This is a genomic window from uncultured Gilvimarinus sp., assembly GCF_963972205.1.
GTDB classification, from domain to species: domain Bacteria; phylum Pseudomonadota; class Gammaproteobacteria; order Pseudomonadales; family Cellvibrionaceae; genus Gilvimarinus; species Gilvimarinus japonicus.
The window spans coordinates 1-56871 of record NZ_CAXAUC010000012.1; the positions used below are offsets into that span (position 1 = coordinate 1).

A 56871-nucleotide genomic window follows, 5' to 3' on the forward strand; every position below is an offset into this window, starting at 1 on the left:
CTATTTTAATGGAATTTTCTACTAATAACCGCTGTGGATTATTGGGGGGATTACAAGGGTAGTTAGTTTTATGCGGTAGCTCAGCTTAGAAAATTTCATGATTAGAGCTTTGTGTGGAAGCCAGTGGCACATGTACCACTGGCTTTAGGAGGACTTACCGCAAGTTAGTCTTCGTAAGTGATGGTAATGTAGCCGTAACGGCCAGGTCCTTGGGTCCGGTACCCAGACCAACTTACATGCTGCTCGGAGTACGCACAACTCCCGATAGGCTCGTACACGAACATATAACCGCCCCAACCTCCGTAGCTGGTGACAAAGCTCCATTCGCAGCCGGCTCTATTCAGAAACATTGGCTCATACGGCGTAGGACTCGTTTGACTCATATACTCAACTTCTGGATACTCGTACGCCAAAGCAGACGAGCTAAATCCTAGCATTAACGTCGCAAAGATCGCTGATAGTTTTAGTGTTTTCATATGTATCTCCATAGTTTATAAAATATCCTAACAAGTAAAAGCTAGCTGAGAGCTTTTCTTTGGGGGGGTGCCCCAAAGTGGGTGCTTTATTGCATTTGGTCTAAAAAGTTAATGTCATCTCCTGTGCGGTCTATGTATACATAGGTAGTGCCGCTGCTGGTGTCTCTTTGAGTAACGTAGGTTCCGAGCTCAAGCTTATTGGTTCGATCATTGAGGATGTGGCTGAGTATTTGATTGATTGAATTCTGATCATCTCTGGGTGTGATTATTGATAGACGGCATTGCGTTTTTCGACATTCACTATTTACGATGGAAATACTGTCGTCTGCCGACTGAAGTTTCTGGCTGATCAAAGACTCCTGCTGTAGAGACCATGACGCGTCTCGTTCTTCTTTTTGGAAATTGGTATCGAGGCGCTGATTGAAGGGGGCTCTAGATAACCGTCTGAGCTTGGCGTATTTTTTGGCTTCATCGTTGAACCTGCCTCTGCGAAGCTCGGCTAGTTCCTTTTCTGTGTCGCTTAATCTTGCATTTTTATCGTGTGTTTCGGACGACAAGTAGTCGACATTAGAGAGGCTCGTTGCCTCGTTAGCTGTTTTGTCCTTTGACTTTCCAGTGCGAACCTGCGTATTTTCGAATTGACAGTCATGATGTTTAGACGGCTCTTGCGCGGCAGCAGGCAAGGGAGGTTCATCGATAGGGTCTTTTGTGTTGTGGCTCCACAGTAGATGTGTTGCGAACCCGATCGAATAAATAAGAGCGCCACATGCAACTAGTTGTATATTCATGCATTCATCCATGTACAGGTGCGTTTTAAGGCATGCGAGCCATTCCTAATAATTTATTCTTCAAATATGCGCGGAAACGTTTTCTTCGTCGTCTCACATTTGAACAATTAGCGAAATGGGAGTGTCACTATTTTCAAAACTCATTAGTGTCACGAAATTTCGGAGGGTGAGACCGCTTATTGGGCGTCGTTTTCCGAGTAGAGACTGGTTGTTGGAGGTCAAAGTATCTAATTAAAGGTTTGACCTTACGACTAATACATTTCTTCTGAAATGTTGTGGCGTTAACTGATGTTGATACTAATTTAGGTCAGTGCCTTTAATGCTGCCGCTACGCCCTTCGCTGGTGTGGCGTGCATGTCCGCCTTAAATCTGATCATTATGCTTAAGCCTCTTGTATTCGCGCCTAACTCGGATAGCTAATGAGTGCCTTCATTTGTGGCTCTTTAAATTCATTCGGGGTGGTTTATAGGGGCAAGAGGGATGGCCTTTTTTTATGAGGGTCTTTCTTTATAAGTTTCTGGTGTGCAGTGCTGTTTTTCGTTAGGTGGGGCTGGCTGGGCGATAGTGCGGACATTGCCGACCGTTAATGTTGGTGAGGTTTGGTTATAATTTGATCTCAGTAAGGCCACGTTAACTGTCGGGAATAGGCTGATAAAACGGTTAGCGAATGAGTTTGTTTCTCTCGTCAATTATTTGTGAGCAATTTCTCATCTTGGCCGATAAACGACAATGGTCTATTCCCTTGGCACTTCTTCTAAGCCTTTGATTTGGCGAGGTTTTTAAGGACTGCCTAAATGCCGCTAGGGTTTGGTGCTGACACTTATCATGGCGGATATTATCAAGTCGCTCGTCTTGAATGTCAGATCAAAGCGCAGTTCGCCTAATGATATAAGTGTTTCTATTTTTTAGCGATGGGCTGTAACTGTCAATGTGCTCGATTTTTTGAGCGCGACAAAAGCAATAACAACACTAATGGATCACAGTGAACCTCGTAGCGCACCGGGTGAGAGCCACACAGGGAAACGCGCACAGCAACCGCACTGGAGAATACAGTATGAATAAACCAGATAAATGCCCAAGCGTTGCAGAGTCGCTATCGCGGCACTGTCGTATTGGTTGGAGGTCGTTGCTTGGCGCTTGTGCGCTGATGACACTCGGCGCAACCCCTGCACTCGCGCAGTCGGCGCCCTCTGATGCTGATTTTCAGCGTCAGGTGGTCGCCGAAAATCTCGACTTGCCGATGGAGTTCGAAATCTCGCAAGATGGCCGCGTGTTTATTGCCAGCAAGTGTGGGGCTCTTTACGCTTGGGATATTGATAACGGTACGCCAACCCAAACTGATACGGTGCCCAATGTTCGCTGTGTGTTTGAAGACGGCTTGTTGAGTGTTGCGCTAGACCCGAACTTTACGCAAAACAATTATATTTACTTTCAGTACACATCGCCCGGTAGCATTACCCGGGTATCGCGCTTTACGGTTAACCCGGATAACTCGATTGATCACAACTCGGAATCCGTTGTGCTGCAGTGGATTACCGGTGATGAAGCCCATGGCCACATGGGCGGCTCTATGCAGTTCGATATGGCGGGTAATTTAATTATTACCACCGGTGATAACAAAGCGGCGGGCGGCTATTTTCAGCCAGCGGCACAGGGCACGTCGGGCAACACCAACGATTTGCGCGGTAAAGTGTTGCGTATTACCCCGACCGCAAACGGTAGCTACACGATTCCGGCGGGTAACTTATTTGCCGGTGATGCCTTGCATCGTCCCGAGATTTACGCCATGGGGTTTCGTAATCCCTATCGGCTAAACATGGATCCGTTGACAGGGTGTTTGTACGTTGGTGATATCGGCCCAGACGCCTCGACTGATAGTGCCGAGGGTCCTGGCGGACTTGATGAATTAAATGAAATCTGTAGCGCTGGCAACTATGGCTGGCCCTACATTATCGGTTATAACCAGCCTTACGCTGGCTTTGATCCCAATAACATTGTTAACAATGCTTCGGACAATACCGGCGCGACTAATCTGCCGAACTCCACTGGGGCAATCTGGACGGTCCGGCATCAGGCGACTATGGCTGGTCCGGTGTATCGTTACGATGAAAGTGTCGAGAACGACTTTAAATTACCGGCTTACTACAACGGTAAATTGATTTTTTGGGATTTTAATAGCAGCCGATTCTCGGTGCTTGACCCTGCCTCAAGCTCTACGCCACCGGTTGCCGAAGACTTTCCGTTAAATACTGCAGGCTTTCAGGGCGCGATTGATGTTGAGCTGGATCCGCGCACCCATCAGCTGTATGTCTTGCAGTGGGGTTCTGGCTGTTGTGATAAAGAGCCCTATGGCGGCGGTGCATTGTATCGTTTTGATTACGTTGGCGGCCGCGATGATGGCCCACTGTTGCCGGTCATTAGTGCCTGGGCGAGTAGTGAAGTTGGCGGCAATGTCGCGATGGATGCCTTTGATGGTGACCTTGAAGCGTCTCGCTGGGAGAGTGAACAGTCCGATCCCCAATGGTTAAAAGCTGAACTGCAAGATAGTTCTGTTATCAGCACCATTAAAATCACCTGGGAGGGAGCCTACAGTTCGCGCTATGTGATTGAAGGCTCTAACGATGATGCAAATTGGGAGCCTTTAGCTCAAGAGCTAAACGGCGTTGGCGGTACTGCGCTGCATATTATTGAAAATAACAATGCTTATCGCTACGTGCGATTGACCAGTACTGAGCGCGGTACCGGGTATGGCCACTCGCTATTTGAGATGCAAATGTTTGGCGCTGGTACGGATGAGCCTGAGGTGTGCGAGCCAACAGGCTTTGAGTATTTAAATATGCCTTGCAAGCTCGATGCGAACTTTACCGATGTGCCGACTTTGTTGTCGCAAACCGGCGTGTTTAGCGATGCTGCCAACATGGTGCCCACGCAAAACTTAATTCCGTTTAAGCCCAACACGAAGTTGTGGTCGGATCGGGCACTTAAGTCGCGCTGGATCTCAATACCGACGGGGCAGCAAATCGGTTGGGACGAGAAAGAATTTTGGGAGTTTCCCGCTGGTACCGTTGCCGTTAAGCATTTTGAATTACCGCTGGTGGGCGACGATGGCAGTGTCACTAAACGCCTAGAAACCCGTCTTATTGTGATGCAAGAAAACGGCAAGGTGTACGGGCTTACCTATAAGTGGCGTGCCGACAACAGTGATGCTGACTTGCTGACCACTGAGGTGTTGGAAGATATTAATGTGACCGATGCCAACGGCAATAGCTGGACGCAAACCTGGGCGTACCCAAGCCCGACCCAGTGCATTGATTGTCACAACGCCGGCTCTAGCCAAATATTAGGCATGAATACCCGCCAGTTAAACAGCGATTACAGTTATGCCGGTGGGACAGAGAATCAGCTGGTTCACTTTAATAACCTGAATCTGTTTAATCCGGCCTTTAACAATGCTCAGGTAGATACGTTTGATCGTATGGTGGCGATTGGCGATACCAGTGCGACCTTAGAAAAGCGGGTTAAATCATACCTGGACGCCAACTGCTCACACTGTCACGGTACCGGCAACGGTGGCTCTCAGTGGGATGCGCGTTTCAATACCCCGCTGGCTGAGATGCAAATTGTCAGCGAGCTAACCACCGGTATTCGTAACTACGAAAATTATTATGGCATTGCCGATGCCGAGGTAGTAACGCCGGGCGCACCACACGAGTCTGTACTTTATATCCGCGATAAAAGTGAAAACCCAGATGATCGCATGCCACCACTGGGTCGCGCGTTAGAACACACAGAGTACATTGATGTATTAGAGCAGTGGATTGAATCGCTCGAAGGTAATCCAGATCAGGGTGTGCGTTTAATCTCTGGTGGTGCCAGCGCTCAGGCGTCTTCGGTGCAAGATGCGTTTGTCGCTGATTTTGCCACCGATGGCGATCCAACCACCCGTTGGTCAAGCCTTGCCGAAGACCCACAGTGGTTGCAAATCGATTTGGGCGGTGTGTATGCCATCGACTCTATGACGTTAACGTGGGAAGCAGCCTACGGCAGCGCCTATACCATAGAAGGCTCGACTGATGGCGAGACCTGGACCGAGGTTGTGGTTAACGACAATGGTGATGGCGGTGTTGATGAGCTGACTAACCTGTCGGGTAATTATCAGTACATTCGTTTGACGGGGACCGAGCGGGGCACGCCGTGGGGCTACTCGTTGTTTGAAGTCGAAGTATTTGGTAAAGAGGCGGTCGCCACAGAGGAAGGTTTATTATCGCTTAATAAACCGGCGAGTAGCTCAGATGTTGAGGGCGATATGATTGCGGCCAATGCGTTTGACGGCGACCCAGCTACCCGTTGGGCCAGTGAGTTTGCCGATCCTCAGTGGATTCAGGTCGACTTGGAAGAGGTATCAACTCTAACGTCGGTTAATCTAAGTTGGGAGGCGGCTTACGGTAGCGCCTACACGATTGAAGGCTCTGTCGACGGCAGTGACTGGACGGTTCTTGCCAGTGTCAGTGGTGGTACCGGTGGTGATGAAACCATTAATGTCTCGGGTGATTATCGTTATGTACGCTTGAACGGTACCGAGCGCGGTACCGAGTGGGGTTATTCACTGTTTGAGATGGAGGTCTGGGGGTATGGCGACGTTCAGGCGCCGACCGCTAGTGTCACGATTCAATCGCCAAGTGCCGGACAAACTGTGCAAGCAGGGGAGGCCGTAAACCTGTCGGTATCCGTCAGTGATGGCAACTGGTTTGCGGCGGGCGGTAGCATTCGCTACAGCTTGGATGGTGGTGCCGAACTCACGGCGACTAACCCCAGTGTCAACCTTGGCGCTTTAGCCGCAGGGGCACATAGCTTGACGGTGGTGCTGGTTGATGCCGCGGGCGATGCGGTTGGTTCTGCACGCAACGTGAACTTTACCGTGCAGGCGAGTGAGATCAACGATGCCGAGTTGCTGAGTCTGAATAAGTCTGCTACCTCGTCAGAGGTAGAAGGCCCGCACGTTGCCAACAATGCCTTTGATGGTGATATGGGCACCCGCTGGGGTAGCGAGCATTCCGATACGCACTTTTTACAGGTTGATCTAGGGGCGAGTTACGCGATCGGTAGTATACAAATCGATTGGGAGCCCGCCTACGCCACTGCGTATAACATTGAAGTGTCGCAAGACGGGAATGCCTGGACGCCAATTTACAGTACGACCTCTGGTGCTGGCGGTGAGGAGACGTTGGATGTAGCCGGGCAAGGGCGTTATGTGCGCTTAAATGCAACCGAACGTGCCACGCCTTATGGCTACTCAATCTGGGAAATGCGTATTTACAGCGAAGGCGATGTCGCGCTCGAGGCACAAATCGACATCACCGCGCCGTTTGCCAATCAAGCATTTGTTGAAGGTGATACCGTTAGTTTGATGGTGGCGGTAGACGATGCCGACTGGTTTAGCAATGGTGGCAGTTACCGTTATTACCTGGACGGTAACGGCGCCGTTGGCGTTACTCAAGCAGGCGCCGTCGATCTTGGTGTGCTCAGTGTGGGCACTCACAGCCTAAGCGTTGATTTATTGGACGCCAATGGGGTCGTGATTGGCAGTGGCGATACCGTACAGTTTATTGTTAATAGCGACGGCAATAACAACGGTGGTCCAACCGGCTCGCCAGAAAAACTCACACCTATTGATGTTACGGCGTCAAGTAGTGTGGGCACCGGCGTTGCGGCCAATGCCATCGATGGCAACGAGGCCTCGCGCTGGGAAAGTGAGCAAAGCGACCCGCAGTACCTGCAATTGGATATGGGCGAGTTGACGTACTTTACCCGTATTATGCTGGACTGGGAGGGCGCCTACGGTAACGTCTATACCATCGATGTTTCGGATGATGGCAACACCTGGACGACCGTGTTCTCGACCGATAGTGGCAACGGTGGCGTCGATGACATTACCTTAAATGGTGAGTCTGGTCGTTACATTCGCATGCACGGCACGGGTCGCGCTACCGGCTATGGCTACTCGCTGTTTGAGGTGGAAACTTACGGCATGGCAGCCGATCCTGACCTTGCTCTGGTGAATATTGTTTCCCCGACGGCGGGTGCCAGTATTCCCGAGACGGATGAGGTGAGCTTGCAGGTTAATGTTACCGATGGCAGCTGGTTTGCCAACGGTGGTCAGTACCGTTATCGCCTAGATGGGGGCGCGGCAATTGATGTCGCCAACCTTAACGCGATTAACCTTGGCAGCTTGGCTACAGGCCGTCACACCTTGCAAGTAACCCTGCTGGACGCAAGCGGCGCTGAGGTAAGTATTCCTCGCACCACCGAGTTTTCGGTGAACTGCGGTAATGATTGTCCTAACGTTTTGGTGTTCTCAAAAACATCGGGCTTCCGTCACGGGTCCATCCCCGCCGGTATCGCCATGGTGCAAGAGATCGCTTCGGACTATGGTTACAGCATTACCGCCAGCGAAGATTCAAGCCTGTTCACCAGTGCTAACCTTGCGCAGTACAGCACGGTAGTTTTTATGAATACCACCGGTGATATTTTTACTGCCGACCAAAAAGTGGCCTTCCAAAGCTACATTGAAAATGGCGGTGGCTTCGTTGGTACTCACTCGGCCGCTGATACAGAGCACAGTTGGGATTGGTACACCGATACGCTAATGGGCGGTGCCGAGTTTATTCACCACGGTGACGGTATTCCTTACGCCCGTGTAGAGATCGAAGCGGTGAATGACCCATTGATGAATCATATTGGTTCTGACTGGTATTTAGATGATGAGTGGTACTTCTGGGAGAGCAATCCTCGCAATGTGGGCAACATTGAGGTGTTGGCTAATTTGGATCGCGGTAGTTACAACTCCAACTACCCGGTAGAAGATCATCCGGTCGTGTTTAAAAATACCGTGGGCTCAGGCCGCGCATTCTATACAGCGGTAGGTCACGTTGATGCGAACTTCTCCGACCCCAATATGGTCGAGATGATCCGCAAGGCAATTGAGTGGACCTCTGAAGACTAGGCGTTAACCGATAGCCTTTATCGTTATTAACCCTCTCCCGTTGGGAGAGGGTTTTTTATTGCCTGCTATTTAGCTGCTTGCCCGCTGTGCTGTTTGTTACGGGCTGGGGGTGATGTTGCGCATTAGCTGCAGTAGCTCCTGAGTGTAGCTGTCAATCTCGGCGGGGGCGACCGCCGTCGCCACAACCCAATAGCGCTCTTGGCCGACTTTTAGTAAATGATAGAGCGCCTGCGCTTGTCCGTTGTGGGTGGGCCAGCTTGCGCGTTGATAGCTGCCATAGCTCTCTGGCGAGCTGCTAATGCTATAACGCTCCGGGCGCTGTGGCAGCAGTAATACCCGAGAGTGTTGCGCGCCAATACGTTGTGCTAAATCTAGCCACAAGCGACGATCATTGGTTTCACGCCGGATAGGCACGATTTGCAATAGGTACTGCGCGGCCTGGGCATGTGCCACTGATCCACTGTGTCGTGCAAATATTATTTGAGCTTGTCTGGGCGAGCTTTCTATTGGTTGCAATTGCACCGTGCCAGGCAAGGTGACACAGATCTCATCGTGTAGGCAAACCGGAACTTTAGCATTGCCACTTTGCGCAAATGCCAAACATGGGCTGATCAGTACGCTGAATATTGTTATACGGATACTCATTGAGATAACCCTCGCGCGCTTTGGTGCGAGATCGGGAATAAAGCTTGAGAGTTGCTTTCGTATATTCACGTACAGCCTGCAATAGGGCGAAACGTTATAAGCCCGGGTTGAGTGTGGACTAGATCTCTGGGGGAAATTCGCGCCCAGTTCGTCATGGTAGTTAGACCAGAAGAATATTGCCAGCGCTCTCAATCGCGTCAGTTCGATGGCGGCCGGATTACTAATAAGAAATACAGCCAGGTATGAGCATGCACTATTCAAATGGTATGGAACGCATCTATTTTAAGGCTCTCGGTTTAATGCGACGAACCGTGGGACGAGTGGTACCACCTGACGATGTGGAAGATATAGTGCAGGAAACCTATGTAAAAGCCTGTCAAATTCAGGACTTAAGGCAGATTAGAAACCCTCAGTCTTTTTTGTTGAAAATGGCCCGTAACCTCGCTCTGGATCATGTCAAGCGGGCGGAGTACCGTCTCGCGACCTCTATGACCCAACTCGCGGGAGACGGTGAGTTTGAGATTGGCTCTGAGAATGACAGCACTTTAGATTGCGTCAGCGGCGATCAGGAGTTTGCGCTTTTTTGTGAGGCCGTTAGGCATTTGCCGCAGCAGTGTCGCCGAGCCTTTGTGTTAAAAAAGGTCTATGGCTACAGCCAAAAGGAAATTGCCGCCGAACTTAGTATTAGCGAAAGCACCGTAGAAAAACACATCGCCACGGGGCTGCTCAAGGCGCGTCAGTTTATGCATGCAAAAGTCGGCGTGATTCAGGGGCGTAGTCGCTATGAGTAATGTGCTGCGTTTTGCAAGTCGCGATGACATTGACCAGCAAGCGTGCGGCTGGGTAGCGGCGATGGACCGTGGCTTGACAGCTGCCGAGCGACAACAGTTGAGTCGCTGGCTAAAGAGACATTCGGCGCACGAGCGCGCACTGTATGAGTGCGCCGAGCTGTGGGACAGCATGGATCAGCTGAGCCGTCTGGCGGATCTGTTCCCCGACGTCGTCCCAAACCGGCGGCGCCGCCGAGTATCACTTGGCGCTGCCGCTTCCATTGTATTTGTGGTTTGCATGGGGCTCGCTCTAATGGCCTTCTCTGGTGGAGCCTTACGTTGGCTGCATGATGCACATTTGTCGGCGCCGGGGAATGGTTTGCTAACGACGCTCGTCGGCGAACGACGAAGCATGTTGCTGAGTGATGGCAGCCGTTTAACACTAAATACAAACTCACAGTTGGAGCTGGATTTTAACCAGCATTACCGCGATATTGTGCTGTTGCGAGGTGAGTTAAACGTACAAGTAGCGCACGATGCGATGCGCCCGCTGCGCGTTTTTGCCGCTGGTAAGCTCGTCGAAGCGGTGGGTACGGCTTTTAATGTGCAGGTGTTAGACGACGATAGCGTTGAGCTGATTGTCACCGAAGGCAAGGTGTTGACCGCTAACGCGCAAGAGTCAAACAACCGCCTAACACGCCTTGCCACTGATTACGCTCGTATTGGTTCCCCCGTGCAGCCGGTCGCGGCGCGTGAAAGGCTAGTGTTGGCGCAAGCCAAACATCGGGTAGAGCCTGTTACCGATGCCGAGGTAAGCAACCTGTTAAGTTGGCAGCGCGGTGAGCTGGTGTTTCGTGGTGAGACGTTAGCTCAGGCGATTGCGGAAGTAAGCCGGTATACCGATACGCGTATTACCTTTGCCGATCCCGAACTTAAATCGGTACGTATTGCCGGGCTTTTTCGGGCCGGAGATGTCGATGGTCTGTTGGCGGGGCTGCAGAGTAATTTTTCAATTGGTCACCGCTATCTGGATGATAATTCTATCGAGCTAAAAACGCTTGAAGAGTAGTTGTTACGACACGTTTGCTAAATGGTAGTAGCCAAAGAATGTTGCTCAAACTTAATGAGTATTAAGCTTTGGCACTGAGAAAAATAATAATGCGAGATAACGGTTGGCGGAATTTTTACGCAGGTTCGTCTTTGACCTTGGTGAGAGTATTACTCGCCAGGAAAATCAAAGTCGTGGCGTTCTGTTTGTCTGTGACATTACTTTGCGTTAATGCGTATGGCGTAGATCTCGATCGGCGACATCACTTTGATATTCCTGCAAGTCGAGCTGATCTGTCACTGACAGAGTTTGCCTCGCAGGCGAATATAACCTTGGTGTTTCCGTTTGATCGGGTGAAAGGTGTAACTACCAATGCTTTGATTGGTAATTTCAGCTTGTCCCAGGCGTTGGATCAAATGCTGAACCGTACACCTTTGAGGTATAGCGTCAGCGAGGATGGTCAGCTTGCAATAATTAACGAGCCATCTACGCAAGAGAGCGATAATATGAATAAAAAGTATCTGTCTGTGGCGGTTGCTACAGCCCTTGGAACCCTGGCAAGCGCTGCCAGCTATGCCGACCAAGCCGCCGAACCCGAGGCACACGGACTCGAAGTCGTTACGGTTACTGCACGTCGCAAAGAGGAAAACTCGCAACAAGTTCCCGATACCGTTGTTGCTTTTTCGGGTGACGCAATCGAGCGTGCTAATATTCAAGCCGCACGCGACGTGACCGTTAGAATCCCTAACGTCGCTATTACTGAATCTTTGAGCCCTTCGTCGACTTTCTTGATCGTTCGTGGTATCTCCTCGGTACGTAATTCAGAACCCGCAGTGGCGGTTGTTGTCGACGGTGTGCAGGTAGGTAGTGCCTCTGAAATTTCACAATCGTTTTTTGATGTGGAGCAAATCGAACTGTTAAAAGGTCCACAGGGCGCGTTGTACGGCCGCAACGCCCTGGGCGGCGCGCTGATCGTCACCTCAAAAAAACCGACGGAAGACCTTGAAGGACGCTTTAGTGTTGGCGGTGGCAACGGTGAGCTATTTGAGGTGACCGGCTCGTTGGCTGGCGCCCTTACCGATGACTTGATGTTCCGCTTTGCGGGCAATCATCGCTCTTTTGGCGGTACCATCGAGAACCAGTACCTCAACGATGTGTACGAACGTAACTCACGCGGCGTAACAGGTGATGCGCCAAGCAATAGTTATATGGATTTTGAAGAAAATCGTGACTTCCGTGCGCAGTTGTTGTGGGAGCCTACGGATAGAACGTCGGTAGATTTACGCTACTCGCAAAACGACCTTGAATCTGGCGCCATGTGGTACCGCAATATTTATCGCCTGGAGACTGACCCCAATCAAGAATACGAATTTCCTATAAATTCTAACGGTAACCCTACGGCTAATCGCACCATTAACAGTGGATCGTTGAAAATTGAGCACGGTTTTGACGACGTCACGCTCACCTCGATTACCGCGGCCACAGATACCAATGAGCGCTATGGTGTCGCGGGTGAAACTCGCGGCAACGACCGTACCGGTAATGTGCTGTTTTTTACCGAACCGTACGTCAATGCGTTTATTGATGGGCTTGATAGTGAGGTCGATCGCGAATTTTTTAGTACGACGCTCGCCGATTGGGCCGCCGGCAATTTTGTGGGATCCGATCAGTACTACGATGTACAAACGGTATCGCAAGAGTTCCGTCTGTCAGGTAACGTCTCGGACAACATTGATTACGTTGTCGGCGCCTATGGCCTATTAACCGACCGCGCAGATACTCTGCGTACCACATGGGAGCGCCCTGAAGGACAACCGTTTGACTGTCAGCCTGCGTACCCAGGTGGTCCCATCATAACGGACTTTACCACTTGTAATGGCTTAATTGATGCGACCCAAAATGAGCAAGACAATACCGCATGGGCGGTTTTCTTTAGCACTGATTACCATATGACCGACACCTTAACCTTAACGGTGGCTGGGCGGTACGACGAGGACGAACGCGAAGTGACGCGTATTGACGGCCCAACGGTGGATACCTTTGGTTTGGGCGTGGGCAGTTGCGATTCGACCGCTGACCCTGAAAACTGCTCTGAATCGGGTTCAACGATCAGTCGCACTTTCTCGGCTTTTCAGCCCAAGGTGTCGTTGGCGTATACGCCTAACGATGACTGGACGTTTTATGGTACGGCCGCCCGTGGCTTTAGGAGTGGTGGCTTTAACGCCTCCGGTGCGCTCTTGACCGATAGCTATGATCAAGAGACCTTGGATAGTTTTGAACTAGGTTTTAAGTCGACTCTACTGGGTAATCGCTTGCGTGCGAATGGTGCAATATTCCATCAACGCTACGAGAACGCGCAACAGTTTGAATTTGACGGCGCTATTTTTGTGCAGAGCTTGTATAACATTCCTAAAAGCGAAATTAACGGGGTTGAGCTGAGCTTAGACTTTGCCGCTACCGATAACCTATTGCTGACGGCTGGCATTGGTATTATGGATTCTGAAATCACCGAATTCGATTCCGGTATTCGCGATCGTATGCAGTCAGAGCTTTTGGCTCGTACGGCCAATACCGTTAAATTGCCTGCAGGCACTCAGGCTTCGTTTGATAACAACTTCCAGGGCGAGAAAATGCCCAACTTTCCGCACCAGTCTGCCAACGTATCGGCGCGACACGATCTGCCGATTGGTCGTGATGACAATCTGATTACACAGATCGAGTACAGCTATACCGCAGATCGGTACTGGTGGATTGATGGGCAGGATGTACAAGATGATGTCGGTTTGGTTAACGGCAGTATCTCTTATGTGTTTGACGATAATCTAGAGTTTCAGCTGTGGTGTAAAAACTGTACCGATGTGGATTACGATTCAGAGTATGCCCCAACTGAGAAAGAGTTGTTTGGTGGCGCTGCTAAAGATGTTGCCTACCAAGCTCGTGGCCGTACCTTTGGCCTAAAAGCGAAGTATAAGTTTTAACCTTCTCTCCTTTGGCATGGGGTTTTTAGACCCTCACTTGGCGGGCATTTATTGCCCGCCTTTTTTATGCTTGATGTGAAGTACCAATGCCAGATAAAAAAGCCCGCGAGATTAACGCGGGCTTTTTTTGTACGTTTGAGGTTATTGGTATACGCGGACGTAATCGACATACATACGTTGGGTGCTAAAGTTAGCGTGGTCAGGGTCGCCCGGCCAGTTGCCGCCAACGGCGACGTTAAGCAAGAACCAGAAGGGTTGATCGTATACCCACTGTCCATACTGCTCAATTTGCGCGCGAGTAACACTGTAAAAGTTAATGTCATCGACAAACCAGCGAATGCCGTTGGCGTCCCACTCTACCGCGTAGGTTTTATAAGATTGCTCGATGGGTGATGCGTGATCCAGATGGCCGGTGATTGGCGTGTTGCCAGAATAACCCGGCCCGTGGAGGGCGCCGGAGGTAATATTATTGGTGCCGACATGCTCCATAATGTCTAGCTCACCACCTTGCGGCCAGCCTTGAGTGTTAAAGTTATCGCCCAGCATCCAGAAAGCGGGCCATATACCTTGCGCTTTAGGCAGTTTTAAGCGCGCCTCCATCCGACCATATTGAAACGACTTTTTGTTGCGGGTGTTCATACGGGCCGACGTGTAGCCACAGTTTCCACCCCACCAACAGGAGCCGCCGGTTTCCTGGCGTGCTTCTAGCACCAGAACATTGCTGCCCGCTTGGGGGTCAAACTGAATCGATGCGTTGTTGCCATTGGTGTAAAACTGCAGCTCGTTATTACCCCAGCCGTTGCCGCCAGTTTCGAAACTCCACGTGCTTAAATCGATGCTATCAAACTCGTCGCTCCAGGTAACGGTTGGGTTTGGGTTGGTGCCGCCGGTCGGTGTTGCTTTTATCCAGTTGAGGTTCCAGCCACCCGTGGTGGCGTAAACCCCAAGGCTGTGGTTGCCGGCCGGCAGGTGGGCATTAAGCGTAACGGTTTGCCACGTTTGCCAACCGCCGGTGGCGGGAACGGTTATTTCCCCCAAGGCTGTGCTGCCGCCGTTTAAATCCAGCGAGAGCACACCGCCGTTGCCGCCGCTGGCGACACGAGCCTCTAGCTTATAGTTGCCTGCGGTCGGGACATTAAAGTCGTTAAAGGCGAGCCATTCACCCGAGTCGATCCAGCCGACACTGTAGCCGCCGCCCTGATCACTAGTGGCTTCTATATCGACATTACCATCGCGGTAGGCGCCACCGGTATTGCCGGGAGTGGTATCACTGGCGTTGTTGTAGTCTTCGGCCTCAAAAGTGGTGGTGCTGGCGTTATTGTTACCGCCGCCATTGTTGAGCGGCTCAACCTCTAACCAGTTTAGATTCCAGCCACCGGTACTGGCGTAGACCCCTAGGCTGTAGTTGCCAGCGTTCAAATCCACCTCGCGCTCAACGGTTTGCCAGTTTTGCCAGCCGCCGGTAGCGGGAATACTCAGCTCGCCCAGTAAAATAGAGCCAGCATTAAGGTCAACCGACAGCGCTCCGCCACCACCACTGGCAACACGTGCCCGCAGCAGATAACGGCCGGTGCTGGGAATATTTAGGTTGGCGTAGGTCAGCCACTCACCAGGTTCAACCCAGCCGACGTTATAACCGCCACCTTCGTCGCTGGTGGCTTCTATATCGACGCCGTCCGAGCGATACACGCCTCCTGTATTGCCTGCTGTGGTATCGGCATAAGCGGTATAATCTTCGGCCTGGAAGCGGGCGGCCAATGCCCCCTGGGTGCTGAGTAAAGCGCTGGCGCACAGGGCCGCGCTCAGCAGAGCTTTGGGATGTGAGTACTTTATTGTCATAGTGGTTCCCCTAGGTGTTAATACGATGCCACAGCCTTGCGTTAAGGTAGGCGTAGCCAAAGCAGGCTATTAGTCGCGTCACCGGCGGTCGCCACACTTTGCGATATAACCAAAGTGTGACGTCTGAAAACCGGTAAGCCTTTACGCCAGCCCAGTTGTGGCAAGGGCTGTGGCCGCTAGACGGGTTTGGAATATCGCTGCGGTGTTTTAATTTCGAGGTGCCGTGAACACCTGGGCCGCTATGTTATGATGACCGCCAGCTGTGGTGACAATAAGCGTCAGATCTTGGGTAAAGGTGGGGCCGGCATGTTAATAATGAATAACACACTGATGCGCTGTATGGCTGTTATCTGCCTTTGTTTGCTTGGTGTGGCAAGTGCAGAGGCGGCGCGAGAGCAAGCGACCGAGGTGCCCGAGTACATACTGTGGGTGGGCGGTAATGCTCCTGGCCGTGCCGAGCGCGAAGCACAGGTTATTGCGCAAGCGTTACAGCGTACCGAAGCGCAATACGGACCCTATCGTTTAACGGTATCTCATGAAGCATCCTTAGGCGGCGACTGGCGGCATTTACTGACTAAGGGTGAGCAAATTCATATCGTTCCCACATCGTATTTGAGCTTCCCCCCTGAAGAGTTAACCTTAATTCCCGTGCCAATTGCCGGAGGTAAGCTGGGCTATCGCTACGTGGTTGTGCGGCGCGATCGGCTGTCAGAATTTGCCGACGTCGAGCACGCGTCTGAGCTGCGCAAAAAACTGGCCGGTCAGGGCTTATACTGGCCTGATATGTGGGTGTATGAGGCAAATGAGTTACCGGTGAAAGGTGCAGAAGATTTGCCCGCATTACTCCAACTGCTTGAGAAAGGTGAGGTTGATTATCTGCCGTTGGGGGTGGATGAAGCAGAGTCAATTTTAGACAAATATGCAGACGATCCAACTCGCTTTGCCATCGTACCTGATCTTCTGATTTACTACCCATTGTCGAGCTCTCCGGTTGTGACTAATCAGCGCCCCGAGTTAATTGCACGGTTGAACGAGGGGCTAGAGGCGATGCACGCCGACGGCAGCTTACAAACCTCTCCCTCGGCGAGTTTTGCCCCTTCGCGCAGCCGCATTATTAAGCTGGAAAATCCCACCCGGCTGTTTCCGGTACGGTATTGATTGAGGCCTTGGCGTGAAGAGTGAGGCCCGCTATGCTCAGCAAGTGAGGGATTGGCTGCGCAAAGATGCTACACGCATGGCACTTTTAAAAGAGACCGCCGCGCTGGCTTTACCCGATTGGTGTTTAGCCGCGGGTTTTGTTCGCAACTTAGTGTGGGATAGGTTGCACGGTTATTCGAAGGCATCCCCGCTCAATGATATTGACGTGATTTATTTTGATGCCAGTCTGACCTGCGAATCCCGGGATCAAGCCTATGAAGATCGCTTACGGGATAAAATCCCTGTACCTTGTTCGGTAAAGAATCAGGCGCGAATGCACATACGCAATGGCGACCGTCCGTACCATTCGAGTGTGGACGCCTTGAGTTGTTGGGTAGAGCTGGAAACGGCAGTAGGTGTCCGTTTGGCGAAAGGCAGGGTCGAATTTATCGCCCCTTTTGGTTTGGCGCCACTTTTTTCTGGCACGATTACCCTGAATACCAAGTGTCGCAACCCTCAGGCTTTTACGCGCAGAGTCGAACGTAAAAACTGGCGCGAAATTTGGCCTAATTTGCAGGTGGTAAAAGAGCATGGTATTTCGAGTATCTGAGCAAGCACTTAAGGGCGTATACAGTTATGGATTTTGAAGCCGCCGTCGATGAGGACATCTTAGCCGTTGCCAACCCCATTATGGATAACTTAATGGCCGCCTCGACGGACATTGATCACGCGCGCCACACTCGGGACTTTACCGACCGTTTAAAGCGTGTGGTGATGCCTGATTATTTGCGTGATGTGTGTGAGAAGTACCAAGCCGAAAAAGGCTTTTTTGCCCGGCGTGACTTGGTGGCGATTTTTCGCCGGCCAGATTCGGCTGCTATCGTCTGGCGCCAGTACTTTACCAAAGCGCCCGGCGAATTTGTGGCCGAGATGGTGCTGGTGTATCGCGATGGTAAATATTTATGCGATCACGCTGCGGTATTTTAAAGGAGCGATTATGTTTGTTATTGAGAAAAAAGGTGAGCACCATTTGGACATCAGTTTGAGTGGTAGGCTTGGTAAAGAGCAGATGGAGCGGGGCTTGGATGAGCTGAAATCAAAGTCCGAGGGAGTTCAGCATGGCACGATGCTCTATGACATTGTCGAGTTTAAAATGCCCGAGCCACGCGCAATACTGGCCGAGTTTATCCGGATGCCCGCAATGCTGGGGTTGATTCGCCGCTTTGATCGTGCCGCGGTATTGGCCGATCAATCGTGGCTGCAAAAAATTAGCGAATTAGAAGGGATGTTAATTCCCGGACTAGAGATAAAAGCGTTTGCCCGCGCAGACCGCGCCGCCGCCGAGACGTGGTTAAAGCGCTAGTAAACACGGCACACGCGTATTGAGCGCGTGCCGTGGCAAATTTTACTGCTCGTTGGCTGGTCGACCAATAGTCGCCAGTATGCCGCCATCAACGTAGACAATTTGTCCCGTGACAAAGTTGGAGGCATTGGAGGCGAGAAATACGGTGGCCCCTTGCAGATCATCCGGATCGCCCCAGCGCCCCGCGGGTGTGCGGCTAATAATAAATTCGTTCATTGGGTTGCCGTCGACGCGAATAGGCTCTGTTTGGCTCGTGGCAAAATAGCCAGGGCCAATACCATTGACCTGAACATTATGCTTGGCCCACTCGGTGGCCATGTTGCGGGTGAGCATTTTAAGCCCGCCTTTAGCGGCGGCGTAAGCGCCTACCGAGCTGCGTCCCAATTCACTCATCATTGAGCAAATATTAATAACTTTGCCGCCGGTGCCACGTTCAACCATGCGCGCGACCACGGGCTTGGTCATAGTGAATACGCCGGTTAAGTCGGTCTTGATGACTTGCTCCCACTCGGCCAGCTCCATCTCCAGCAATGGCGTGCGGCGGATAATACCGGCGTTGTTAACCAGCACGTCAATCGGGCCGACCTCACTTTCAATTTTTGCAACGGCGGCTTCCGTTTGTTGTTCGTCAGTAACATCAAATAGGTAGCCGTGGGCGGTGATGCCCGCTGCGCGATAGTCGGCAAGCGCCGCATCGACTTTTTCTTGCGACGAATGACCATTAATTACCAAGGTGGCGCCAGCTTTGCCAAGCCCCATGGCCATCGCCATCCCGAGCCCGTGGGTTGCACCAGTAACGAGTGCTACCTTGCCTTTAAGAGAGAATAATTCAGTAGACATAGTAAATCCTGTGGTTATTTCAGGGTGTTAGGCTTGTGAAAGTCCATATCGGTGTAATCGAGGTTCTCTCCCGCCATACCCCAGATAAACGTATAGTTCGCGGTGCCGACACCTGAGTGCATAGACCATGGCGGTGAGACAACTGCTTGCTCGTTACCCACCCAAATATGCCGAGTTTCATCGGCAGGGCCCATAAAGTGACAAACGGCTTGCTCTTCAGGAATATTAAAATAAAAGTAAGCCTCCATACGGCGGCTATGGGTGTGCACCGGCATGGTGTTCCAAATGCTTCCCGGCTGCAGCTCGGTCATCCCCATTTGCAGCTGACAGGTCTCAACCACGCTGCTGATGAGCAGCTGGTTAATTTTGCGCTCGTTACAGGTTTCCGAGGCACCCATTTCCAATACATTGGCGTCACCCATGCCGACTTTTTTGTGAGGGTAGGCGTGGTGCGCTGGCGCGGAGTTTAGGTAAAACTTCGCGGGCTGATCGGCGCTGTCGCTTGCAAAAATAACCTCTTTGGCACCACGGCCTATGTATAAGGCCTCTTTGGTGTCGATTTCATAACGCTCGCCATCGACGGTAATAGAGCCTTTACCGCCGACGTTGATGGCGCCCATCTCGCGGCGTTGTAAAAAATAATCGGCCTTTTGCTGGTACACCGGCTCTAATGGCACGGCTTGCGCAATGGGCATGGCTCCGCCGACCATAATGCGCTCGTAATGGGTGTAAACAAACAGTACTTCTTCGGCGGCAAAGATCTTTTCGATCAAAAAGTGCTGGCGCAGCTTCTCGGTGTCGTAGTGTTTGAAGTCGTCTTTATGAACAGCAAAGCGCTCTTCAATAATATTCATGTTGATACCTATTTACGGTGCAAATTTCACGGTTGTAAAAGCTTGTGCATTTCGATACCGGCCAAGATAAATGGTGCGGTGCCTTTGGGGTCGTTGGCAATGACTGGCTCGCTCATGTAGTAACCATAACTGCCGTCGCGACCAAAACCGAGGCCGGCGACGTAACAGATGTTAGTCAGGCTAACCGCATCGTCGCTGTGAACGGTGATAAACTCACGAATTAAACCGTCGTACGCTTTTTGCGCCACAGGCTGGTACTCATCGCCCAAATAGCCGTTGCGGATGGCTTTAGCATAAAAGTAAGTAAACATGGAGCTGGCGCTCGACTCAAGGTAGTTACCTGTCGCATCAGGCTTGTCCATGATCTGCCACCAGACGCCGCTGTCCGGGTCTTGGTATGTCTTTAGGTTGGCGGCCATTTCATTGATCATGTCTAACAGCGGTTGGCGGTGCTCGGTATCCTCCTTGGGAATATAGTCCAGCACATCAACCACTGCCATGGCGAGCCAGCCCATACCGCGGCCCCAAAAATAACCGGATAGACCGGTTTCTGGGTTGGCCCAATCTTGTTGCTTTTTTTCGTCCCAAGCGTGGTAGTAAAGGCCGGTTTGTGCATCGCGCAAATACTTGCGGGTTAGCACAAATTCGTTAACGACTTCCTCAATGCCTTGGCCGTTATCGAACAGCTCGACGTAATGGGCGAAGAAAGGCATGCCCATGTAGACGCCGTCGAGCCACAATTGGCTGTCGTATTTCTGCTTGTGCCAGAATGCGCCCTCAGCCGTTTTAGGTTGTTGCTCAAGCTGCTTGTGCAGTGTGCTTGCAGCAATTTTGTATTTCTCTTTGCCAGTTTTCTCGTACAGGCGAATTAAGTTGCGACCAGGGGCAACGGAGTCGATGTTATAGTTGCTGAGCTTGTAACGGGCAATCTCGCCTTTATCGTTAATAAAGCTACCAGTCACCATAGGCATAACATCGGCGTACTTCTTGGCTGGCGCTACTTTGTTTAGCTCGTCGTAGGCCATGGGTAATAAACCGACGATGTCGTACTCAAACTTTGGCAGTCGCTCGCGGTTTACGTCCCAGCCGCCGTGATGGTAGCCCATGGTTTTTCGTTCAAGCTCGGAGTCGGCCAAACGTTTGCTCCAGTTAAGCGCCTCGTCGGCACTCACCGGGTAAGATTTTTGCGTTTCGCTGCGGGCTGTGCTGATCTGCTCGCGCAGTGGTAGTGTTAGCTTTTCAGCTTCGCGCTCTAGATAGTTAACCAGCGCTTCGCGATTTTTGATGCCGTCTTTCTCGCCCTCCCAGGCGCCTAAAAAGTAGTAATCCACATCTTCGCCGGCGACATCCATAACCGATACATAGTTGTGCTCGTCGGTCGTTTGTGTTTCGCGGTCTGATTTTCTAAACAATAACGCCATGCCTAAGTGGTCATCGTTGAGGGTTTGTTTGCCCCAGCTGGCGACATAGGTGTAGGCCTTACCGGTGATGTTAACTTCGCCTTCAATCAACTCAGTACCCGGGTGCTTGACGATGCCGATGGCTAAGTTGTCCAGCGGTTGATCGAGTTTTAGCTGGGTATGAACCAAGCGGCTGCCACCGTGCATTGATAAGGTGGCACTTAAGTTGACGTTTTGGTTGTTGATCTGCCAGTTTTTGTAGTCGATGTTAAAGGCCGAATAAAGGTTGCCGTTGTCGAGGATGCGAGCGTCCCAACCGTCGACTTTAGACACGCGATCGACACTCTCACCGTTCCAAAACCCGTAGCCGCCAGAGCCCACCGAACTGCCTACCTTGAGGATGTCCATGCCCCAATCGGAAGGTTCGTGGTAGGAGTCAAAGCCATCTTGGCCAACATTTTGTAGCACCATGTCGTGGGTATACTTGCCAAAAATATCAAAGCCATTGCGCCAGTCGAGGTAGACGCGGTAGCCCACTAAGTCTGATTCGATGCCGGGCCCTTCGTAGCGAATAAAATAGGAGTGATCTGTGTGTTGTGACGGCGGCGTTAGCTTATCCACGTTGGTAAATTGTCCGCCGACATAAATTTGTTTGCCGTGTTTTTCCGGGTCTTCTTGCCAGCTGCCGCCGGTTTTTTTGGAGATCTCTGCCTGCGCGCGTTTGGGCCCGGCAACTGGTTCCATATCGGTGAACACGTTTAGTGTAACGCTGGCGCCGGCATTAATGTCGAGCAGGGTAAATAAACTGTCAGGGCTGCCGTCGCTATCGGTGTCGATCGCTTGGCTGGCAATTGCCTGACCGTTTAGTTTAATACCAAGTCCCGTCGCGGCTGAGTTGGCAAGCCCCAGTTCGTCGAAGCTAACGCGGTAGGGCTCGTCGGTGCGTTTAAAGTCCGATGGGTTGCTGAGCGTGATGGTCGCGACCGGCGCTTGGCTGCTCGTTGCCGGAGCTTTGGCGTCGCTGGTTTTTTTATTGGCCGCTGAGGGGGTGGAGGTATCATCCTGGCAGCCAGTTAGCGCGCTAGCGCTGACGGCGATCAACAGTGCAAGTCGTGAAAGTCTTGGCATACTTGGTACCTATTATGAGTATTGTGTCGGGGTTGGGCCCAAATGTTAACTGTAGGGAGTAGGGCGTAAACTGCAAGAAAACTTTGGTTAAGGCCTATAAGGTTAACGGCGCCGCTGTGAAGTCAGAATTGCCTCTCGGCAAAGGCTCCTGCGCGGCTCTACCGCCTGCATCCTTGCAGTGGTACGCGAGTCCAAAATGTTCAGCCGTTAGACGCTCTTTGCGGGCAAGGGCCATGGCTCTTGGCAAAAGATCAACATTACGGACGGGCTTTTGGATCGCGCCCTTTAGCATTAATCAGAGATTCCCTGATAACAAATGGGCACCGGCTAGCGGTGCCCATTTGTTTGGAGCTTTTACTTAGAACTTGTATTGAGCGCCTAAGTAGTACTGTGAGCCTGTGTGGTGGTAAACACTCACGCGACCCGAGCTATCGACGACTTGATGGTTAAACTCGTCAGTTAAGTTGACGCCTTCAAGGGTAAACTTAAGGTGCTCGTTCATAGTGTAGCTCAGCGCCATATCAACGTTGGCAGTGCTTTCGGTGTACTCAAAATCATTGCCGTTGCGACCTGGGTAGCGAGTCAGGTAGTCGTCGCGCATTGCGTATGAGATACGGGCACCAAAGGTGTCGTTTTCAAAGTACAGCGTAGCGTTATAGGACTTAGGTGACATGCCAGTCAGCTGATTGTAATCCGCCTCTTCTCCGTCTGCAGCGTAGTTCACTTCTGAATCTACTTTGGTGTAGTTTAAAATCACACCAATATTGTCGGTAATGGGCTGCTGATACTGAATTTCGAAGCCGTCCAGATCGCCGCCACCACCGTTGACGCGACGGTTAACATCGAATGACTCGCTCGGTGTTGCCGGAACGCCATCAAGCAGGTCGTCAGGCAAACCGATATCAGACCAAGCGACGCCTTCATCGGTGCGGCTTGTGATAAATGATTCGATATCTTTCTGGAAGTAAGCTACAGACAGTAGCGCATCATCCATAAAGTACCATTCCCACGACAGGTCGAATGAATCGGCGCGGAAGGGGTCTAGGAAGGGGTTGCCGTAGCTGACGACGTTGTTAAACCCGTCGACGCTGCCGCCAGGGGTGACGTCGCTTAGAGACGGGCGAGTCATCACTTTAGCCCATGAGGCGCGAATCAACATATCCTCGGTCACTGACAGTACGGTATTGATTGCGGGCAGTGTGTCGTTGTAGTCGCGATCGACGGTAACTTCGACCGGGCCGCTACCGGCTTCCTGAAAACCGGTGGAGCTTTGGTCGGTTTTCACGTAGCGCACGCCAGCGTTACCGCGAAAGCCCATGCCAGCAAGCTCGGTGTCCCAGTTTAATTGTGCAAACAACGCAGTGTCATCTTCGGTAACGCTGCGGTTATCTTGCAGGCGCTCATTTGATACGTCTAAGTTGTCCAGGCCAACAGCGGCTGCCGCTGCTGCAACGTCGGGGCTGATCCAGCTTAGCACGGTGCCGTCTGGTGCACCCAGGCCGTTACCCATCGTCGTAATGTTGTACAACCCGTCAACGGAGATTGGGCCGCCCACGCCTTCGATGTTGCTTAAGCTTGTATCGTAGCGTTTTTCACTAACGCTAAAGTCGTAGCTTTTGACAGTTACACCACCCGATACTGACAGCGACTCGGTAAAGTCCCACTCGGCATCAAACGCGAAGTTGTCAAAGCTGTTTTCGGTAGTGTTGGGGCGCTGACGAATATTGGTGTATTCAAAGTTATCTGGATTGGTAACATCAAAGTTGCCAAACGATACCTCTGGAAGTTCACTGTTTTCGCTAAAGTCCCAAGCGTAGCCGGCGGTAACCGCGTTATCAAAAATAGCGGTGGTTTGGATCGGGTTGTCAAAGTCTGACTTTGAAGTGCCGATCAGGGCGTGTACGCGGAAGCTGTCGGAGAAGTCGTGCGTGATGTCAGCGGTCAACTGCTGGAAGTCCGTGGTCAGCTCGTCATGGCGATTTTCGATGCGGATGTTGGCGTCGTTTAAGACCCCAGTCACCATGGTGCCATTGCCGTCAACGCCGTAGCTAACCAAATCTGTGCTGTCAGCTTCAGAGCGGATCAACGCTTCTAAAAATTCTTCATCGCGGTTGGCGTCGAATTGCGAGGCTAAGTAATCGACGGTAATCTCAGTCGCGTCGGTTGGGCGGAACTGTAAAGTACCGGTAAAGCCTAAGCGCTCTTGCTCGTGGGTTAGCTTACCGTAACGGGGGATACGTGGGTGAAAGTAGTTGCTTACTTCGCTAGCGTCGCCACCGGCACAGTTCCCGCATGAGCGCCAATCGTCAGAGGTCTGCCAGCGCACGGTGCTGAAGCCCTCTTCTAAGATGTCGCGCTTGGAGTAGGACACAGAGGCCAACCAGCCAAAAGTGCTGTCGTCATTTTTGCCACTCACCACCGCCGAAAAGCGCGGATCGTTTTCTTCTGAAAGGTCGTTGTAACCGATCTGGCCATTAACGGTTAGGTTAAAGTCATCGTCATAATCGAGTGGGCGAGCGGTTTGCAGCTGAATGGTTGCACCCAGTGAGCCTTCGTCAATGTTGGCCGAAGAGGTTTTAACCACTGCCATTTCGGTAAACAGCTCTGAGGCGAAGGTGTTGAAATCAAACGAGCGCGAGCGGTTGGCGCCGCCGGAGGAGTCTGTACCACCGGTGGTGGACATTGCTTCCATGCCGTTGATTTGTACGCGAGTAAACTGCGGCCCAAGGCCTCGCACACTGACATTACGACCTTCGCCAGCATCGCGGGTAATGGCAACACCGGGAATACGTTGCAGCGACTCGGCAAGGTTTAGGTCGGGAAAGTCGGCGATGTCTTCGGCGTAGATTGCATCGACAGAGCCGGCGGCATCACGTTTGGTGTTGAGCGAGGTGGCTAGCGAGCTGCGAAAGCCGGTGACAACCACTTCTTCTAGCATTGCCATGTTTTCATCAGCACTCTCTTCCTGGGCGTAGGAGGACGCAGCGGCCGCCATGGCGACTGCGACGACGAGAGGTTTTACCTTAGGACTATTCATTATTTTATCCCCATCATTCCGGTTTTGTAGTTAAGCAAGTTGTATTGCATAGACCAATTATTCTGGTAGCCGGATGATAGTCGCATAGTTTGGCAGACCAATCAATAGTTTCTGCATTACCAATCTGGCGCTATTTTGCGGTTATTGTATGATCTAATTGGCTATTTTTGCCGCTTAGGGGTAGGGTTTTTTATTTGTAAAAAATGTTTATTAATGCGACGGTCGGCGATGTGAGTCTTGGTTGGTGGGTGGTACAGGGCTTTAGGGGTGGGCGGCCCAAATTGGTCGGGCCGCTTTTGGTCGAGGTGACTATCAGGCTTTAAAGGTTTTGCCGTTGATGGAGACGTTCTCAATGACGAGCTCGTCGACATTCTCGATGACCCCTGGCTTATCGGCATGCTTGAACTTGCAGTCGATAAAGCGTAGGTCGGTAATGGGCGCGCGCTCAAAGCCGTGTACCTGAAAGACTTGGCCGGTTTCTTCGCAGGTGAGGTTGTTGACCTCTACATGGCGTACCGTTGGGTCAAAGTTGCCTGCGTCGCCTTCTTCGTAGTGAAAGTTAATGACAATCGCATTTTTGACGGTGCCTATGGTGCAGTTGCGCACATAGAGGTGTTCTAGCACGCCGCCGCGCACCGAGTTGGTCTTGATGCGAAAGCCGCGTTCAAGGTCGGGGCTACTCATGGTGTTGTTTTCGGCAAATACATTGCGTACGCCGCCGGAGATCTCGCTGCCAATGACGACGCCACCGTGGCCGGCAAGCATTTCGCAGTTGCGGATAACGACGTTCTCGGTGGGGGTGTTGATGCGCCGGCCATCGGCATTGCGGCCCGATTTGATGGCGATGCAATCGTCCCCGGTGTCAAAATGGCAGTCTTCAATCAAGACGTTCTTACAGCTTTCGGGGTCGCAGCCGTCGGAGTTGGGGCCCAGGCTTTTTAGCGTGACGCCGCGCACGGTGACGTTCTCGCTGAGCACTGGGTTTAGCAGCCAGAAGGGGGCGGCAACAATGGTGACGTCTTCGATAAGAATATTTTGGCAGCGATAGGGCTGCACAAACGGCGGCCGAAAGTAAAAGCCGTCGCCATAGTGGCGGTCTTCTGGTGGGACGCCGGCTTCGGCATCGGCAAATAACTTATCGCGGCCGGGCTTTTGGCTGGGGAAGCCGGGTTTGCCCCACTCTTCGTTGCCTTTCCAGGGCCACCAGGTCGTCTCGTTGGCGCGGCCATCGAGTGTGCCCTTGCCTGTTACGGCGATATTGTTTTGCTCGAACGCGTAAATGAGCGGGGAATAGCCCATAAACTCTACGCCTTCCCAGCGGGTTAAGACTTCAGGTAAGAAGCGTTTAGGGTCGGTGTAAAAAGCGATGGTGGCGCCGGCTTGCAAGTGCAAGTTAACATTTGATAGTAGGTGGATCGGGCCGCTTAAGAAGGTGCCGTTTGGCACTACGACCCGCCCGCCGCCCGCGTTGTGACAAGCCTCAATAGCGCTTTTGATCGCGTCGCTGCAGTCGGTGGCATCGTCACCGACCGCACCGAATTGGGTAATAGGAAAGTCGCGGCTGGGAAAGGTTGGGGTCGTGATTTGCGCTACGATCTGGTCCGCTAGGTGCCAGGGGGCTGCGCTGGTGCTTGCGCTGCTTTGGGTCGTGTGGTGTGTGGCGCAGCCGGCGATTGGAAGCGCTGCCAGGCCTTTAAGGGTGGTGCGTCGCGTCAACTTATTCATGGTTAACCCTGTGTTTAGCATTCGTTATTGGTGGCGTAAGGTTAACGCAAAATATTGTTTTTGGTAATACCAATGAAGGTTTTTTGTCAGGCAGAGGGAGGGAGGTGCCGGTGCCGCTGGTAAAGCACCGGGCTTTGCGTGGGGTTAATCGATTAGGTTAAAGCGCTCGCGGCTGTGCATGACTTTGCGTCGGGCTTCTTCTACGGCCTCGGCTTCGGTGGCATCCAGCAGTTGCTGGATAACGCGCGTCAAGTGCTCGCGCATGGCGGCGCGTGCGGCGGGGCCGTTGCGTGTTTCTAGCGCTTCAAGAATAGCGTGGTGTTCTTCAATGCGAGGCTTGGAGCCGGCTTGGCGCACTTTCTCGAGGATGCGGGCGGATACCGGCGAGCTGTTGCGCAGTGCCCACAAATGGCTGCAAACGGAGATGATGGCGTCGTTTTTAGTGGCGCGTGCGATCAGCATGTGAAAGTTTTCATCGGCTTTTTCACAGATGGGCTCGCCTTCGTTTTCGGTCACCATGTCGCTCAGGGCTTGACGTACTTCGGCCATTTCTTCGTCGGTGATCTTTTTGGCGGCCAGTTCGGCGGCTTCGCCTTCAAATAAAATGCGCGCTTCCAAAATATCAAATGGGCCGACGTCAAGGGTACTGCTGGCGAGTGTGTCTTTGTTGCCGTCGCACACGTAGACCCCGGAGCCGCCGCGAACCTCGACAAAGCCGGCAAGCTCAAGGGCGATAATGGCTTCGCGCACCGTGGGGCGGCTGACCTCAAAGCGTTCGGCGAGCTTGCGCTCGGCTGGTAAGCGTGAGCCTGGGGGGTATTCACCGCCATTGATGACCGCGGCTAACTGCTCGGCTACACGTTGGTAGAGTCGGCCACCGGTCAGTCTGCCGGTGTCTATAGATACGTTCATGGGTTCACGCTTCATTATATGAAAGTTTGACTGACTGATTCTAGCAAGAATGGCTATGCCACTCAAGGGGAGCGTTTTGTTTTTTAGTCATACCAAAATAATATTGCGGTCTGACCAATTACCTGTTAACTTTGCAGCCATGTTGTTGTGGTGTGATGTGTTGCGTCAAGCCGCAAAAGAAATTCTGAATACAGACAAGAAACTAGGGGTGGTTGTGAGTAAGTTCATTCACTTGCATCAAAACGATAATGTCGCGATTGCGGTTTGCGACTTGGCGGTTGAAGGCTTGCTCGATGTTGGTGGGCGCCAGGTTGTCATTGCAGAGCCGATTGCCGAAATGCATAAGTTTGCGGTTGAGCCCATTAAGCAGGGTGAGGCGATCATCAAATACGGGCAATTTATTGGGTACGCGGCAGCCGACATTGACGCCGGCCAACACGTACACACTCACAACTGTATTGTGGGTGATTTTGCCAAGGACTACGGTTTTTGCCGGCACGCGGAAAAAACGGCTTACGTGCCCGAGGCGGAGCAGGCGCATTTTCAGGGGTATCGCCGTGCTAACGGCAAGGTGGGTACCCGCAACTATATCGGTATCCTGACGACGGTTAACTGCTCGGGAACCGTGGCCAAGCAAATTGCCGCTAGCTTTAGTTATCCGGGCGCGTTGGACGATTACCCTAATGTTGACGGTGTGGTCGCGCTTACTCACGAATCGGGCTGCGGTATGCGTGCCGAGGGTGAGGGTTACGAGATTTTGCAGCGCACCTTTGAAGGTTATGCCGCGCACGCTAATTTTGGCGGCGTATTGCTGGTCGGGCTCGGCTGCGAAACCATGCAGGTCGACGGAGTGTTGGCGCAGGCCGGCCTGGCCGAGTCTGAGTTGTTTAAGGCCTATAATATTCAGAACGTGGGCGGTACCCGCAACGCTGTCGAGCAAGGTGTGGAGTATGTGCGTGCCATGTTGCCCAAAGTGAATGAGGCGACTCGTGAGTCTTGCCCGGCCTCAGAGATGGTGCTGGCAGTGCAGTGCGGTGGTAGTGATGCCATGAGTGGGATTACCGCCAACCCGGCTCTCGGTGTTGCGGGCGATATTTTGATCCGTCACGGTGGTACGGTGATTTACTCTGAGACGCCTGAGATTTATGGCGCGGAGCACTTGTTGACCCAGCGCTCTGCCACGCCTGAAGTGGCGGAGCAATTGTTGGAGCGAATCCGTTGGTGGGAGGAGTACACCAGCACGAATGGGTTTGAGCTGAATAACAATCCCTCGCCGGGCAACAAAGCGGGTGGCTTGACGACTATTTTAGAAAAGTCTTTGGGGGCTCAGGCTAAAAGTGGCTCGACCACCATGACCGCGGTGTATCAGTATGCCGAGCCGGTAGTCGAAAAAGGCCTGGTGTTTATGGATAGCCCCGGCTTTGACCCTGTCTCCGTGACCGGTCAGGTGGCCTCGGGTGCCAATGTGGTGGCTTTTACTACGGGGCGCGGCTCGGCTTTTGGGTACAAGCCGGTGCCGAGCGTTAAGTTGTCGAGCAATACGGCGGTTTATCGCCGCATGCAGGATGATATTGACATCAACTGTGGTGCCGTAACTGATGGCGATGAGACGCTAGAAACCTTGGGTCAGAAAATTTTTGAGCAGCTGCTGGCGATCGCCTCGGGCGAGCAAACCAAGAGTGAAGAGCTGGGTTATGGGGATGCGGAGTTTAACCCCTGGAAGATCGGCGCTGTCGTGTAATTCATTTCTAATGAGGTGGGCGCTTGCGGATTGCCAATCCCGCGCCTACATTCAAGTAATACTTTCATGCTAATAACAATAGAGGGTAAGTCTATGAAAATAGCCGTGCCAAGGGAGCGTCGTGCCCATGAAAGACGCGTGGCGGCCACGCCGGATACCGTTAAAAAGTACATTGGTTTAGGTTTTGAGGTTGTTGTTGAGGCTGGCGCCGGGCTTGAGAGTCAGGTGTCGGACGAGCTGTATATTAATGCCGGCGCCACCGTCGAGGCCGATCTGGCCGCGCTTTATCGGGGGGCTGATGTCGTGCTCAAGGTGCAGCGTCCGCTTGTCGCTGATGAGGGTGAGCTCAATGAGCTGGCGCTTATCCCTAAGGGGGCGCTGCTGTTGGGTGTTCTCTCCCCTTTTAATGATCCTGAGTCTGTCGCCGCTTATGCTGCCGCAGGTGTGACGGCGATGGCGCTAGAGTTTGTGCCGCGTATTAGTCGTGCTCAGAGTATGGATGTGCTCAGCTCGCAAAGTAATTTGGCCGGTTACCGGGCGGTGCTGGATGCCGCTTACGAGTACGACCGGGCGATGCCGATGATGATGACCGCTGCCGGCACAGTGGCGCCGGCCAAGGTGATGGTGCTGGGGGCAGGGGTTGCCGGTTTGCAGGCTATTGCAACGGCCAAGCGATTGGGGGCCATTGTTTCGGCGACTGATGTGCGGCCGGCGGCGAAAGAGCAGGTCGAGAGTTTGGGTGGCCGGTTCGTGATGGTGGACTCCGAGGAGACTCGCGAGGCTGAAACCGCTGGCGGCTACGCCAAAGAAATGAGCGATGACTTTAAGCGTCGCCAGGCGGAGTTAGTGGCGACTACTATAAAGACGCAAGATATTGTGATTTGTACCGCGTTGATTCCCGGGCGCAAGGCGCCAACATTGGTGAATGACGAGATGGTGGCCAGTATGCGACCGGGGTCGATTATTATCGATTTGGCGGTCGAGCAGGGCGGCAACTGTACCGCCTCTAAGTCGGGTGAGGTGGTAAATGTGGGCGGCGTTAAAGTGGTGGGTCATTTTAATGTGCCCAGTCGTCTCGCTGCCGATGCCAGTGCGCTGTACGCCAAGAATTTGCTTAATTACCTGACGCCGCTGGTCAAGGCTGAGGAGGGTGCTCCAGCCGGCTTGGCGTTAGATTTTGCCGATGAAATCCTGGCGGCGGCCACCTTGACTCGCGACGGCCGGGTGGTTCATTCGGCGTTTGCCGAGCAAGCAGAACAATAATGGGAGGCGGTTATGCACGGTGATTTTATCTCTCAGTTGTCCATCTTTGTGATGGCGGTGTTTGTCGGTTACTACGTTGTCTGGAGTGTCACGCCGGCACTGCACACGCCCTTGATGGCGGTGACCAATGCGATATCCAGTGTGATTGTGGTGGGTGCGCTGATTGCCGCTGGTCCAGAGGGTACGAGCCTGGCCAAAGTGTTGGGGTTTGTGGCCGTTATGCTTGCCTCGGTCAATATCTTTGGTGGCTTTGCCGTTACCCAGCGTATGCTGGCCATGTATAAAAAGAAGAAGTAAGGGGGACTTATGGAATTACAAGCCAATGTGACGGCGCTCGCCTATCTGGTGGCCGCAGTACTGTTTATTCTGGCTCTTCGCGGGCTGTCATCGCCCGAAACGTCTCGCGCTGGTAATACAATGGGTATGGTTGGTATGGCGATAGCCGTGGCAACCACGGTGCTGAGTCCGGAGATCGAGTCGTATACGTGGATTTTGGTCGCTGTTGTCGCGGGTGGGGCAATTGGCCTCATTATCGCCTCCCGTATCGCTATGACGGCTATGCCGCAGCTGGTGGCAGCGTTTCATTCCCTGGTGGGGTTGGCGGCCGTGTTGGTCGCGGGCGCTGCATACTCTCATCCGGCATCTTTTGGTTTGCTTGGTAGTGCTGGTGATATCTATGTGGCGAGCCGAGTCGAGATGAGTCTTGGGGCGATGATCGGCGCCATTACTTTTTCAGGCTCTATTATCGCTTTTACCAAGCTGCAAGGGTTGGTGTCTGGGCGGCCGATTACGTTTGTCGGTCAGCACTGGCTCAATGCGCTGCTTGGCCTACTGGCGCTCGCGCTGGTGGTCTACTTCTGTTTCGATCAGTCACCTTGGGTGTTTTGGTCGCTGGTGGCGCTGGCTTTTGTGTTGGGTTTCTTGCTGATTATCCCGATTGGGGGTGCCGATATGCCGGTGGTCGTCAGCATGCTTAACTCATACTCGGGCTGGGCGGCGGCAGGCATTGGCTTTACGCTGCACAATAATGCGTTGATTGTGACGGGCGCACTGGTGGGTTCGTCGGGCGCTATTCTTTCTTATATTATGTGCAAAGCCATGAACCGCTCCTTTTTTAGCGTTATTCTTGGCGGTTTTGGGGGGGATAGTTCGGCCGCTGCAGCGGGTGATGAGGTTGACGATCGGCCGGTTAAGCAAGGCAGTGCCGATGATGCCGCCTTTATTATGAAAAACGCCGGTTCGGTTATTATTGTGCCGGGTTACGGTATGGCGGTAGCGCAAGCTCAGCATGCGCTGCGGGAGATGGGCGATGAGCTTAAAAAAGCGGGTGTGAAGGTAAGTTATGCCATTCATCCGGTGGCCGGTCGGATGCCGGGGCATATGAATGTGTTGCTGGCTGAGGCTAACGTCTCTTACGATGAGGTCTTTGAACTTGAAGATATTAACAGTGAGTTCTCGCAAGCCGATGTGGCGTTTGTGATTGGCGCCAATGATGTGACTAATCCGGCTGCTAAAACGGACCCCGCGAGTCCAATTTTTGGTATGCCTATTTTGGATGTCGAGCGCGCTAAGACTGTACTGTTTGTTAAGCGTGGGATGGCGGCGGGTTATGCCGGGGTGCAAAACGAGTTGTTTTTTAATGACAACACCATGATGTTGTTTGGCGATGCCAAAAAGATGGTGGAAAGTATTCTGCGTGCCATCGATTAGGGTTTTGCGCCGCTGTGTGCGTGGCTGAGCGAGCATCTCGCTAGGTTGTTGCCGTTTGCGGCTTGCCCTCTGGGCGCCTGAGCTTGGCTCTGGCGCCTTTTTAATGTCTGTGTGTCCTCTTTCATTTATATGCAGCCTGGCTGTGCCTTTGCGCAGCGGTGCGGCGGTTTGGTCTTCGTGGCGCCGGCTTTTGTTGTTGGCGGTTGGGGTGAATCGTGTGGATGTTTGCGAAAGTTTAAGTGGTTGCGGGGGTGTTTGTCGCGGCTGGTTAAAATATTATCAGTTTTTTCGGTTTTGTTGTTGACAGGGTGGCGGTCGATCATTAAGATTGCGCCTCCATTTTGCACGGGCCCTGGTGGTCTTGCCGAGATGGTTTGTTCTTTAAAGTATATGACTGGAGTTTGGTTCACATGCAGAATCAACGCATTAGGATTCGCCTGAAGGCTTTCGATCACAAGCTTATCGATTCTTCGACTCAGGAAATCGTAGAGACCGCTAAGCGAACAGGTGCCCAAGTGCGCGGCCCTATTCCTTTGCCGACTCGCAAAGAGCGCTTCACTGTATTGGTTTCACCGCACGTTAACAAAGACGCGCGTGATCAATACGAGATTCGTACACATAAGCGTTTGCTCGATATTGTTGAGCCTACTGAAAAAACTGTAGATGCCCTGATGAAGCTAGATTTGGCTGCAGGCGTTGAGGTTCAGATTAGTCTCGGTTAAAAAGTAAATGTTGACCGGGCATTCCAGTTCGGTCGTGTGTAACGCTCTGAAATGGGCGGCCATAGCGGGTAACAGCCCCGTACACTATAGAGGTTAGTAAAATGACGATTGGTATTGTCGGCCGCAAGAGCGGTATGACTCGTATATTTACCGATGATGGTGTTTCCATTCCCGTGTCTGTGATTGAGGTTTCTCCCAATCGCATCACTCAGGTTAAGAATGTAGAAACCGACGGCTACAGCTCAGTGCAAGTAACCGTAGGGTCTCGTCGTGCCTCCCGCGTTAGCAAATCTGCTGCAGGTCATTTCGCCAAGTCTAACAATGAGGCTGGCCGTGGTTTGTGGGAATTGCGCAACAACTCAGAAGAAAGTTTTGAAGCCGGTGGTGAGTTGACTGTGGCTGCTTTTGAAGCAGGCCAGATTGTCGACGTTACCGGTACCTCCAAAGGTAAAGGTTTCCAAGGTGGCGTAAAGCGCTGGAATTTCAGCATGCAAGACGCTACTCACGGTAACTCTCTATCTCACCGTGCTCCCGGTTCGATCGGACAATGTCAGACCCCGGGCCGCGTCTTCAAGGGCAAAAAAATGGCTGGCCAGATGGGTAATGAGCAGGTAACTGTTCAGAACCTAGAAGTGGTTAGAGTTGATGCCGAACGCAATCTGTTGTTGGTCAAAGGTGCCATCCCCGGAGCTCCGGGTGGTGACGTCATTGTGCGTCCAGCAGTTAAAGCGCGCACCAACGCATAGTTGTCCGAGGGGAAACGACCATGGAATTAAATATTGTAACTCCCGGCGGCTCCAACGGTACCTTGAAAGTATCTGAGGTAGCCTTCGGTAAAGAATTTAATCAGGACCTGGTTCACCAAGCGGTTGTCGCCTACATGGCTGGCGCCCGTCAAGGTACCAAGGCCCAGAAGACTCGCTCTGAAGTTGCCGGTGGTGGTAAAAAACCTTGGCGCCAAAAAGGTACTGGCCGCGCTCGTGCTGGTACCATCCGCAGCCCAATCTGGCGCAGCGGTGGCGTAACGTTTGCCGCTAAGCCACGCAGCTTTGAGCAAAAGCTAAACAAGAAAATGTACCGCGCTGCACTGCGTTGCATTTTGTCTGAGCTAAACCGTCAGGATCGTCTGGTGGTGGTTGAGGACTTCGATCTTGAGGCGCCAAAAACCAAAGCTCTGGTGCAAAAGTTAGGTCAATACGGCCTGTCTGAAGCGCTGGTAGTCACTGAGAATGTTAGTGAAGGCTTGTACTTGGCTTCGCGCAACCTGCATAAGGTTGATGTTTGCGACGTTGCCGCAGTTGATCCGGTTAGCCTGATTCGCTTCGACAAAGTAGTTGTGACCGTGCCTGCGATGAAGAAATTCGAGGAGATCCTGGGATGAATCAAGAGCGCATTTATAAGGTCTTGTTAGGCCCTGTGGTTTCTGAGAAAGCTGCAGCTGCTGGCGAAACTGGCAATCAGGTGGTTTTTAAAGTCGCCTCGGATGCTACCAAGCTAGAAGTGAAGGCCGCTGTTCAAGCGCTGTTCGATACTAAAGTCGAGCAAGTTCGCATTTTGAACGTTAAAGGTAAAACCAAGCGTACACGCTACGGTCTCGGCAAGCGCAGTGACTGGAAAAAAGCATACGTACGCCTTGAGCAAGGTCAGGACATCGACTTTGCGGTAGCTGAGTAAGGGGACTGTTGCAATGGCTATTGTAAAACGTAAACCAACCTCGCCCGGTCGCCGCTTTGTAGTAAGCGTTGTCAGCCCGGACTTGCACAAAGGTGCGCCTTACGCGCCCCTGTTGGAAAAGAAATCCAAATCCGGTGGTCGTAATAATGCCGGTCGGATTACCAACCGCCACGTTGGTGGTGGTCACAAGCAACACTATCGTCTGGTTGATTTCCGTCGTAACAAAGACGGTATTCCGGCGACTGTTGAGCGCATTGAGTACGATCCGAACCGTACTGCACATATTGCGCTGGTTTGTTATGCCGATGGTGAGCGTCGCTACATTATTGCTCCTAAAGGCCTGACTGCTGGTGACAAAATTGAGTCTGGCGACGCTGCGTCAATCAAAGTGGGTAACACTTTGCCGCTGCGCAACGTTCCAGTCGGTAGTGTGGTTCACTGTGTAGAGCTTAAGCCTGGCAAGGGTGCGCAAATTGCACGCTCTGCTGGTACCTCTGCCAACTTGGTTGCCCGTGATGGTGTATATGCCACTTTGCGTTTGCGTAGCGGTGAGACCCGTCGCGTACTGAGCGAGTGTCGTGCCACATTGGGTGAAGTATCAAACAGTGAGCACAGCTTGCGCTCATTGGGTAAGGCTGGCGCTACACGCTGGCGCGGTGTTCGCCCGACCGTTCGTGGTGTTGCCATGAACCCGGTAGATCACCCGCACGGTGGTGGTGAAGGCCGTACTTCTGGTGGCCGTCATCCGGTTTCACCTTGGGGTACTCCGGCTAAGGGTTATAAAACGCGCAAGAACAAGCGTACCGACAAGATGATTGTTCGTCGTCGCGATAAGCGCTAATTGACGACCTAACAACCAAAAGAGGAAGCAACAGTGCCACGTTCACTGAAGAAAGGTCCTTTTATCGATCTTCACCTGATTAAGAAGATCGAAGCAGCGATCGAAAAAAATGATCGTCGCCCGATCAAAACCTGGTCTCGCCGCTCCATGATTCTTCCGGAGATGGTTGGCTTGACTCTGGCGGTACACAACGGGCGTCAACATGTGCCAGTCCTGATCAACGAAGAGATGGTTGGGCACAAATTGGGCGAGTTTGCAGCAAGCCGCACTTATCGCGGTCACGTTGCAGACAAGAAAGCTAAAAAGCGCTAAGCGCTAAGTGCCTAACGAGGTAATACGATGGAAGTAGCAGCAAAGTTACGCGGTGCTCGTCTGTCGGCGCAGAAAGCGCGTTTGGTTGCAGATCAAATTCGTGGAAAAGGCGTTGAAGATGCTCTTGATATTTTGGGCTTTAGTCCAAAAAAGGGCGCTGCGATAGTTAAGAAAGTGCTTGAATCTGCTATTGCTAATGCAGAGCACAATGAAGGCGCTGATGTTGATGAGTTGAAAGTATCTACAGTTTTTGTAGATGAGGGTATGAGCATGAAACGCATCATGCCTCGTGCTAAAGGTCGTGCTGATCGCATTATCAAGCGCACTTGTCATATCACCGTAAAAGTAGCCGACCAGTAAGAGAGCAGGCGTTATGGGACAGAAAGTACATCCGACAGGTATTCGTCTGGGTATCGTCAAAAGCCATACCTCTACTTGGTATGCCGGCAATGACGAATACGCAGATAAACTCAACACCGATCTGAAAGTGCGTGAGTACATTCAAGATAAGCTGGCCAGTGCATCGGTTAGCCGCGTTGATATCGAACGCCCAGCTAACACTGCGCGTATCACTATTCACACGGCTCGTCCGGGTATTGTGATCGGTAAGAAAGGTGAAGATGTTGATAAGCTGCGTGCTGAAGTCAGCAAGCTAATGGGCGTACCTGTCCATATCAATATTGAAGAGATTCGCAAGCCTGATCTGGATGCGGCTCTGGTAGCCCAGGGTGTTGCCTCTCAGCTCGAACGCCGCGTTATGTTTCGCCGTGCTATGAAGCGCGCCGTACAAAACGCCATGCGTCAGGGTGCCGAGGGTATCAAGATTCAGGTAGGTGGCCGTCTTGGAGGTGCTGAGATTGCACGCTCTGAATGGTACCGCGAAGGTCGAGTGCCGTTGCACACATTGCGTGCCGACATCGACTACAACACCGCAGAGGCGTCAACAACCTACGGGATTATTGGCGTTAAAGTTTGGATTTTCAAAGGCGAAGTTATCGGTGATGTTCAACCGGAAACGACACCTAAGAAAAAAGGCTCAAAGTCTAAGTAAGGGGTACGCAAGATGCTGCAACCGAAGCGTACGAAGTTTCGCAAGCAACAGAAAGGCCGCAACCGCGGTTTAGCCCATCGCGGCTCCAAGGTTAGCTTTGGCGACTTTGGATTAAAAGCCACAGGGCGCGGTCGCATTACTGCACGTCAAATTGAGGCGGCCCGTCGTGCAATGACTCGCCACATTAAGCGTGGCGGTAAAATTTGGATCCGAGTTTTCCCGGACAAGCCAATTACCGAAAAACCTCTGGAAGTTCGTCAGGGTAAAGGTAAGGGTAACGTGGAATACTGGGTGGCACAGATTTGCCCAGGCAAAGTCCTGTATGAAATGGACGGTGTTAGTGAGGAGTTGGCCCGTGAAGCCTTCGCCTTGGCCGCGGCAAAGTTGCCTATTAATACAACATTCGTTAAACGTTCGGTGATGTGATGAAAGCTTCAGAACTCCGGGAAAAGTCCGTTGAAGAGCTGAACAACGAGTTGCTTGCACAGCTGAAAGAGCAATTCAAGCTGCGTATGCAAGCATCGACTGGTCAATTGAATCAGACGCACTTGTTGTCGCAGGCTCGTAAAGATATTGCTCGCATCAAGACGGCGCTTAGACAAAAGGCAGGTAACTAACGATGACTCAGGCAGATAAACTGGCTCGTACGCTGACCGGCAAAGTTGTCAGCGACAAGATGGATAAAACCATTACTGTGCTGATCGAGCGTCGTGTTAAGCACGAGCTTTACGGCAAGTATGTGAGTAAGTCATCTAAGCTTAAAGCGCATGACGAAAACAATGAGTCCAAGATGGGCGACACCGTGACTATCGCAGAGTCGCGCCCGCTGTCTAAAAGCAAGTCTTGGGCTTTGGTAAAAATCGAAGAGCGCGCTACTGAAATCTAACGATTTCTAGCGACCTAAATAGTTTCGGAGACGGACGATGATTCAAACAGAATCCTACTTAGATGTAGCTGACAATAGCGGCGCACGCCGTGTCATGTGCATCAAGGTGCTTGGCGGCTCTCACCGTCGTTACGCAGCCGTGGGTGACATCATCAAAGTTACCGTAAAGGAAGCAATTCCTCGCGGTAAAGTGAAGAAAGGCCAGGTGATGAAGGCGGTAGTAGTACGCACCAAGAAAGGTGTGCGTCGTCAGGACGGTTCATTGATCAAGTTCGACGATAACGCTGCTGTGCTACTGAACGCCCAAGATGCTCCAGTTGGTACACGTATTTTCGGACCCGTGACTCGTGAGTTGCGTGGCGAGAAATTTATGAAAATCATTTCTCTGGCACCTGAAGTACTTTAAGTACTTCAGCAGAGTCGGAGAGTCGAGGGCAGACAAATGCGCAAGATTAAAAGTGATGACGAAGTAATTGTTATCGCCGGTCGCGACAAAGGTAAGCGTGGCAAGGTTGTTCGCGTTTTACCGAATGACAAGGTGATCGTCGCTGGCATCAATACCGTCAAAAAACACCAGAAGCCTAATCCGCAAATGGGCGTTCCTGGTGGGATTGTTGAGAAAGAAGCCGCTATTAATGTTTCCAATGTTGCGATCTATAACGCAGCCACTGGAAAAGCTGATCGCATTGGCTTCAAGGTTGAAGGCGACAAGAAAGTGCGCGTCTTCAAATCCACTGGCGAAGCCGTAGGGGCGTAAGTGACATGGCTAGGCTTAAAGAGATATACAGCAAAGAGCTCGCTCCCAAACTGAAAGAAGAGTTGGGGCTGGCTAATGTAATGGAAGTGCCACGCATCACCAAAATCACCATTAACATGGGTGTTGGTGAAGCTACGGGCGATAAAAAGGTTCTTGAGAACGCCGTTGTCGATCTGGAAAAGATCGCAGGTCAAAAAGTTGTGGTAACTAAAGCGCGCAAGTCTATTGCCGGCTTTAAAATCCGTGACGGCTGGCCGATCGGTTGTAAGGTAACCTTGCGTCAAGATCGCATGTACGAATTCCTGGATCGTTTGATTGCTATCTCGATTCCACGTATTCGCGATTTTCGCGGTATCAGCCCTAAGCAGTTTGACGGTCGTGGTAACTTCTCTATGGGTGTGACTGAGCAAATCATCTTCCCGGAGATCGACTACGATAAAGTCGATAAGCTGCGCGGTTTGGATATTTGTATCACCACATCAGCACGTAACGACGATGAAGGTCGCGCTTTGTTAAAAGCGTTTAACTTCCCGTTCAAAGGCTAAGGGTAGAGACATGGCTAAAAAATCAATGATTGCGCGCGAAGCAAAACGTGCTCGTCTGGTCGAGAAGTACAGCGCACAACGTGCTGAGCTGAAGGCGATTATTTCCAGCCCTGCTTCATCTGAAGAGCAAGTGTGGGAAGCGGAAGCTAAACTGCAGAAACTGCCACGTGATAGCAGTCCAGCTCGCCAGCGTAACCGCTGTCGTGTAACTGGTCGCCCACACGGCGTTTATCGTAAGTTTGGTCTTTGCCGTCATAAGTTGCGCGAAGCAGCTATGCGCGGTGATGTCCCGGGTCTGGTTAAGTCGAGCTGGTAAGCTCAGGCCCATATATAGGAGCAGATTCAGATGAGTATGCAAGATCCGTTAGCAGATATGCTGACCCGCATTCGTAATGCGCTGCAAGTTGGTAAGACTGACGTTACCATGCCATCTTCCAAGCTTAAGGTAAGTGTTGCCAAAGTGTTGGAAGACGAAGGTTACGTTACTGGTCACACCGTTAGCGAAGGCCCAAAAGCCGACCTGACGATTGACCTGAAGTATTTTGAAGGCAAGCCGGTTATCGCTGAACTTGTTCGCGTTAGTCGTCCAGGCTTGCGCAATTACGCTGGTAAAACTGAGCTGCCGAGTGTTCGTAACGGCTTAGGTGTTGCCATCGTTTCGACAAGTAAAGGTGTTATGACTGATCGTGCTGCCCGCGCCGCTGGCGTTGGTGGCGAAGTCCTCTGCACAGTATTCTAACGGGAAGAATCATGTCACGAGTTGCAAACAGTCCGGTTGAAGTGCCTGCTGCAGTTAATGTCACCCTGAACGGGCAAGACCTTAGCTTAAAAGGCAGCAAAGGCACGTTGGCGCTGACAATTCACGAGCAAGTTGAAGTGAAACAGGACGAAAACGTTCTGCGCTTCGTCGCCCGTGACGGTGCCAAGCAGTCCATCGCATTGGCGGGCACTATGCGTGCCTTAGTCGGTAACATGATGCACGGCGTAACTGAAGGCTTCGAGAAGAAGCTGCAGTTAGTCGGTGTTGGTTATCGTGCCAAAGCTGAAGGCAAAACTGTAAACCTGTCTTTGGGTTTCTCTAACCCTGTTAACTTCACCCTTCCAGAGGGTGTAACAGTGGAAACTCCAAGCCAGACCGATATCGTACTTAAGAGCGCTGATAAGCAGCTGCTCGGTCAGGTCGCTGCCGAAATGCGCAGCCTGCGTCCACCAGAGCCTTATAAAGGTAAAGGTGTACGTTTTGCCGACGAGCAAGTACGTCGTAAAGAAGCTAAGAAGAAGTAAGGGCTAGGTTATGAGCGATAAGAAGCAATCTCGTCTTCGCCGTGCGCGCCGTGCCCGTGCCAAGATTCGTGAGTTGGGTGCTAACCGTTTAAGCGTGTATCGCACCCCACGTCACATATATGCGCAGATCATCGCGCAAGATGGCGCGAGTGTTCTGGCAAGTGCGTCTACACTGGACAAGTCACTGCGTAGCGGTAAAACCGGTAACGCAGAAGCCGCTAAGGCCGTTGGTGAGTTGATCGCCGAGCGGGCTAAAGCCGCTGGTATCAGCCAAGTGGCCTTTGATCGTAGCGGTTTCAAATATCACGGTCGCGTAAAGGCATTAGCCGATGCCGCGCGTGAAGCTGGTTTGGAATTCTAAGGGTAAAGACATGGCTTTTACTAAGAAAGATGACAGCAACAACGAAGGCTTCCAGGAAAAACTGGTTCAGGTCAATCGTGTTGCCAAAACTGTTAAAGGTGGCCGTATCTTTGCCTTCACCGCGCTGACTGTTGTTGGTGATGGTAACGGTAAGGTCGGCTTTGGTCGCGGTAAAGCGCGCGAAGTGCCAGTAGCTATTCAAAAAGCTATGGAAGCGGCTCGTCGTAATATGATCTCTGTAGATCTAAACGGTGATACACTGCAGTACGCCACAAAAGGTCGCCACGGCGCCTCTAAGGTTTACATGCAGCCAGCTTCTCAAGGTACCGGTGTTATTGCCGGTGGTGCGATGCGTTCAGTACTTGAAATTGCCGGTGTACAGAACGTTCTGGCTAAGTGCTACGGTTCTACCAATCCTGTAAACGTGGTTCGCGCTACGTTCCAGGCGCTCAAGTCAATGGCCTCTCCGGAGTCTGTGGCTGCCAAGCGCGGTAAGAGCGTAGAAGATATTCTGAACTAATTGGCATTGTCCGATTACTAGACAGCGGTATACGAGCATGGCTAAGAAAATGATTAAAGTGACTCAGTTAAAGAGTTCCGCAGGCCGACTGAAGAATCATCGGGCTTGTGTTACTGGTTTAGGACTGCGTCGCATCGGTCACACTGTAGAGGTTGAAGATACGCCATCTACACGTGGCATGATTAACACTGTGAACTATCTGATTAAGGTAGAGGGAGAATAACATGCGTCTTAATACGCTGAGTCCCGCACCTGGTAGCACCCATAGCAAGAAGCGTGTTGGCCGTGGTATCGGTAGTGGTCTGGGTAAGACCGCAGGCCGAGGCCACAAAGGTCTTAAATCACGCTCTGGTGGCAGTGTTGCTCCGGGCTTTGAAGGCGGTCAAATGCCTTTGCAAAAACGCTTGCCGAAATACGGCTTTAGCTCTCGCATCGGTCGCGTTACTGCGGAAGTGCGTTTGAATGAGCTGAACCTGATTGAAGGCGAAGTAGTGGATCTGGAAACTTTGAAGCAGGCCGACGTGATCGGTTCGCACATCAAGCGTGCCAAGATCTTTGCTTCAGGCGAAGTGAAAAAAGCCGTTACGGTTAAGGGTATTGCTGTAACAAAAGGCGCCAAAGCTGCCATTGAAGCAGCCGGCGGTAAAGTCGAAGAGTAAGAGGTGCCAATGGCAACTCCCGGTAATCAGCCGCTAGCAAATCAAAAAGGATTGGGCGAGCTTTGGGCTCGCCTTCGTTTTCTGTTTTTGGCAATCGTGGTTTACCGTATCGGTACCCACATCCCTGTTCCGGGTCTCGACCCAGAGCGAATTGCCGATCTGTTTAATCAGAATCAGGGAACGGTGCTTGGCATGTTTAATATGTTCTCGGGCGGTGCTCTTGAGCGTATGAGTATTCTTGCACTGGGTATCTTTCCTTACATTTCAGCGTCGATCATCATGCAGTTGATGACCGCGGTGACTCCTTCGCTGGAGCAGCTGAAAAAAGAAGGTGATGCCGGGCGTCGTAAGATTAATCAGTACACTCGTTACCTAACCGTGGTTCTTGCCGCTGTTCAGGCAATGGCAATGGCGGTGAGCTTTTCTGGTTTTGCCTACGGTGGTGAGCCGAGCTTTGCGTTTTACTTTATTGCAGTAACCTCACTGGTTACCGGCGCCGTCTTTATGATGTGGCTGGGTGAGCAGGTGACCGAGCGCGGTATTGGTAATGGTATTTCCATGCTGATCTTCGCCGGTATCGTTGCGGGCTTCCCGTCGGCGATTGGCTCTGCCTTTGAAAGTGCGCGCCAAGGTGACTTGCACATATTGATGTTGCTGATTATTGCGGTAGTTGCGATGGCGGTGATTTGGGCGATTGTCCGGATCGAGCGCGGTCAGCGTCGTATCACAGTGAACTATGCTAAGCGTCAGCAAGGTCGTCAGGCCTACGCGGCTCAGACAAGTCACTTACCGCTCAAGATCAATATGGCGGGTGTTATTCCGGCTATTTTTGCCAGCTCGATTTTGTTGTTCCCAGCGTCTATTGCGCAGTGGTTCGGCGAGGGCGGCGAAGGGGTTGTGAGTAACTTCTTGCAAGACTTTGCCTTGGCGATTGGCCCAGGCCAGCCTTTGAATATTATTTTGTTCACCGGCTTGATTGCGTTCTTCTGTTTCTTTTACACGGCGTTGATGTTTAACCCAAAAGAAGTGGCGGACAACCTGAAAAAATCAGGTGCGTATATTCCGGGGATTCGTCCCGGCGAGCAATCGGCCAAGTATATCGATAGTGTTCTAACGCGGTTAACCGTGGTGGGCGCCATCTATATGTCGGTAGTGTGTTTGATGCCTCAGTTCTTGGTAGTGGCCTTTAATGTGCCTTTCTACCTCGGCGGCACTTCGCTACTCATTGTAGTAGTGGTAGTGATGGACTTTATGTCCCAGGTTCAGTCTCACTTGATGTCCCATCAGTATGAATCACTGATGAAGAAATCAAACTTAAAGGGATACGGCAGCGGCAACGCTCGCTAATCCCGGTTTTAAGGGTAGGATCATGAAAGTTCGTGCTTCTGTTAAAAAGATTTGCCGCAACTGCAAAATGGTACGTCGTAACGGTGTTTTGCGAGTAATTTGCAACGCCGAGCCACGCCACAAGCAGCGTCAAGGCTAAGCAAGACAATCCGGCAGCCTCTGGTTGCCGATTGGCCAGAAAAGGTGGCATACTATGCCGCCTTTTCTGTCAGCTGAATAAACTAACGAGTACTATCGGCTGGCTTGCACAATAGGGGGCGTTGACTGTCGTCTGGTGAGAAATCGCCAGGCTATTGCTTTTTTGTGTTTTTGCCGCTATCCTTGCGCGCCTTTTTACCATGGTGCGTCGGGGTGGTGTGAATTCACGTCAACGCTGCAATTTTAGAGTTACTGGAGTAATTTGAATGGCCCGTATTGCTGGTGTAAACATACCAGACCATAAACACGCGGTTATATCCCTGACTTATATCTATGGGGTAGGCCGGACCACTGCCAAGCAGATCTGTGCTGCTACAGGCATTGCGGAAGATACCAAAATTGGCTCGCTGAGCGAAGAACAGGTAGATCAGATCCGTAATGAGTTGGGCAAGTTCACCGTAGAAGGTGACCTGCGTCGTGTTGTGTCTATGAACATTAAACGTCTGATGGATTTGGGATGCTACCGTGGCTTGCGCCACCGTCGTAGTCTGCCGCTCCGTGGTCAGCGTACTAAGACTAACGCACGTACCCGCAAAGGTCCGCGTAAGCCAATTAAGCGTTAATTCGCTGGTTTTCGCTCACATTCAAGTACGGTAACAACAGTTAGGAAGAGAATTGCTATGGCCAAGCCAGGTAATAAAGCTACGACCAAAAAGAAGGTCAAAAAGCAGGTTGCGGATGGTGTTGCACACATCCACGCCTCTTTTAATAACACGATCGTTACGATCACCGACCGCCAGGGTAATACCCTGACTTGGGCAACTTCAGGTGGCTCAGGTTTCCGCGGTTCACGTAAAAGCACCCCGTTCGCCGCTCAGGTAGCAGCAGAGCGCGCTGGTGAAGCCGCCAAAGAGTACGGCTTGAAGAACCTTGACGTGGAAGTAAAAGGCCCAGGGCCCGGCCGCGAGTCTGCCGTGCGCGCCCTGAATAACGTTGGTTATAAAATTACCAACATCACAGACGTGACGCCGATACCACACAATGGCTGTCGTCCGCCGAAAAAACGTCGAGTGTAAGGGGGCAAACTAATGGCACGTTATATTGGACCAACTTGTAAACTGTCCCGTCGCGAAGGTACTGACCTCTTTCTGAAGAGTGGTGCACGCGCGCTGGATTCAAAGTGTAAACTGGAAACCGCTCCTGGCCAGCATGGTCAGCGTCGCGGACGCCTGTCTGATTACGGCATCCAGTTGCGCGAGAAACAAAAAGTACGTCGCACCTATGGCGTTCTGGAAAAGCAGTTCCGTGGCTACTACAAAGAAGCCGCTCGTCGCAAAGGCGCGACTGGTGAGAACCTGCTGAAATTGCTGGAATGTCGCTTGGATAACGTGGTTTACCGCATGGGCTTTGGCGCAACTCGCGCAGAAGCGCGTCAGCTGGTATCTCACAAAGGCATTACCGTTAACGGCCAAACCGTTAACATCGCTTCTTTTCAGGTAGCGGAAGGTGATGTCGTTGCGGTTCGCGAAAAGGCTAAAAACCAGCTGCGCATCCAGAACGCTTTGACCTTGTCGGGTCAGCGCGCTGATGTTGAGTGGGTTGAAGTTAACGCTGACAAGAAGGAAGGCACCTATAAGCGCGTTCCTGATCGCAGCGACTTGCCGGCTGAGATCAACGAAAACCTTATCGTAGAGCTTTACTCCAAGTAAGGGATTAACCGTTAACAGGTGTGGCTATGCAGACTGCAGTAAACGAATTTTTGACTCCGCGTCATATCGACGTTACCGAAAACAGCCCAACTCACGCTCGAGTTGTGCTGGAACCGCTGGAGCGTGGTTTTGGACATACTTTGGGCAATGCGTTGCGTCGTATTTTGCTTTCATCAATGGCCGGCTGTGCCGTTACTGAAGTAGAAATCGATGGTGTGTTGCACGAGTATAGCGATATCGAAGGGGTCCGAGAGGACGTCATCGAGATCCTGCTGAACCTCAAAGGCGTTGCCGTGGTAATGCACGGTAAAGATCAAGCCGTACTGACGCTGACCAAAAAAGGTCCGGGTGTTGTGACTGCGGGTGATATTCAGGTAGACCACGACATCGAGGTGAAAAACCCCGAACACGTGATTGCCAATATCACTGGCGACACTACTTTGACCATGCGTTTGACGGTTGCCCGCGGCCGCGGTTATCAGCCTGCTGATGCTCGTCGCCAAGAAGAAGACGAAAGTCGTGCTATTGGCCGTCTCCAGTTGGATGCGTCTTATAGCCCCGTTCGTCGTGTTGCTTACAGCGTTGAAAGCGCTCGGGTTGAGCAGCGCACCGACCTGGATAAACTGATTTTGGATCTGGAAACCAACGGTACCATTGATCCTGAAGAAGCTATCCGTCGTGCCGCTACCATCCTGCAGCAGCAGTTGGCGGTGTTTGTTGATCTGGAAGGCGAAAAACTGTCACAACCGGAAGAAAAAGAAGAGGCGATTGACCCTGTTCTGTTGCGTCCGGTAGATGATTTAGAGCTGACCGTACGTTCGGCAAACTGCCTGAAAGCGGAAAATATCTACTACATCGGCGATCTGATTCAGCGCACTGAAGTTGAGCTGTTGAAGACCCCGAACCTGGGTAAAAAGTCTCTGACCGAGATTAAAGATGTATTGGCCTCTCGTGGCCTCTCACTCGGTATGCGTTTGGAAAACTGGCCTCCGGCTAGCCTGCGCAACGAAGACTGATTAATAGACTGTCCCGCGCCTAGCGCGGGCTAACGCGATTGCTGTGAAGCAATCATAAGTGAAGGATTTAGCGTCATGCGTCATCGTCAAAGTGGCCGTCAACTGAATCGTAACAGTTCACATCGCAAAGCTATGTTTCGCAATATGACCGCGTCACTGGTTGAGCACGAACTGATTAAGACTACCTTGCCTAAGGCCAAAGAGCTGCGTCGTTTTGCCGAGCCTTTGATCACCTTGGCTAAGAAAGACAGCGTTGCAAATCGCCGTTTGGCATTTGCCCGTCTGCGCGACCCTAAAGCTGTTGGTAAGCTGTTTGCCGAGTTGGGTCCACGTTTTGAGAGTCGTCCAGGTGGTTACCTGCGCATTCTTAAGTGTGGCCTGCGTACCGGTGACAAAGCAACCATGGCTTATGTTGAGCTGATGGACCGCCCTGTTACAGGTGCAGTTGAAGAAGCGGCTGAAGCCGAGTAACTACTACTCGCTTTATCGTGGATTACGCAAAAAAGTCGGCTTGCCGACTTTTTTGCGTTTTTGTGTCTGGGACTTCTGCACGGCTTAAGGTTATAAGTCTCGATCGTGGGCAGTATTAAGCTCTAGCAGCGGCCCAGTCGGTACAATCGCGGTGGGGTTGATCATTGTGTGGCTGCGATAGTAGTGACCTTTGATGTGGTTAAAATTCACCGTCTCGGCAACGCCGGGCCACTGATATAGCTCGCGAGTAAAGCCCCATAGGTTGGGGTAGTCAACAATGCGTTTGTGGTTGCACTTGAAGTGACCGTGGTAAACCGCATCAAACCGTATTAGCGTGGTAAACAAACGCCAGTCTGCCTCGGTGATTTTACTGCCGGTTAAGTAGCGCTGCTTGCCCAAACGTCGCTCCAGCTCGTCAAGCGTAGCAAATAGTTCTGTTACGGCTTCCTCATAGGCAGCTTGCTCGGTCGCAAAGCCCGCCTTATAGACCCCGTTATTGACCTTGTGGTACACCTGCGTATTAATCTCGTCGATACGATCGCGCAAAGCGTCGGGGTAAAAGTCGCCTTCGCGGGCACCAAGTTGATCAAAGGCGGTGCTTAAAATACGGATGATATCGGCAGACTCGTTGTTAACAATGCACTCGCGCTGTTTATCCCACAATACGGGGACTGTTACCCGGCCGCTATAATCGGGCTTGTCGCGGGTGTAGAGTTCGTGCAAAAAGCCCGATTGGTAAAGTCTATCGCCGGTAACGTCATCGCCCGGGGCAAACGTCCAGCCGTGCTCGCGCATCAAGGGGTTGACCACCGATACCTCGATCATGTCCTCCAGGCCTTTGAGGGTGCGTACAACTAGGGTGCGATGGGCCCAGGGGCAGGCCAGAGAGACATAAAGGTGATAGCGGCCAGCCTCGGCTTTAAAGCCGCCTTCACCGCTAGGCCCGGCGCTGCCGTCGGCTGTAATCCAGTGCCGATACTGAGACTCGCTGCGAACAAACTTACCTCCGGATGCTTTTGTGTCGTACCATTTGTCGTGCCATTGCCCGTCGACTAATAAACCCATAGTGTTTCCTATAGCCTCTTTTGGTTTCGCCTGTTTAGGTATATCTGCTGGTTAAGAATAGCGCTTGAGCTTTTAGAAATACACCGGGCGCGGCAGGCGGGAATGATTGAATAAATCGATGAGAGGACTGAGGTATAAAAAAAGCGACCTCATTACTGAGGTCGCTTTTGGCATGATCCAGATGCGCTCGCTTGAGCGCGGTTACACAAAATGCTTACAGTGCATTAATAATCTGGTTCAAGGTGCTGCTGGCGCGCATAGCGGCGGCAACTTTGGTGTCGTCCGTTTGGTAGTAACCACCGATGTCGACCGGGCTGCCCTGAGCATCGTTTAACTCGCCGATAATGGCTTGCTCATTGGCGGCCATCTCATTGGCAACTTTGCTGAAGCGCGCTTGTAAATCGCTGTCGTCGCTTTGTGCTGCCAAAGCTTCTGCCCAGTACAGTGCCAAATAGAAATGACTGCCGCGGTTGTCGATTTCACCTACCTTGCGCGAAGGTGACTTATTAGTGTCTAAGAACTTGCCGGTGGCTTTATCCAGAGCATCGCCCAAAATTTTAGCTTTGGGGTTGTTGTTCACTTGACCAAAGTGCTCAAGAGAGGCCGCCAGAGCCAAAAACTCACCCAGCGAATCCCAGCGCAAGTGACCCTCTTCGGTAAATTGGTCGACGTGTTTGGGGGCTGAGCCGCCAGCGCCAGTCTCAAACAAGCCGCCGCCGTTCATCAGGGGCACAATAGACAGCATCTTGGCGCTGGTGCCCAGCTCTAAGATGGGGAACAAATCGGTCAGGTAATCACGCAACACGTTGCCGGTGACGGAGATAGTGTCTTCGCCGTCTTTAGCTCGTTGCAAAGTAACGCGCGTTGCCTCTACCGGAGCCAGGATGCGGATATCTAAGCCGTCGGTGTCGTGCTCGGGCAAGTAGGCGTTAACCTTTTTGATTAGTTCGGCGTCATGAGCGCGTTTTTCGTCTAACCAGAAGATCGCCGGGCTGCCAGTGGCGCGGGCGCGATTAACCGCTAGCTTAACCCAATCTTTAATCGGCGCGTCTTTTACCTGGCAGGCGCGGAACAAGTCACCCGGCTCTACTGGCTGCTCGAGTAAGGTGTTGCCGTCGGCATCAATAATGCGCACGGTGCCTTTGTCAGCCATTTCAAAGGTTTTATCGTGCGAGCCGTACTCTTCGGCCTTTTGTGCCATTAGACCAACGTTAGGCACGCTGCCCATGGTGGTTGGGTCGAAGGCGCCGTGCTCTTTGCAGAACTCAATTGTTTCGGCGTAGACGCCGGCATAGCAGCGATCGGGAATGGTGTATTTAGTGTCTTGCAGGTCGCCTGCCGGTCCCCACATCTTGCCAGACGAGCGAATCGCGGCGGGCATAGAGGCGTCGATGATCACATCGTTAGGCACGTGCAGGTTGGTGATGCCTTTGTCCGAGTTCACCATAGCCATCTCGGGGCCAGCGGCGTAAGCGGCCTTGATGTCAGCTTCAATCGCTTCGCGCTTATCGGCGGGCAATTTTTGAATGTTGGTGAATACATCGGCAAAGCCATAAGTGGGGTCCACACCCAGCTCTTTAAACTCGGCGCTGTATTTTTCAAACAGATCTTTGAAAAATACGGTAACAGCGTGGCCGAAGATGATCGGGTCAGACACCTTCATCATGGTGGCTTTCATGTGCAGAGAGAAGAGCACGTCTTTTTCTTTGGCGTCGCTAATGGCTTCGGCCAAAAAGGCGCGCAGTGATTTGGCGCTCATAACGGCCGCGTCGACGATTTCACCGGCTTGCAGGGCTAGGCCTTCTTTCAGTACCTGTTTGCCGCCATCGGCTTTTTCAAACTCGATTTTGGCGGTAGTGGCGGCCGGTAGGGTGACGGATTTTTCGCTACCAAAAAAGTCACCTTCGCTCATGTGTGCTACATGAGATTTGGAATCTTTAGACCAAGCGCCCATCGAGTGCGGGTTTTTGCGGGCGTAGGCTTTTACCGAAGCCGGGGCGCGACGGTCAGAGTTGCCCTCGCGCAGAACGGGGTTTACCGCGCTGCCTTTGATTTTGTCGTAGCGGCTCGCGATGTCTTTTTCTTCATCGGTGCTCGGCTCGGCGGGGTAGTTGGGCAGGGCGTAGCCTTTATCTTGCAACTCTTTAATGGCTTCTTTTAATTGCGGGATCGAGGCGCTGATATTAGGCAGCTTGATGATGTTGGCCTCGGGGTTTTTGGCCAGCTCGCCCAGCTCGGCGAGTGCATCGCCCTGGCGCTGCTCTTCTTTCAGGTAGTCCGGAAAGGCGGCGATGATGCGGCCGGCTAGGGAGATGTCTTTTAGCTCTACACCTACGCCGGAAACTTGCGTAAAGGCCTCAATAATAGGCAGTAACGATTGGGTGGCAAGCGCCGGGGCTTCGTCGGTCTTGGTGTAGATAATTGTCGAGTCTGATGTAGCCATTCTTTTACCTATGGTTTTAAGAGGGTATCTTCAGAGGCCGGGCGGGTGCTGCTTGCAAGCGGGGGCGGCTGAAAGGTCAGCCAGGTACGGATAAGTGCCTTCCCGTGCAAGTGCCACCAACCCTTTATCGACAGCTTTTGGCCGCCAATCAATTCGGCACACAAGCCTCTGCATTGGAGGAGGCGGCATTATACCAGCTCGTGTACATCTGGAGTAGATGCGCACGAGCGCTAAACGGTAAGGTCGCTGCGGCCCCTGTGACTAGCTGTTGCGAGCTTTGGCCCGCTCGCGAGAAATCTTAAGCATTGGCGCCAAAAACTGCCCGGTGTAGGACTTTTTCACTTTGGTGATGTCTTCGGGCGTGCCGCTGGCGATGATTTGACCGCCGCCGCTGCCGCCTTCGGGGCCCAAATCAATTACCCAGTCGGCGGTTTTTACCACATCCAGGTTGTGCTCAATCACCACCACGGTGTTGCCGTGATCGCGCAGCCGCTGCAGCACTGTGAGCAGTTGTTGGATGTCGTAAAAGTGCAGGCCGGTGGTGGGCTCATCCAGAATGTACAGCGTCTGGCCGGTATCGCGTTTGGACAGCTCCTTGGCCAGCTTAACCCGCTGCGCTTCACCGCCGGATAACGTAGTGGCGGCTTGCCCGAGGCGGATGTACGAGAGGCCCACATCCATCAGGGTTTGTAGTTTTTTGGCAATGGCAGGGATGGCGTCAAAGAATTCACGGGCGTCCTCGACGGTTAGCTCCAGTACCTCATGGATATTTTTGCCTTTGTATTTCACCTCTAGGGTTTCGCGGTTGTAGCGCTTGCCCTTGCAGATGTCGCAGGGCACGAATACGTCCGGCAAAAAGTGCATCTCGACTTTGGTGACGCCGTCGCCTTGGCAGGCCTCGCAGCGGCCACCTTTGACGTTAAAGCTAAAGCGCCCGGCTTTGTAGCCACGCGAGCGGGCCTCGGGGGTACCGGCAAACAGCTCGCGCGCCGGCGTAAAAATACCGGTGTAGGTGGCCGGGTTAGAGCGCGGTGTGCGGCCGATGGGACTCTGATCGATATCGACGCACTTATCGAACAAACTCATGCCCTCGATGCTATCGTAAGGGGCTGGTTTGAGCGTGGTGGCCCCGTTTAGCTCCGTCGCCGCTATCGGGTGCAACGTGGCGTTAATTAACGTGGATTTGCCCGACCCGGATACTCCCGTGACGCAGGTCATCAAACCCACCGGCAGTTCGAGGTTAACGTTTTGCAGGTTGTTGCCGCGGGCGCCACAAAGTTTGAGCATCTTATTGCGGTCGACCGGTGTGCGCTTGGCCGGTATGGCGATTTCTTTACTGCCGCTTAAGTATTGTCCCGTAAGAGATTTTTCACTCGCGATAATATCGTCGACCGTCCCCTGCGCAATTACCTCACCGCCATGGACCCCGGCGCCGGGGCCAATGTCGATCACGTGGTCGGCGAGGCGAATGGCATCTTCATCGTGCTCGACCACAATCACTGTATTGCCTAAATCCCGCAGGTGGGTAAGGGTTGCCAGCAAGCGCTCGTTGTCGCGCTGATGTAAGCCAATTGAGGGCTCATCCAAAATATACATAACCCCCACGAGCCCGGCGCCGATTTGGCTGGCTAAGCGAATGCGCTGCGCCTCGCCGCCCGACAGGGTGTCGGCACTGCGGTTTAGAGTAAGGTAGTTAAGTCCAACGTCGACCAAAAAGCTAAAACGATCGCGCAGCTCTTTTAATATTTTGTCGGCAATGCCCGCCCGCGAGCCGGTAAAGCTGAGTGCGCCAAAGTACTGGTGCGCCTCGCCCACCGGCATATCGGTAATTTGTGGCAGGGTGCGCTCATCGACAAACACATTGCGTGCTTCACGTCGCAGCCGGGCGCCCTTGCACGAAGGGCACGGTTGGGTGGAGAGGAACTTGGCCAGCTCCTCGCGCACCGCAGAGGACTCGGTGTCGCGGTAGCGCCTTTCAAGGTTGGGCACGACCCCCTCAAAGGTGTGTTTGCGCTGAATGACATCGCCGCGCTCGTTAACATAGTTAAATGCGATGACGTCATCGCCAGAGCCGTCAAGCACCGCACGTTGTTGCTCTTGGCTTAGGTCCTGCCAGGGGGTGTCGACGTCAAAGCCGTAGTGCTCGGCAATGGAGGTAAGCATATGAAAGTAGTAGATATTGCGTTTATCCCAACCGCGAATAGCCCCTTGGGCCAGAGATGCCTCGGGGAACAGCACCACCTTACTCTCATCAAAAAACTGTTTGAGGCCTAAACCGTCGCAAGTGGGGCAAGCGCCGGCGGGGTTGTTAAACGAGAATAGTCGTGGCTCCAGCTCGCTTAAACTGTAATCACACACTGGACAAGCGTGTTTGGCCGAGAAAATACGATCTTCTTGCTGGCCGTCCATATCACTGATTCCGGCCAATCCTTCCGCTAGGTTTAGGGCGGTTTCAAACGATTCGGCTAAGCGTACTTTAAGGTCGTCGCGGACTTTAAACCGATCGATTACCACATCTATGGTGTGTTTTTTCTTTTTGTCCAGCGCGGGAGCATCGTCTAAGTCGACCAGCAGTCCGTCGATGCGGGCACGGATAAAACCCTCGCGTTTTAGGTGTTCCAGGGTATGTAAGTGCTCACCTTTGCGGTCGCGCACGATAGGGGCGAGCAGCATAAGCTTGCTGCCTTCTGGCATGGCGAGCACAGTGTCCACCATCTCGCTAACGGTTTGGGCCGCGAGGGGCTTGCCGTGTATCGGGCAGCGCGGTTCACCCACGCGGGCGTATAGCAGGCGCAGGTAATCGTAAATCTCGGTAATAGTGCCCACGGTAGAGCGCGGGTTGTGTGAGGTGGATTTTTGTTCGATTGAGATGGCCGGGCTTAACCCCTCAACGTGATCGACATCGGGCTTTTCCATCATCGACAAAAATTGCCGGGCGTAGGTAGAGAGCGACTCAACGTAGCGCCGCTGGCCCTCGGCGTAGAGCGTATCAAACGCCAGCGATGATTTGCCCGAGCCCGACAGACCCGTGACTACCACAAGTTTATCGCGCGGGATGTCCAGGTCGATATTTTTGAGGTTGTGAGTGCGGGCACCGCGAACGTAAATTGTATCCAATCTATACCACCTGTTGGGGTTTGCTGGCCCCTTCGCCTAAAAACTCACCATTATACGGTATTTACGCTCGCGCGGATGGTACCCCGAGCCAGTTAGTTGCTATGCCCCAATCACAAACGCGTTTTGCTTCGCTCTGTGGTAAAATCCGCAGCTTTTAACCAACAGGGTTTTTCGTGTCCGAGCCTACCGCCTCATTTGAGCGCCGAGTTGTGATGGCGCTATCGTCACTCTATGCATTCCGCATGCTCGGGCTGTTTATGGTGCTGCCCGTGCTCACGCTATACGGTGATACCTACCGCGGGGCGACGCCGGCTTTGCTGGGGTTGGCTCTGGGTGCTTACGGTTTTAGTCAGGCGCTGCTGCAAATTCCTTTTGGTATGTTGTCTGATCGAATTGGCCGTAAACCGGTTATTGTGGGCGGCTTGTTGATCTTTGTGTTGGGCAGCATTGTGGCCGCTCAGGCCGACACAGTGTACGAGTTGGTGCTGGGGCGAATCCTGCAAGGTGGTGGTGCCATCGCCAGTGCGGTCATGGCAATGGTGACGGATCTTACCGCCGATGAAAACCGTACCAAGGCTATGGCCAGTATCGGCGCTTCCATTGGGGTGTCTTTTGCGCTGGCTTTGGTCATTGGGCCTGCGCTCGCCGGAGTTGGCGGGTTAGCATTGATTTTTTGGGTGACCGCTGCGCTTGGCTTGGTGGGCGTATACGTTATTATTTATCGGGTGCCGGCCGTTAGCCATGGTGGCGGTATCGCAAGGCGGCGCGAGACCGGAGCCGTGCCGGCGCTGCTGGCCAAAACGCTGCGCAACCGGGAGCTGCTCAGGCTAGACGTCGGTATTTTTGCTCTGCACTGTGTGTTAACGGCCAGCTTTGTGGTGCTTCCCGGTGTATTGGTCGGCTCACTCGGTGTGTCGCGCGCCCATCATTGGATGATTTATCTACCCTTGCTGGCCGGCTCTTTTGTCGCGATGCTGCCTTTGATTATCATTGCCGAAAAGCGCCGCAAGATGAAGCCCGTGTTTTTAGCGGCAATCGCGCTCTTGGCGAGTGCGTTACTCTGGCTGGTGGTCACACCGCAAACGCTGCTGTGGTGGCTGCCGGGGTTGTTTGCGTTTTTTATGGCCTTTAACTTACTCGAGGCAACGCTGCCGTCGTTGGTCAGCAAGTTGGCGCCCGCGGGCTCCAAGGGGACAGCGACGGGGATCTATTCGACCGCGCAGTTTTTGGGAGCCTTTACCGGCGGTGCTGCCGGGGGGGCGTTGCTGCAATGGCAGGGCGCTGAGGTGGTGTTGGCCGCCGGCGCTGCATTAGTGGCGTTGTGGTGGCTGATTGCCCGCTCCATGACACCGCCGCGCTACCTGGCCAGTATGCTTTTGCCGTTAAACGGCGCTGACCCGGCTGCGGTAAGCGAGAAGCTTGCGCAAGTTGCAGGCGTGGCTGAGGTGCTGGCGGTGCCGGCCGAGGGTATGGTTTATCTTAAGGTCGACTCGCAAAAAGTTAAGCGCGATCAAATACTGGCGGTAATGGTCAGCTAAATAAGTCAACAGATGCTAAAGTATCGGACATGACAGCGAGCGGTTTACGCTATCTAATGTGCAAAAGCCGCAATAAGTTTAGACAAATTCGAGGAGATAAGTATGGCATCGCGTGGTGTTAATAAGGTCATCTTAGTAGGTAACTTGGGCCAAGACCCAGAGACAAAATACATGCCCTCTGGCGGAGCCGTGACTAACATCAGCGTGGCCACCTCTGACCAATGGAAAGACAAGCAAACCGGTCAGCCACAAGAGCGCACCGAGTGGCACCGCGTGGTATTTTTTAACCGCATTGCTGAGATTGCCGGCGAGTATTTACGCAAAGGCTCTAAAGTTTATATCGAAGGTTCGCTGCGCACCCGCAAATGGCAAGGCCAAGACGGTCAGGATCGTTACACCACCGAAATCGTCGCCAACGAAATGCAAATGCTCGATAGCCGGGGCGGCGCTGAAGGTGGCGGCAACTATGGCCAGAGCAACCAAAATTATGGGGGTGGGCAAAACTTTGGCGGTAACCAGCCGCAGGGGCAGCCCCAAGGACAGCCACAGTCGCAACCGCAACAGGCACCACGTCAAGCGCCACCACAACAGCAACCTCAGCAGCCACAACAACCGGCCGGTGGGTTTGATAGTTTTGATGATGATATTCCTTTTTAGTTCTCGAGTTTACTAGCGGTAATGAGTGTATTGAAAGGTCACGTATAGCGTGACCTTTCTTGTTTTCAGCCGCCGAGTAATATTGCGCGGAGTGGGCCGTGGCGCCTAGCAATCGAGCTTGGCACTTCTTTACTGTCGTTAATTGAGGCTAGCACCTTTACGCCCTTTGTGATAATAAGTATCATTTGCGCATCTTGTCATCGATATGTCATCTATGGGTTTTATATGAAGCTTCTACTATCACGCAGCCACAATTTTGCCGTCTCGTTGTTTTTATCCTGTGTTTCCTTGTTGGCGGCTCAAGGGGCCTTGGCCAATGGGCCGGTGGGTGAGCATGTTAACCACTTAGCCGATCATGTTGATGCCTATACCGAAGAGGTGAATTGGATTATTGGCAAAATGGACGTGATGGTGAGCACTTACGAGAGTAAGGGCCCCGACGCTGCTGAGACCGACAAAGTGGTGGATTACTGGGAGTCGGTGAATTTTCATGCGGCCATTGAGACCAATTATATCCCCGTTTACGCGGCTATTTGGCAAGGCTTATACGGTGTTAAAGGCGCCATAGACGCGAAAAAGCCGCTAGCGGAGGTGCGCAAACAGCAGCAGATGCTGGAGCAGTCGTTGTGGCAAGGTCTTGGGGCGGTTAAACTGGCGGCCCAATATCAGCAGAAAGGCCTGCTGGGAACAGTAAAAACTACTGATTCGGCCCCGACTAATCCGCCGGAAACTTTGGATGAGATCAAGCATCGGTTGGATCGAGTGGTTGCTAAATACGCAGAAAAGCTGCCGGATGTTGCCACCACCTTGGTACACGATACTTACCTCAACTTGTTTGAAGGGGTAGAGGGCGCTTTGATTGAGCAAGACGCTGATTTGGTAGAAGATCTAGAAAAAGACTTTAATGTTACCTTGCCTAAAGCCATTGACAGTGATCAATCGGTAGATGCTGTACGCAAAGTCGTGCAAGCCATGCAGGGCAAGCTCGATCGCGCCAAAGCTTTGCTTGTTAAAGCCGGCCAAGAACGGAAGGATGTTTTTTAAGTGCAGCGCAGACTCTTATTGCAAACTTTAGCGGGGATGGGCGCAGCGGCTTGTTTT

57 protein-coding genes (1 of these 57 only partly in view) are annotated in these 56871 nt (G+C 52.4%); 44 read left to right on the top strand and 13 right to left on the bottom strand.

All coding sequences use genetic code 11. The features are described from left to right. Positions 1 to 164 precede the first annotated feature (164 nt). Positions 165 to 476: a hypothetical protein gene (locus AACY82_RS14790; RefSeq protein WP_339617620.1), complete on the bottom strand. Its 312-nt coding sequence runs from the start codon at positions 474 to 476 to the stop codon at positions 165 to 167. Between the two features lie 86 nt (positions 477 to 562). Then, positions 563 to 1264 carry a hypothetical protein gene (locus tag AACY82_RS14795; RefSeq protein ID WP_339617621.1) on the bottom strand — a complete coding sequence of 234 codons (702 nt, stop codon included), beginning with the start codon at positions 1262 to 1264 and terminating at the stop codon, positions 563 to 565. 1054 nt (positions 1265 to 2318) lie between these two features. On the opposite strand from AACY82_RS14795, the gene AACY82_RS14800 reads away from it, so the two are divergent. Beyond that, complete coding sequence (locus AACY82_RS14800) at positions 2319 to 8267, top strand: discoidin domain-containing protein (RefSeq protein ID WP_339617622.1); 5949 nt, start codon at positions 2319 to 2321, stop codon at positions 8265 to 8267. Between the two features lie 96 nt (positions 8268 to 8363). On the opposite strand, the gene AACY82_RS14805 is transcribed toward AACY82_RS14800, so the two are convergent. Beyond that, positions 8364 to 8720, bottom strand: a complete 357-nt coding sequence (locus AACY82_RS14805; RefSeq protein WP_339617623.1) for a hypothetical protein — start codon at positions 8718 to 8720, stop codon at positions 8364 to 8366. A 434-nt stretch (positions 8721 to 9154) separates the two neighbouring features. Between AACY82_RS14805 and AACY82_RS14810 the strand changes: the two genes are divergently transcribed. The 3 genes from AACY82_RS14810 (at position 9155) to AACY82_RS14820 (ending at position 13708) form a co-directional block, all read left to right on the top strand. After that, a complete protein-coding gene (locus AACY82_RS14810) occupies positions 9155 to 9703 on the top strand; it encodes a sigma-70 family RNA polymerase sigma factor (RefSeq protein ID WP_339617624.1) in 549 nt (182 codons plus the stop codon). Continuing rightward, positions 9696 to 10751, top strand: coding sequence for a FecR domain-containing protein (locus AACY82_RS14815; RefSeq protein WP_339617625.1), 1056 nt, complete (start codon positions 9696 to 9698; stop codon positions 10749 to 10751). Before AACY82_RS14810 ends, AACY82_RS14815 begins: the two co-directional genes overlap by 8 nt. Positions 10752 to 10942: 191 nt before the next feature. Beyond that, positions 10943 to 13708 carry a TonB-dependent receptor gene (locus tag AACY82_RS14820; protein ID WP_339617691.1) on the top strand — a complete coding sequence of 922 codons (2766 nt, stop codon included), beginning with the start codon at positions 10943 to 10945 and terminating at the stop codon, positions 13706 to 13708. A 141-nt stretch (positions 13709 to 13849) separates the two neighbouring features. On the opposite strand, the gene AACY82_RS14825 is transcribed toward AACY82_RS14820, so the two are convergent. Beyond that, positions 13850 to 15547, bottom strand: coding sequence for a carbohydrate-binding protein (locus AACY82_RS14825; RefSeq protein WP_339617626.1), 1698 nt, complete (start codon positions 15545 to 15547; stop codon positions 13850 to 13852). A gap of 306 nt (positions 15548 to 15853) precedes the next feature. Between AACY82_RS14825 and AACY82_RS14830 the strand changes: the two genes are divergently transcribed. From AACY82_RS14830 to AACY82_RS14845, 4 genes are all read left to right on the top strand, one after another. Then, entirely contained in the window at positions 15854 to 16705 is an 852-nt protein-coding gene (locus tag AACY82_RS14830) for a hypothetical protein (protein ID WP_339617627.1), read from the top strand. 76 nt (positions 16706 to 16781) lie between these two features. After that, on the top strand, positions 16782 to 17294 hold the full coding sequence (locus tag AACY82_RS14835; protein ID WP_339617628.1) for a nucleotidyltransferase family protein: 513 nt from the start codon (positions 16782 to 16784) through the stop codon (positions 17292 to 17294). 26 nt (positions 17295 to 17320) lie between these two features. Further along, positions 17321 to 17671, top strand: a complete 351-nt coding sequence (locus AACY82_RS14840; RefSeq protein ID WP_339617629.1) for a hypothetical protein — start codon at positions 17321 to 17323, stop codon at positions 17669 to 17671. 10 nt (positions 17672 to 17681) lie between these two features. Further along, a complete protein-coding gene (locus AACY82_RS14845) occupies positions 17682 to 18047 on the top strand; it encodes an STAS/SEC14 domain-containing protein (RefSeq protein ID WP_339617630.1) in 366 nt (121 codons plus the stop codon). Positions 18048 to 18089: 42 nt separating this feature from the next. On the opposite strand, the gene AACY82_RS14850 is transcribed toward AACY82_RS14845, so the two are convergent. The 6 genes from AACY82_RS14850 to AACY82_RS14875 form a co-directional block, all read right to left on the bottom strand. Beyond that, positions 18090 to 18887: a gluconate 5-dehydrogenase gene (locus tag AACY82_RS14850; RefSeq protein WP_339617631.1), complete on the bottom strand. Its 798-nt coding sequence runs from the start codon at positions 18885 to 18887 to the stop codon at positions 18090 to 18092. 14 nt (positions 18888 to 18901) lie between these two features. After that, on the bottom strand, positions 18902 to 19741 hold the full coding sequence (kduI, locus tag AACY82_RS14855; RefSeq protein ID WP_339617632.1) for a 5-dehydro-4-deoxy-D-glucuronate isomerase: 840 nt from the start codon (positions 19739 to 19741) through the stop codon (positions 18902 to 18904). A 26-nt stretch (positions 19742 to 19767) separates the two neighbouring features. Further along, entirely contained in the window at positions 19768 to 22269 is a 2502-nt protein-coding gene (locus tag AACY82_RS14860) for a glycoside hydrolase family 88 protein (RefSeq protein WP_339617633.1), read from the bottom strand. Positions 22270 to 22627: 358 nt separating this feature from the next. Continuing rightward, the gene (locus AACY82_RS14865) at positions 22628 to 25306 is read right to left on the bottom strand and encodes a TonB-dependent receptor (protein ID WP_339617634.1); all 2679 of its coding nucleotides are present in this window, start codon (positions 25304 to 25306) and stop codon (positions 22628 to 22630) included. A 312-nt stretch (positions 25307 to 25618) separates the two neighbouring features. Beyond that, complete coding sequence (locus AACY82_RS14870; protein WP_339617635.1) at positions 25619 to 27031, bottom strand: glycoside hydrolase family 28 protein; 1413 nt, start codon at positions 27029 to 27031, stop codon at positions 25619 to 25621. A 144-nt stretch (positions 27032 to 27175) separates the two neighbouring features. Then, positions 27176 to 27943: a FadR/GntR family transcriptional regulator gene (locus AACY82_RS14875; RefSeq protein ID WP_339617636.1), complete on the bottom strand. Its 768-nt coding sequence runs from the start codon at positions 27941 to 27943 to the stop codon at positions 27176 to 27178. Positions 27944 to 28157: 214 nt separating this feature from the next. On the opposite strand from AACY82_RS14875, the gene AACY82_RS14880 reads away from it, so the two are divergent. The 32 genes from AACY82_RS14880 to rplQ all read left to right on the top strand — a co-directional run bounded on the left by AACY82_RS14880 (position 28158) and on the right by rplQ (position 46950). Continuing rightward, positions 28158 to 29684 (top strand): altronate dehydratase family protein, encoded by a 1527-nt coding sequence (locus tag AACY82_RS14880; protein WP_339617637.1) that lies wholly within the window; start codon positions 28158 to 28160, stop codon positions 29682 to 29684. A gap of 93 nt (positions 29685 to 29777) precedes the next feature. Further along, positions 29778 to 30947: a Re/Si-specific NAD(P)(+) transhydrogenase subunit alpha gene (locus AACY82_RS14885; RefSeq protein ID WP_339617638.1), complete on the top strand. Its 1170-nt coding sequence runs from the start codon at positions 29778 to 29780 to the stop codon at positions 30945 to 30947. Between the two features lie 12 nt (positions 30948 to 30959). Next, positions 30960 to 31244 (top strand): NAD(P) transhydrogenase subunit alpha, encoded by a 285-nt coding sequence (locus tag AACY82_RS14890; protein WP_339617640.1) that lies wholly within the window; start codon positions 30960 to 30962, stop codon positions 31242 to 31244. 9 nt (positions 31245 to 31253) lie between these two features. After that, entirely contained in the window at positions 31254 to 32657 is a 1404-nt protein-coding gene (locus AACY82_RS14895; RefSeq protein ID WP_339617641.1) for an NAD(P)(+) transhydrogenase (Re/Si-specific) subunit beta, read from the top strand. A 410-nt stretch (positions 32658 to 33067) separates the two neighbouring features. Beyond that, positions 33068 to 33379, top strand: coding sequence for a 30S ribosomal protein S10 (gene rpsJ, locus AACY82_RS14900; RefSeq protein WP_215975681.1), 312 nt, complete (start codon positions 33068 to 33070; stop codon positions 33377 to 33379). Between the two features lie 101 nt (positions 33380 to 33480). Then, the gene (rplC, locus tag AACY82_RS14905) at positions 33481 to 34125 is read left to right on the top strand and encodes a 50S ribosomal protein L3 (protein WP_339617642.1); all 645 of its coding nucleotides are present in this window, start codon (positions 33481 to 33483) and stop codon (positions 34123 to 34125) included. Between the two features lie 20 nt (positions 34126 to 34145). Continuing rightward, entirely contained in the window at positions 34146 to 34760 is a 615-nt protein-coding gene (gene rplD, locus AACY82_RS14910) for a 50S ribosomal protein L4 (protein ID WP_339617643.1), read from the top strand. Next, positions 34757 to 35053, top strand: coding sequence for a 50S ribosomal protein L23 (rplW, locus tag AACY82_RS14915; RefSeq protein ID WP_041522372.1), 297 nt, complete (start codon positions 34757 to 34759; stop codon positions 35051 to 35053). The genes rplD and rplW overlap by 4 nt, the downstream gene beginning before the upstream one ends. A gap of 13 nt (positions 35054 to 35066) precedes the next feature. Next, positions 35067 to 35894, top strand: a complete 828-nt coding sequence (gene rplB / locus AACY82_RS14920; protein WP_339617644.1) for a 50S ribosomal protein L2 — start codon at positions 35067 to 35069, stop codon at positions 35892 to 35894. 33 nt (positions 35895 to 35927) lie between these two features. Further along, complete coding sequence (gene rpsS, locus AACY82_RS14925; RefSeq protein WP_041522374.1) at positions 35928 to 36206, top strand: 30S ribosomal protein S19; 279 nt, start codon at positions 35928 to 35930, stop codon at positions 36204 to 36206. Between the two features lie 27 nt (positions 36207 to 36233). Then, a complete protein-coding gene (gene rplV / locus AACY82_RS14930; protein WP_339617645.1) occupies positions 36234 to 36566 on the top strand; it encodes a 50S ribosomal protein L22 in 333 nt (110 codons plus the stop codon). Positions 36567 to 36579: 13 nt separating this feature from the next. Next, positions 36580 to 37257, top strand: a complete 678-nt coding sequence (gene rpsC / locus AACY82_RS14935; protein WP_339617646.1) for a 30S ribosomal protein S3 — start codon at positions 36580 to 36582, stop codon at positions 37255 to 37257. Positions 37258 to 37269: 12 nt separating this feature from the next. Further along, positions 37270 to 37683 carry a 50S ribosomal protein L16 gene (gene rplP / locus AACY82_RS14940; RefSeq protein WP_041522377.1) on the top strand — a complete coding sequence of 138 codons (414 nt, stop codon included), beginning with the start codon at positions 37270 to 37272 and terminating at the stop codon, positions 37681 to 37683. After that, positions 37683 to 37874: a 50S ribosomal protein L29 gene (rpmC, locus tag AACY82_RS14945; RefSeq protein WP_041522378.1), complete on the top strand. Its 192-nt coding sequence runs from the start codon at positions 37683 to 37685 to the stop codon at positions 37872 to 37874. Before rplP ends, rpmC begins: the two co-directional genes overlap by 1 nt. A 2-nt stretch (positions 37875 to 37876) precedes the next feature. Further along, entirely contained in the window at positions 37877 to 38143 is a 267-nt protein-coding gene (rpsQ, locus tag AACY82_RS14950; protein WP_339617647.1) for a 30S ribosomal protein S17, read from the top strand. A 37-nt stretch (positions 38144 to 38180) separates the two neighbouring features. Then, complete coding sequence (rplN, locus tag AACY82_RS14955) at positions 38181 to 38549, top strand: 50S ribosomal protein L14 (protein WP_041522380.1); 369 nt, start codon at positions 38181 to 38183, stop codon at positions 38547 to 38549. A 36-nt stretch (positions 38550 to 38585) separates the two neighbouring features. Continuing rightward, entirely contained in the window at positions 38586 to 38900 is a 315-nt protein-coding gene (gene rplX / locus AACY82_RS14960; RefSeq protein ID WP_339617648.1) for a 50S ribosomal protein L24, read from the top strand. A gap of 5 nt (positions 38901 to 38905) precedes the next feature. Then, on the top strand, positions 38906 to 39445 hold the full coding sequence (rplE, locus tag AACY82_RS14965) for a 50S ribosomal protein L5 (protein WP_339617649.1): 540 nt from the start codon (positions 38906 to 38908) through the stop codon (positions 39443 to 39445). A 10-nt stretch (positions 39446 to 39455) separates the two neighbouring features. Further along, positions 39456 to 39761 (top strand): 30S ribosomal protein S14, encoded by a 306-nt coding sequence (rpsN, locus tag AACY82_RS14970; protein WP_339617650.1) that lies wholly within the window; start codon positions 39456 to 39458, stop codon positions 39759 to 39761. Between the two features lie 30 nt (positions 39762 to 39791). After that, complete coding sequence (gene rpsH / locus AACY82_RS14975) at positions 39792 to 40184, top strand: 30S ribosomal protein S8 (RefSeq protein ID WP_339617651.1); 393 nt, start codon at positions 39792 to 39794, stop codon at positions 40182 to 40184. A gap of 11 nt (positions 40185 to 40195) precedes the next feature. Beyond that, positions 40196 to 40729, top strand: coding sequence for a 50S ribosomal protein L6 (rplF, locus tag AACY82_RS14980; RefSeq protein ID WP_339617652.1), 534 nt, complete (start codon positions 40196 to 40198; stop codon positions 40727 to 40729). A 10-nt stretch (positions 40730 to 40739) separates the two neighbouring features. Continuing rightward, entirely contained in the window at positions 40740 to 41090 is a 351-nt protein-coding gene (rplR, locus tag AACY82_RS14985) for a 50S ribosomal protein L18 (RefSeq protein WP_339617653.1), read from the top strand. A 10-nt stretch (positions 41091 to 41100) separates the two neighbouring features. Further along, positions 41101 to 41610 carry a 30S ribosomal protein S5 gene (rpsE, locus tag AACY82_RS14990; protein WP_041522387.1) on the top strand — a complete coding sequence of 170 codons (510 nt, stop codon included), beginning with the start codon at positions 41101 to 41103 and terminating at the stop codon, positions 41608 to 41610. 37 nt (positions 41611 to 41647) lie between these two features. Further along, positions 41648 to 41833, top strand: coding sequence for a 50S ribosomal protein L30 (gene rpmD, locus AACY82_RS14995; RefSeq protein WP_339617654.1), 186 nt, complete (start codon positions 41648 to 41650; stop codon positions 41831 to 41833). Position 41834: 1 nt separating this feature from the next. Beyond that, a complete protein-coding gene (gene rplO / locus AACY82_RS15000; RefSeq protein WP_339617655.1) occupies positions 41835 to 42269 on the top strand; it encodes a 50S ribosomal protein L15 in 435 nt (144 codons plus the stop codon). A 9-nt stretch (positions 42270 to 42278) separates the two neighbouring features. After that, complete coding sequence (secY, locus tag AACY82_RS15005) at positions 42279 to 43616, top strand: preprotein translocase subunit SecY (RefSeq protein WP_339617656.1); 1338 nt, start codon at positions 42279 to 42281, stop codon at positions 43614 to 43616. Positions 43617 to 43638: 22 nt separating this feature from the next. Further along, positions 43639 to 43755, top strand: coding sequence for a 50S ribosomal protein L36 (gene rpmJ, locus AACY82_RS15010; RefSeq protein ID WP_020210089.1), 117 nt, complete (start codon positions 43639 to 43641; stop codon positions 43753 to 43755). 265 nt (positions 43756 to 44020) lie between these two features. After that, on the top strand, positions 44021 to 44377 hold the full coding sequence (gene rpsM / locus AACY82_RS15015; RefSeq protein ID WP_041522391.1) for a 30S ribosomal protein S13: 357 nt from the start codon (positions 44021 to 44023) through the stop codon (positions 44375 to 44377). A gap of 57 nt (positions 44378 to 44434) precedes the next feature. After that, positions 44435 to 44830: a 30S ribosomal protein S11 gene (gene rpsK / locus AACY82_RS15020; RefSeq protein WP_041522392.1), complete on the top strand. Its 396-nt coding sequence runs from the start codon at positions 44435 to 44437 to the stop codon at positions 44828 to 44830. A gap of 12 nt (positions 44831 to 44842) precedes the next feature. Beyond that, on the top strand, positions 44843 to 45463 hold the full coding sequence (gene rpsD, locus AACY82_RS15025; protein WP_041522393.1) for a 30S ribosomal protein S4: 621 nt from the start codon (positions 44843 to 44845) through the stop codon (positions 45461 to 45463). A 26-nt stretch (positions 45464 to 45489) separates the two neighbouring features. Next, complete coding sequence (rpoA, locus tag AACY82_RS15030) at positions 45490 to 46479, top strand: DNA-directed RNA polymerase subunit alpha (RefSeq protein ID WP_041522394.1); 990 nt, start codon at positions 45490 to 45492, stop codon at positions 46477 to 46479. Between the two features lie 75 nt (positions 46480 to 46554). After that, the gene (gene rplQ, locus AACY82_RS15035; RefSeq protein WP_339617657.1) at positions 46555 to 46950 is read left to right on the top strand and encodes a 50S ribosomal protein L17; all 396 of its coding nucleotides are present in this window, start codon (positions 46555 to 46557) and stop codon (positions 46948 to 46950) included. 90 nt (positions 46951 to 47040) lie between these two features. Here rplQ and AACY82_RS15040 read toward each other — a convergent pair whose 3' ends face one another. The 3 genes from AACY82_RS15040 to uvrA all read right to left on the bottom strand — a co-directional run bounded on the left by AACY82_RS15040 (position 47041) and on the right by uvrA (position 53575). After that, complete coding sequence (locus AACY82_RS15040) at positions 47041 to 48015, bottom strand: glutathione S-transferase family protein (RefSeq protein WP_339617658.1); 975 nt, start codon at positions 48013 to 48015, stop codon at positions 47041 to 47043. Positions 48016 to 48229: 214 nt separating this feature from the next. Continuing rightward, the gene (locus tag AACY82_RS15045) at positions 48230 to 50458 is read right to left on the bottom strand and encodes an NADP-dependent isocitrate dehydrogenase (RefSeq protein ID WP_339617659.1); all 2229 of its coding nucleotides are present in this window, start codon (positions 50456 to 50458) and stop codon (positions 48230 to 48232) included. A gap of 261 nt (positions 50459 to 50719) precedes the next feature. Beyond that, on the bottom strand, positions 50720 to 53575 hold the full coding sequence (gene uvrA / locus AACY82_RS15050) for an excinuclease ABC subunit UvrA (protein WP_339617660.1): 2856 nt from the start codon (positions 53573 to 53575) through the stop codon (positions 50720 to 50722). 173 nt (positions 53576 to 53748) lie between these two features. On the opposite strand from uvrA, the gene AACY82_RS15055 reads away from it, so the two are divergent. The 4 genes from AACY82_RS15055 to AACY82_RS15070 all read left to right on the top strand — a co-directional run. Continuing rightward, on the top strand, positions 53749 to 55113 hold the full coding sequence (locus AACY82_RS15055; RefSeq protein WP_339617661.1) for an MFS transporter: 1365 nt from the start codon (positions 53749 to 53751) through the stop codon (positions 55111 to 55113). A gap of 102 nt (positions 55114 to 55215) precedes the next feature. Beyond that, the gene (gene ssb / locus AACY82_RS15060; RefSeq protein WP_339617662.1) at positions 55216 to 55770 is read left to right on the top strand and encodes a single-stranded DNA-binding protein; all 555 of its coding nucleotides are present in this window, start codon (positions 55216 to 55218) and stop codon (positions 55768 to 55770) included. 225 nt (positions 55771 to 55995) lie between these two features. Then, entirely contained in the window at positions 55996 to 56814 is an 819-nt protein-coding gene (locus AACY82_RS15065) for a hypothetical protein (protein ID WP_339617663.1), read from the top strand. Further along, a protein-coding gene (locus tag AACY82_RS15070) for an ABC transporter substrate-binding protein (protein WP_339617664.1) crosses the window boundary here: on the top strand, positions 56815 to 56871 show its 5' end (the start). The gene runs 981 nt beyond the window's last position; only the first 57 of its 1038 coding nucleotides appear in the window; the start codon lies at positions 56815 to 56817; the stop codon falls past the right edge of the window. It begins immediately after the preceding gene.

Bases quoted from the DNA above. Each gene is read 5' to 3' on its own strand.
- rpmC (WP_041522378.1), top strand. From the start codon at position 37,683: ATGAAAGCTTCAGAACTCCGGGAAAAGTCCGTTGAAGAGCTGAACAAC.
- rplW (WP_041522372.1), top strand. From the start codon at position 34,757: ATGAATCAAGAGCGCATTTATAAGGTCTTGTTAGGCCCTGTGGTTTCT.
- rplV (WP_339617645.1), top strand. From the start codon at position 36,234: ATGGAAGTAGCAGCAAAGTTACGCGGTGCTCGTCTGTCGGCGCAGAAA.
- AACY82_RS15040 (WP_339617658.1), bottom strand. From the start codon at position 48,015: ATGGGTTTATTAGTCGACGGGCAATGGCACGACAAATGGTACGACACA.
- AACY82_RS14795 (WP_339617621.1), bottom strand. From the start codon at position 1,264: ATGAATATACAACTAGTTGCATGTGGCGCTCTTATTTATTCGATCGGG.
- AACY82_RS14810 (WP_339617624.1), top strand. From the start codon at position 9,155: ATGAGCATGCACTATTCAAATGGTATGGAACGCATCTATTTTAAGGCT.
- rplB (WP_339617644.1), top strand. From the start codon at position 35,067: ATGGCTATTGTAAAACGTAAACCAACCTCGCCCGGTCGCCGCTTTGTA.
- AACY82_RS14895 (WP_339617641.1), top strand. From the start codon at position 31,254: ATGGAATTACAAGCCAATGTGACGGCGCTCGCCTATCTGGTGGCCGCA.
- AACY82_RS14860 (WP_339617633.1), bottom strand. From the start codon at position 22,269: ATGCCAAGACTTTCACGACTTGCACTGTTGATCGCCGTCAGCGCTAGC.
- rplN (WP_041522380.1), top strand. From the start codon at position 38,181: ATGATTCAAACAGAATCCTACTTAGATGTAGCTGACAATAGCGGCGCA.
- AACY82_RS14830 (WP_339617627.1), top strand. From the start codon at position 15,854: ATGTTAATAATGAATAACACACTGATGCGCTGTATGGCTGTTATCTGC.
- rpsQ (WP_339617647.1), top strand. From the start codon at position 37,877: ATGACTCAGGCAGATAAACTGGCTCGTACGCTGACCGGCAAAGTTGTC.
- AACY82_RS14875 (WP_339617636.1), bottom strand. From the start codon at position 27,943: ATGAACGTATCTATAGACACCGGCAGACTGACCGGTGGCCGACTCTAC.
- rplR (WP_339617653.1), top strand. From the start codon at position 40,740: ATGAGCGATAAGAAGCAATCTCGTCTTCGCCGTGCGCGCCGTGCCCGT.
- rpsH (WP_339617651.1), top strand. From the start codon at position 39,792: ATGAGTATGCAAGATCCGTTAGCAGATATGCTGACCCGCATTCGTAAT.
- AACY82_RS14825 (WP_339617626.1), bottom strand. From the start codon at position 15,547: ATGACAATAAAGTACTCACATCCCAAAGCTCTGCTGAGCGCGGCCCTG.
- rpsM (WP_041522391.1), top strand. From the start codon at position 44,021: ATGGCCCGTATTGCTGGTGTAAACATACCAGACCATAAACACGCGGTT.
- rplF (WP_339617652.1), top strand. From the start codon at position 40,196: ATGTCACGAGTTGCAAACAGTCCGGTTGAAGTGCCTGCTGCAGTTAAT.
- AACY82_RS14800 (WP_339617622.1), top strand. From the start codon at position 2,319: ATGAATAAACCAGATAAATGCCCAAGCGTTGCAGAGTCGCTATCGCGG.
- AACY82_RS14815 (WP_339617625.1), top strand. From the start codon at position 9,696: ATGAGTAATGTGCTGCGTTTTGCAAGTCGCGATGACATTGACCAGCAA.
- rpsE (WP_041522387.1), top strand. From the start codon at position 41,101: ATGGCTTTTACTAAGAAAGATGACAGCAACAACGAAGGCTTCCAGGAA.
- rpsK (WP_041522392.1), top strand. From the start codon at position 44,435: ATGGCCAAGCCAGGTAATAAAGCTACGACCAAAAAGAAGGTCAAAAAG.
- AACY82_RS14840 (WP_339617629.1), top strand. From the start codon at position 17,321: ATGGATTTTGAAGCCGCCGTCGATGAGGACATCTTAGCCGTTGCCAAC.
- rpsC (WP_339617646.1), top strand. From the start codon at position 36,580: ATGGGACAGAAAGTACATCCGACAGGTATTCGTCTGGGTATCGTCAAA.
- AACY82_RS14890 (WP_339617640.1), top strand. From the start codon at position 30,960: ATGCACGGTGATTTTATCTCTCAGTTGTCCATCTTTGTGATGGCGGTG.
- rplQ (WP_339617657.1), top strand. From the start codon at position 46,555: ATGCGTCATCGTCAAAGTGGCCGTCAACTGAATCGTAACAGTTCACAT.
- rpsJ (WP_215975681.1), top strand. From the start codon at position 33,068: ATGCAGAATCAACGCATTAGGATTCGCCTGAAGGCTTTCGATCACAAG.
- rpmD (WP_339617654.1), top strand. From the start codon at position 41,648: ATGGCTAAGAAAATGATTAAAGTGACTCAGTTAAAGAGTTCCGCAGGC.
- secY (WP_339617656.1), top strand. From the start codon at position 42,279: ATGGCAACTCCCGGTAATCAGCCGCTAGCAAATCAAAAAGGATTGGGC.
- AACY82_RS14790 (WP_339617620.1), bottom strand. From the start codon at position 476: ATGAAAACACTAAAACTATCAGCGATCTTTGCGACGTTAATGCTAGGA.
- rplX (WP_339617648.1), top strand. From the start codon at position 38,586: ATGCGCAAGATTAAAAGTGATGACGAAGTAATTGTTATCGCCGGTCGC.
- AACY82_RS14850 (WP_339617631.1), bottom strand. From the start codon at position 18,887: ATGTCTACTGAATTATTCTCTCTTAAAGGCAAGGTAGCACTCGTTACT.
- AACY82_RS14885 (WP_339617638.1), top strand. From the start codon at position 29,778: ATGAAAATAGCCGTGCCAAGGGAGCGTCGTGCCCATGAAAGACGCGTG.
- rplD (WP_339617643.1), top strand. From the start codon at position 34,146: ATGGAATTAAATATTGTAACTCCCGGCGGCTCCAACGGTACCTTGAAA.
- AACY82_RS14845 (WP_339617630.1), top strand. From the start codon at position 17,682: ATGTTTGTTATTGAGAAAAAAGGTGAGCACCATTTGGACATCAGTTTG.
- ssb (WP_339617662.1), top strand. From the start codon at position 55,216: ATGGCATCGCGTGGTGTTAATAAGGTCATCTTAGTAGGTAACTTGGGC.
- rpoA (WP_041522394.1), top strand. From the start codon at position 45,490: ATGCAGACTGCAGTAAACGAATTTTTGACTCCGCGTCATATCGACGTT.
- AACY82_RS15045 (WP_339617659.1), bottom strand. From the start codon at position 50,458: ATGGCTACATCAGACTCGACAATTATCTACACCAAGACCGACGAAGCC.
- kduI (WP_339617632.1), bottom strand. From the start codon at position 19,741: ATGAATATTATTGAAGAGCGCTTTGCTGTTCATAAAGACGACTTCAAA.
- rpsD (WP_041522393.1), top strand. From the start codon at position 44,843: ATGGCACGTTATATTGGACCAACTTGTAAACTGTCCCGTCGCGAAGGT.
- rplP (WP_041522377.1), top strand. From the start codon at position 37,270: ATGCTGCAACCGAAGCGTACGAAGTTTCGCAAGCAACAGAAAGGCCGC.
- AACY82_RS15065 (WP_339617663.1), top strand. From the start codon at position 55,996: ATGAAGCTTCTACTATCACGCAGCCACAATTTTGCCGTCTCGTTGTTT.
- rplE (WP_339617649.1), top strand. From the start codon at position 38,906: ATGGCTAGGCTTAAAGAGATATACAGCAAAGAGCTCGCTCCCAAACTG.
- AACY82_RS14865 (WP_339617634.1), bottom strand. From the start codon at position 25,306: ATGAATAGTCCTAAGGTAAAACCTCTCGTCGTCGCAGTCGCCATGGCG.
- rpsN (WP_339617650.1), top strand. From the start codon at position 39,456: ATGGCTAAAAAATCAATGATTGCGCGCGAAGCAAAACGTGCTCGTCTG.
- rpmJ (WP_020210089.1), top strand. From the start codon at position 43,639: ATGAAAGTTCGTGCTTCTGTTAAAAAGATTTGCCGCAACTGCAAAATG.
- rplC (WP_339617642.1), top strand. From the start codon at position 33,481: ATGACGATTGGTATTGTCGGCCGCAAGAGCGGTATGACTCGTATATTT.
- AACY82_RS14870 (WP_339617635.1), bottom strand. From the start codon at position 27,031: ATGAATAAGTTGACGCGACGCACCACCCTTAAAGGCCTGGCAGCGCTT.
- AACY82_RS14835 (WP_339617628.1), top strand. From the start codon at position 16,782: ATGGCACTTTTAAAAGAGACCGCCGCGCTGGCTTTACCCGATTGGTGT.
- rplO (WP_339617655.1), top strand. From the start codon at position 41,835: ATGCGTCTTAATACGCTGAGTCCCGCACCTGGTAGCACCCATAGCAAG.